The sequence below is a fragment of the Dulcicalothrix desertica PCC 7102 genome (genome assembly GCF_003991905.1).
Classification (GTDB): Bacteria; Cyanobacteriota; Cyanobacteriia; order Cyanobacteriales; family Nostocaceae; genus Dulcicalothrix; species Dulcicalothrix desertica.
On the sequence record NZ_RSCL01000004.1, the window covers coordinates 1 to 57,671 of the forward strand.

The 57,671-nt window shown below is 37.6% G+C and carries 61 protein-coding genes (1 of these 61 running past the window's edge); 23 read left to right on the plus strand and 38 right to left on the minus strand.

Features of this window, described 5'->3' with window-relative positions; translation table 11 throughout:
• Positions 1-456: 456 nt before the first annotated feature.
• The gene (locus DSM106972_RS09185; RefSeq protein WP_127080428.1) at positions 457-1,356 is read right to left on the minus strand and encodes a PEP-CTERM sorting domain-containing protein; all 900 of its coding nucleotides are present in this window, start codon (positions 1,354-1,356) and stop codon (positions 457-459) included.
• Between the two features lie 189 nt (positions 1,357-1,545).
• The gene (locus DSM106972_RS09190; protein WP_127080429.1) at positions 1,546-3,018 is read right to left on the minus strand and encodes a sensor histidine kinase; all 1,473 of its coding nucleotides are present in this window, start codon (positions 3,016-3,018) and stop codon (positions 1,546-1,548) included.
• Between the two features lie 275 nt (positions 3,019-3,293).
• On the opposite strand from DSM106972_RS09190, the gene DSM106972_RS09195 reads away from it, so the two are divergent.
• Entirely contained in the window at positions 3,294-4,049 is a 756-nt protein-coding gene (locus DSM106972_RS09195) for a PIG-L deacetylase family protein (RefSeq protein WP_127080430.1), read from the plus strand.
• A 124-nt stretch (positions 4,050-4,173) separates the two neighbouring features.
• Here the strand turns inward: DSM106972_RS09195 and DSM106972_RS09200 are convergent, their stop codons facing one another.
• From DSM106972_RS09200 to DSM106972_RS09240, 9 genes are all read right to left on the minus strand, one after another.
• Positions 4,174-4,767 (minus strand): acyltransferase, encoded by a 594-nt coding sequence (locus DSM106972_RS09200; protein WP_127080431.1) that lies wholly within the window; start codon positions 4,765-4,767, stop codon positions 4,174-4,176.
• 17 nt (positions 4,768-4,784) lie between these two features.
• Positions 4,785-6,812 (minus strand): GumC family protein, encoded by a 2,028-nt coding sequence (locus tag DSM106972_RS09205; protein ID WP_127080432.1) that lies wholly within the window; start codon positions 6,810-6,812, stop codon positions 4,785-4,787.
• Between the two features lie 176 nt (positions 6,813-6,988).
• Positions 6,989-8,287, minus strand: a complete 1,299-nt coding sequence (locus DSM106972_RS09210) for an O-antigen ligase family protein (protein WP_127080433.1) — start codon at positions 8,285-8,287, stop codon at positions 6,989-6,991.
• A 159-nt stretch (positions 8,288-8,446) separates the two neighbouring features.
• Positions 8,447-9,379, minus strand: coding sequence for a glycosyltransferase family 2 protein (locus DSM106972_RS09215; protein WP_127080434.1), 933 nt, complete (start codon positions 9,377-9,379; stop codon positions 8,447-8,449).
• Positions 9,380-9,384: 5 nt separating this feature from the next.
• The gene (locus DSM106972_RS09220) at positions 9,385-10,806 is read right to left on the minus strand and encodes an oligosaccharide flippase family protein (RefSeq protein WP_127080435.1); all 1,422 of its coding nucleotides are present in this window, start codon (positions 10,804-10,806) and stop codon (positions 9,385-9,387) included.
• 8 nt (positions 10,807-10,814) lie between these two features.
• Positions 10,815-11,753 carry a glycosyltransferase family 2 protein gene (locus tag DSM106972_RS09225; protein ID WP_127080436.1) on the minus strand — a complete coding sequence of 313 codons (939 nt, stop codon included), beginning with the start codon at positions 11,751-11,753 and terminating at the stop codon, positions 10,815-10,817.
• Between the two features lie 95 nt (positions 11,754-11,848).
• A complete protein-coding gene (locus DSM106972_RS09230; protein WP_127080437.1) occupies positions 11,849-12,784 on the minus strand; it encodes a glycosyltransferase family 2 protein in 936 nt (311 codons plus the stop codon).
• Positions 12,785-12,806: 22 nt separating this feature from the next.
• Positions 12,807-13,712, minus strand: coding sequence for a WecB/TagA/CpsF family glycosyltransferase (locus DSM106972_RS09235; protein WP_127080438.1), 906 nt, complete (start codon positions 13,710-13,712; stop codon positions 12,807-12,809).
• A 489-nt stretch (positions 13,713-14,201) separates the two neighbouring features.
• Positions 14,202-15,554 (minus strand): FAD-binding oxidoreductase, encoded by a 1,353-nt coding sequence (locus tag DSM106972_RS09240; protein WP_127080439.1) that lies wholly within the window; start codon positions 15,552-15,554, stop codon positions 14,202-14,204.
• A 261-nt stretch (positions 15,555-15,815) separates the two neighbouring features.
• Here DSM106972_RS09240 and DSM106972_RS09245 point away from each other — a divergent pair, with 261 nt between their 5' ends.
• Positions 15,816-16,040, plus strand: coding sequence for a WD40 repeat domain-containing protein (locus DSM106972_RS09245; protein WP_127080440.1), 225 nt, complete (start codon positions 15,816-15,818; stop codon positions 16,038-16,040).
• Between the two features lie 198 nt (positions 16,041-16,238).
• Here the strand turns inward: DSM106972_RS09245 and DSM106972_RS54800 are convergent, their stop codons facing one another.
• The 4 genes from DSM106972_RS54800 to DSM106972_RS09255 all read right to left on the minus strand — a co-directional run bounded on the left by DSM106972_RS54800 (position 16,239) and on the right by DSM106972_RS09255 (position 17,823).
• Positions 16,239-16,367: a hypothetical protein gene (locus DSM106972_RS54800; RefSeq protein WP_267901079.1), complete on the minus strand. Its 129-nt coding sequence runs from the start codon at positions 16,365-16,367 to the stop codon at positions 16,239-16,241.
• 52 nt (positions 16,368-16,419) lie between these two features.
• Positions 16,420-16,680 (minus strand): ABC transporter substrate-binding protein, encoded by a 261-nt coding sequence (locus tag DSM106972_RS54805; protein WP_267901080.1) that lies wholly within the window; start codon positions 16,678-16,680, stop codon positions 16,420-16,422.
• Positions 16,681-16,724: 44 nt separating this feature from the next.
• Positions 16,725-17,114, minus strand: a complete 390-nt coding sequence (locus DSM106972_RS54810; RefSeq protein WP_267901081.1) for an ABC transporter substrate-binding protein — start codon at positions 17,112-17,114, stop codon at positions 16,725-16,727.
• A 238-nt stretch (positions 17,115-17,352) separates the two neighbouring features.
• Positions 17,353-17,823 (minus strand): tetratricopeptide repeat protein, encoded by a 471-nt coding sequence (locus DSM106972_RS09255; RefSeq protein ID WP_127080441.1) that lies wholly within the window; start codon positions 17,821-17,823, stop codon positions 17,353-17,355.
• 273 nt (positions 17,824-18,096) lie between these two features.
• On the opposite strand from DSM106972_RS09255, the gene DSM106972_RS09260 reads away from it, so the two are divergent.
• From DSM106972_RS09260 to DSM106972_RS09275, 4 genes are all read left to right on the plus strand, one after another.
• Positions 18,097-19,356 carry a GTP cyclohydrolase II gene (locus DSM106972_RS09260; protein ID WP_127080442.1) on the plus strand — a complete coding sequence of 420 codons (1,260 nt, stop codon included), beginning with the start codon at positions 18,097-18,099 and terminating at the stop codon, positions 19,354-19,356.
• A 77-nt stretch (positions 19,357-19,433) separates the two neighbouring features.
• Positions 19,434-20,642 carry a URC4/urg3 family protein gene (locus tag DSM106972_RS09265; protein WP_127080443.1) on the plus strand — a complete coding sequence of 403 codons (1,209 nt, stop codon included), beginning with the start codon at positions 19,434-19,436 and terminating at the stop codon, positions 20,640-20,642.
• 26 nt (positions 20,643-20,668) lie between these two features.
• Positions 20,669-21,304, plus strand: a complete 636-nt coding sequence (upp, locus tag DSM106972_RS09270; protein WP_127080444.1) for a uracil phosphoribosyltransferase — start codon at positions 20,669-20,671, stop codon at positions 21,302-21,304.
• 330 nt (positions 21,305-21,634) lie between these two features.
• Complete coding sequence (locus DSM106972_RS09275) at positions 21,635-22,021, plus strand: Na-translocating system protein MpsC family protein (RefSeq protein ID WP_127080445.1); 387 nt, start codon at positions 21,635-21,637, stop codon at positions 22,019-22,021.
• A 442-nt stretch (positions 22,022-22,463) separates the two neighbouring features.
• Here DSM106972_RS09275 and DSM106972_RS09280 read toward each other — a convergent pair whose 3' ends face one another.
• The 6 genes from DSM106972_RS09280 to DSM106972_RS09300 form a co-directional block, all read right to left on the minus strand.
• Positions 22,464-23,396, minus strand: coding sequence for an ABC transporter permease (locus DSM106972_RS09280; RefSeq protein WP_127080446.1), 933 nt, complete (start codon positions 23,394-23,396; stop codon positions 22,464-22,466).
• A complete protein-coding gene (locus DSM106972_RS09285) occupies positions 23,393-24,412 on the minus strand; it encodes an ABC transporter permease (RefSeq protein ID WP_127080447.1) in 1,020 nt (339 codons plus the stop codon). Before DSM106972_RS09285 ends, DSM106972_RS09280 begins: the two co-directional genes overlap by 4 nt.
• A gap of 119 nt (positions 24,413-24,531) precedes the next feature.
• Positions 24,532-25,059 (minus strand): DUF1877 family protein, encoded by a 528-nt coding sequence (locus DSM106972_RS09290; RefSeq protein WP_127080448.1) that lies wholly within the window; start codon positions 25,057-25,059, stop codon positions 24,532-24,534.
• Between the two features lie 9 nt (positions 25,060-25,068).
• Positions 25,069-25,191: a hypothetical protein gene (locus DSM106972_RS54815; RefSeq protein WP_267901082.1), complete on the minus strand. Its 123-nt coding sequence runs from the start codon at positions 25,189-25,191 to the stop codon at positions 25,069-25,071.
• 3 nt (positions 25,192-25,194) lie between these two features.
• The gene (locus DSM106972_RS09295) at positions 25,195-26,622 is read right to left on the minus strand and encodes an ABC transporter ATP-binding protein (protein WP_127080798.1); all 1,428 of its coding nucleotides are present in this window, start codon (positions 26,620-26,622) and stop codon (positions 25,195-25,197) included.
• A gap of 48 nt (positions 26,623-26,670) precedes the next feature.
• Positions 26,671-27,660, minus strand: coding sequence for a BMP family protein (locus DSM106972_RS09300; RefSeq protein WP_127080449.1), 990 nt, complete (start codon positions 27,658-27,660; stop codon positions 26,671-26,673).
• A 112-nt stretch (positions 27,661-27,772) separates the two neighbouring features.
• On the opposite strand from DSM106972_RS09300, the gene DSM106972_RS09305 reads away from it, so the two are divergent.
• The 3 genes from DSM106972_RS09305 (at position 27,773) to DSM106972_RS09315 (ending at position 29,380) form a co-directional block, all read left to right on the plus strand.
• Positions 27,773-28,213: a DoxX family protein gene (locus DSM106972_RS09305; protein WP_127080799.1), complete on the plus strand. Its 441-nt coding sequence runs from the start codon at positions 27,773-27,775 to the stop codon at positions 28,211-28,213.
• 17 nt (positions 28,214-28,230) lie between these two features.
• Complete coding sequence (locus DSM106972_RS09310) at positions 28,231-28,725, plus strand: ureidoglycolate lyase (RefSeq protein WP_127080450.1); 495 nt, start codon at positions 28,231-28,233, stop codon at positions 28,723-28,725.
• A gap of 133 nt (positions 28,726-28,858) precedes the next feature.
• Positions 28,859-29,380, plus strand: coding sequence for a DUF4330 domain-containing protein (locus DSM106972_RS09315; protein ID WP_127080451.1), 522 nt, complete (start codon positions 28,859-28,861; stop codon positions 29,378-29,380).
• A gap of 53 nt (positions 29,381-29,433) precedes the next feature.
• On the opposite strand, the gene DSM106972_RS09320 is transcribed toward DSM106972_RS09315, so the two are convergent.
• The 5 genes from DSM106972_RS09320 to DSM106972_RS09340 all read right to left on the minus strand — a co-directional run bounded on the left by DSM106972_RS09320 (position 29,434) and on the right by DSM106972_RS09340 (position 35,616).
• Positions 29,434-29,886 carry a retroviral-like aspartic protease family protein gene (locus DSM106972_RS09320; RefSeq protein WP_127080452.1) on the minus strand — a complete coding sequence of 151 codons (453 nt, stop codon included), beginning with the start codon at positions 29,884-29,886 and terminating at the stop codon, positions 29,434-29,436.
• Between the two features lie 34 nt (positions 29,887-29,920).
• Complete coding sequence (locus DSM106972_RS09325) at positions 29,921-32,848, minus strand: poly(A) polymerase (RefSeq protein ID WP_127080453.1); 2,928 nt, start codon at positions 32,846-32,848, stop codon at positions 29,921-29,923.
• A gap of 17 nt (positions 32,849-32,865) precedes the next feature.
• A complete protein-coding gene (locus tag DSM106972_RS09330; protein ID WP_127080454.1) occupies positions 32,866-33,981 on the minus strand; it encodes an AAA family ATPase in 1,116 nt (371 codons plus the stop codon).
• Between the two features lie 153 nt (positions 33,982-34,134).
• Positions 34,135-34,926, minus strand: coding sequence for an RNA ligase family protein (locus DSM106972_RS09335; protein ID WP_127080455.1), 792 nt, complete (start codon positions 34,924-34,926; stop codon positions 34,135-34,137).
• Between the two features lie 375 nt (positions 34,927-35,301).
• Entirely contained in the window at positions 35,302-35,616 is a 315-nt protein-coding gene (locus DSM106972_RS09340; protein ID WP_224176766.1) for a hypothetical protein, read from the minus strand.
• Between the two features lie 228 nt (positions 35,617-35,844).
• On the opposite strand from DSM106972_RS09340, the gene DSM106972_RS09345 reads away from it, so the two are divergent.
• Positions 35,845-36,459 carry a PAP/fibrillin family protein gene (locus DSM106972_RS09345; RefSeq protein ID WP_127080456.1) on the plus strand — a complete coding sequence of 205 codons (615 nt, stop codon included), beginning with the start codon at positions 35,845-35,847 and terminating at the stop codon, positions 36,457-36,459.
• On the opposite strand, the gene DSM106972_RS09350 is transcribed toward DSM106972_RS09345, so the two are convergent.
• Positions 36,387-36,560, minus strand: coding sequence for a TMEM175 family protein (locus tag DSM106972_RS09350; RefSeq protein WP_222596625.1), 174 nt, complete (start codon positions 36,558-36,560; stop codon positions 36,387-36,389). The two genes, DSM106972_RS09345 and DSM106972_RS09350, sit on opposite strands and share 73 nt — an antisense overlap.
• 281 nt (positions 36,561-36,841) lie before the next feature.
• Here DSM106972_RS09350 and DSM106972_RS09355 point away from each other — a divergent pair, with 281 nt between their 5' ends.
• The gene (locus DSM106972_RS09355; protein ID WP_127080801.1) at positions 36,842-38,095 is read left to right on the plus strand and encodes a glycosyltransferase family 2 protein; all 1,254 of its coding nucleotides are present in this window, start codon (positions 36,842-36,844) and stop codon (positions 38,093-38,095) included.
• Positions 38,096-38,223: 128 nt separating this feature from the next.
• On the opposite strand, the gene DSM106972_RS51015 is transcribed toward DSM106972_RS09355, so the two are convergent.
• Positions 38,224-38,439, minus strand: a complete 216-nt coding sequence (locus tag DSM106972_RS51015) for a hypothetical protein (RefSeq protein WP_145837734.1) — start codon at positions 38,437-38,439, stop codon at positions 38,224-38,226.
• 103 nt (positions 38,440-38,542) lie between these two features.
• On the opposite strand from DSM106972_RS51015, the gene DSM106972_RS09360 reads away from it, so the two are divergent.
• The 6 genes from DSM106972_RS09360 to DSM106972_RS53285 all read left to right on the plus strand — a co-directional run bounded on the left by DSM106972_RS09360 (position 38,543) and on the right by DSM106972_RS53285 (position 42,520).
• Complete coding sequence (locus tag DSM106972_RS09360; RefSeq protein WP_127080458.1) at positions 38,543-38,809, plus strand: hypothetical protein; 267 nt, start codon at positions 38,543-38,545, stop codon at positions 38,807-38,809.
• Positions 38,810-39,027: 218 nt separating this feature from the next.
• Positions 39,028-40,116, plus strand: coding sequence for a chorismate synthase (gene aroC, locus DSM106972_RS09365; RefSeq protein ID WP_127080459.1), 1,089 nt, complete (start codon positions 39,028-39,030; stop codon positions 40,114-40,116).
• Between the two features lie 100 nt (positions 40,117-40,216).
• On the plus strand, positions 40,217-40,378 hold the full coding sequence (locus DSM106972_RS09370) for a DUF4258 domain-containing protein (RefSeq protein ID WP_186538865.1): 162 nt from the start codon (positions 40,217-40,219) through the stop codon (positions 40,376-40,378).
• A gap of 346 nt (positions 40,379-40,724) precedes the next feature.
• Positions 40,725-41,942 (plus strand): ISL3 family transposase, encoded by a 1,218-nt coding sequence (locus DSM106972_RS09375; protein WP_127080460.1) that lies wholly within the window; start codon positions 40,725-40,727, stop codon positions 41,940-41,942.
• A 190-nt stretch (positions 41,943-42,132) separates the two neighbouring features.
• Positions 42,133-42,354: a hypothetical protein gene (locus DSM106972_RS09385; RefSeq protein ID WP_127080461.1), complete on the plus strand. Its 222-nt coding sequence runs from the start codon at positions 42,133-42,135 to the stop codon at positions 42,352-42,354.
• On the plus strand, positions 42,332-42,520 hold the full coding sequence (locus DSM106972_RS53285; RefSeq protein ID WP_127080462.1) for a hypothetical protein: 189 nt from the start codon (positions 42,332-42,334) through the stop codon (positions 42,518-42,520). The genes DSM106972_RS09385 and DSM106972_RS53285 overlap by 23 nt, the downstream gene beginning before the upstream one ends.
• Positions 42,521-42,603: 83 nt before the next feature.
• Here DSM106972_RS53285 and DSM106972_RS09395 read toward each other — a convergent pair whose 3' ends face one another.
• The 4 genes from DSM106972_RS09395 to DSM106972_RS09405 all read right to left on the minus strand — a co-directional run bounded on the left by DSM106972_RS09395 (position 42,604) and on the right by DSM106972_RS09405 (position 44,203).
• The gene (locus DSM106972_RS09395) at positions 42,604-42,843 is read right to left on the minus strand and encodes a hypothetical protein (RefSeq protein ID WP_127080463.1); all 240 of its coding nucleotides are present in this window, start codon (positions 42,841-42,843) and stop codon (positions 42,604-42,606) included.
• A 2-nt stretch (positions 42,844-42,845) separates the two neighbouring features.
• Positions 42,846-43,421, minus strand: a complete 576-nt coding sequence (locus DSM106972_RS09400) for a hypothetical protein (RefSeq protein WP_127080464.1) — start codon at positions 43,419-43,421, stop codon at positions 42,846-42,848.
• A gap of 82 nt (positions 43,422-43,503) precedes the next feature.
• Positions 43,504-43,650: a hypothetical protein gene (locus DSM106972_RS51305; protein WP_158632796.1), complete on the minus strand. Its 147-nt coding sequence runs from the start codon at positions 43,648-43,650 to the stop codon at positions 43,504-43,506.
• A complete protein-coding gene (locus DSM106972_RS09405) occupies positions 43,640-44,203 on the minus strand; it encodes a phosphorothioated DNA-binding restriction endonuclease family protein (protein WP_127080465.1) in 564 nt (187 codons plus the stop codon). The genes DSM106972_RS51305 and DSM106972_RS09405 overlap by 11 nt, the downstream gene beginning before the upstream one ends.
• A 45-nt stretch (positions 44,204-44,248) precedes the next feature.
• On the opposite strand from DSM106972_RS09405, the gene DSM106972_RS09410 reads away from it, so the two are divergent.
• On the plus strand, positions 44,249-44,668 hold the full coding sequence (locus DSM106972_RS09410; protein ID WP_127080466.1) for a hypothetical protein: 420 nt from the start codon (positions 44,249-44,251) through the stop codon (positions 44,666-44,668).
• Between the two features lie 140 nt (positions 44,669-44,808).
• Here DSM106972_RS09410 and DSM106972_RS09415 read toward each other — a convergent pair whose 3' ends face one another.
• Complete coding sequence (locus DSM106972_RS09415) at positions 44,809-46,611, minus strand: ArnT family glycosyltransferase (protein ID WP_127080467.1); 1,803 nt, start codon at positions 46,609-46,611, stop codon at positions 44,809-44,811.
• A gap of 146 nt (positions 46,612-46,757) precedes the next feature.
• On the opposite strand from DSM106972_RS09415, the gene DSM106972_RS09420 reads away from it, so the two are divergent.
• Genes DSM106972_RS09420 through DSM106972_RS09430 form a run of 3 tightly spaced genes read left to right on the plus strand, consistent with a single transcriptional unit; the run spans position 46,758 to position 48,916 of the window.
• The gene (locus DSM106972_RS09420; protein WP_127080468.1) at positions 46,758-47,012 is read left to right on the plus strand and encodes an SWEET family sugar transporter; all 255 of its coding nucleotides are present in this window, start codon (positions 46,758-46,760) and stop codon (positions 47,010-47,012) included.
• A gap of 34 nt (positions 47,013-47,046) precedes the next feature.
• Entirely contained in the window at positions 47,047-48,690 is a 1,644-nt protein-coding gene (locus DSM106972_RS09425) for a B12-binding domain-containing radical SAM protein (protein ID WP_127080469.1), read from the plus strand.
• A gap of 37 nt (positions 48,691-48,727) precedes the next feature.
• Positions 48,728-48,916, plus strand: coding sequence for a CPXCG motif-containing cysteine-rich protein (locus DSM106972_RS09430; protein WP_073620405.1), 189 nt, complete (start codon positions 48,728-48,730; stop codon positions 48,914-48,916).
• Here DSM106972_RS09430 and DSM106972_RS09435 read toward each other — a convergent pair whose 3' ends face one another.
• Positions 48,917-49,696, minus strand: a complete 780-nt coding sequence (locus tag DSM106972_RS09435; RefSeq protein WP_127080470.1) for an FkbM family methyltransferase — start codon at positions 49,694-49,696, stop codon at positions 48,917-48,919.
• Between the two features lie 182 nt (positions 49,697-49,878).
• Positions 49,879-50,355, minus strand: a complete 477-nt coding sequence (locus DSM106972_RS09440) for an orange carotenoid protein N-terminal domain-containing protein (protein ID WP_127080471.1) — start codon at positions 50,353-50,355, stop codon at positions 49,879-49,881.
• 287 nt (positions 50,356-50,642) lie between these two features.
• Here DSM106972_RS09440 and DSM106972_RS09445 point away from each other — a divergent pair, with 287 nt between their 5' ends.
• Both DSM106972_RS09445 and DSM106972_RS09450 read left to right on the plus strand, forming a co-directional pair.
• A complete protein-coding gene (locus tag DSM106972_RS09445) occupies positions 50,643-53,264 on the plus strand; it encodes a CHAT domain-containing protein (RefSeq protein WP_127080472.1) in 2,622 nt (873 codons plus the stop codon).
• Positions 53,265-53,409: 145 nt separating this feature from the next.
• The gene (locus DSM106972_RS09450) at positions 53,410-54,189 is read left to right on the plus strand and encodes a DUF928 domain-containing protein (protein WP_127080473.1); all 780 of its coding nucleotides are present in this window, start codon (positions 53,410-53,412) and stop codon (positions 54,187-54,189) included.
• 231 nt (positions 54,190-54,420) lie between these two features.
• Here DSM106972_RS09450 and DSM106972_RS09455 read toward each other — a convergent pair whose 3' ends face one another.
• The 3 genes from DSM106972_RS09455 to DSM106972_RS09465 form a co-directional block, all read right to left on the minus strand.
• Positions 54,421-55,167, minus strand: coding sequence for an ABC transporter ATP-binding protein (locus tag DSM106972_RS09455; protein WP_127080474.1), 747 nt, complete (start codon positions 55,165-55,167; stop codon positions 54,421-54,423).
• The gene (locus tag DSM106972_RS09460; RefSeq protein ID WP_127080475.1) at positions 55,168-55,971 is read right to left on the minus strand and encodes an ABC transporter permease; all 804 of its coding nucleotides are present in this window, start codon (positions 55,969-55,971) and stop codon (positions 55,168-55,170) included.
• A 207-nt stretch (positions 55,972-56,178) separates the two neighbouring features.
• A protein-coding gene (locus DSM106972_RS09465) for a CHASE2 domain-containing protein (protein ID WP_127080476.1) crosses the window boundary here: on the minus strand, positions 56,179-57,671 show its 3' portion. It continues 727 nt past the right edge of the window; only the last 1,493 of its 2,220 coding nucleotides appear in the window; its start codon lies off the right edge, out of view; it ends in the stop codon at positions 56,179-56,181.

Consider the following 57,671-nt stretch of genomic DNA (forward strand, 5'->3'; position numbering starts at 1 on the left):
TTGTATTTTTTAGTTGTGTTGTTATATATTTAAAAGTATAGCACAACACCCCAAAACTAATGACACGGACTACTAGTGGTTCATGTCATTAATTTTGGTAGGTTGGTTTGCAACGGATGTAACGGATGTAACGGATGATTTATTTGCTACAAACTTGCGTCCAGTTATTTAAAATTACTTATCCGTTACATCCGTTCATCATCCGTTGCTAATTTTCCTACACTCCAAAATTAATTACATGAACTACTAGGTCTTAATGAAGAATGAAATTGTTAAGCTGCTTTAATCTGCTATACTCCTGACTTGCACATTCTAAAATCCGATCTTGGACTGGGAGCTTAAAAGTTGCTGCTCAAAACATCATCTCTCTAATGAAACCTGAGAAGAAAATTCATATCTCTTCCCAGGTTTAAATTCAAACTTATAAAATATATGAATTAACGTGCGCGAGTTAATTTATTCTTCCACTACTTGTTGCTTACGCCTACGAAGTGAACTTACACCAAAGGCGCCCAAAGCAAATAAACCAATAACAGCAGTAGGTTCTGGAACAGATTTCGCAACACTAGTATACTTGATATCACCAATACCAATACCGTGGTTACTTGGATTTAATTGTGTGGTAAGGCTGCCTTCTGTAAAGATTAACTCGAATCTATCAATCGCACCAGCAAAAGACACGAGAACATCACCACTACCACCATTATTATTGTCTACACTCCGAATACCATCAATGGTATTAGAATTGATTTGACTGATGTTGTTAGGTAGTCCACTGCCTTGTGGTCTTGAAAAAATGGTGTTAACCACTTTATTCCCTAAAAACCCTCTTAAAATTACTCTATCTTGCCAACTAACGCTACTACCCGTTCCAGAAATATCAATGTCGTGCAAAACAAAGGAAACACCATTTAAAGCTCCACCAAAACCGCTGAAGTTAGTGGCCATATTTAAGGCGCCAGCATATTCCTGACCAAATGCTGCGCTAGCAGGAACTGTTAAGCCCGACCTTATAGCTGGGTCAATTTGAATGTGTAAACTTTTATCATTATCTAGTTTGCTTCCATTGAGAAAACTATTAATCGTAGGTGTGAAAACATTGTTTTGTTTTAGGAATGTAATATTGTTTCCAAGTAAAAAGTCAAAGTTAACCTGTCCGCCACCCTCTACGTTAATTGTGTTTTTGAAGTCACTAGTACCCGATCTCGGACCAACCCATTTTTCAGCAACCTTATCCCAGTCAATTAAGGTTTTTTCACTGCTTCCTGTATTCGCTTGAGCAGCTGTTGGAGCTAGTGATGCTCCTATCACTGCTAAGACACATCCTAACTTGGTAACTAAGCTTTTACTAAACATCGTTTGAAACCTCTTAAATTGGTGTATTTATGAGATTTCATCATGCCATACAGCTTTTCTAAATGCCTAGACTGTTTACAGTATCTTATAAAACTCAGTATACACGTTCCGTAACATAAATACTAGTATAAACAAGCACAAGCATGTACTTTGCATTAAATTAAATAATCATTAATAGAGGTTCTGCAATTACAATGTGAACAAACCCGTCTTTACAAAAGGGCGCCGACGATTAGCATCTTGTTCAAGCGTTGCATCATTTGAGGCAACCAAAGGTATAACAATAGTAAACGTTGAGCCATATCCGACACTGCTCGAAAGTTCAACTTTTCCACCATGAGCAACGGCAATGGCATTCACAATTGAAAGTCCTAAACCATGTCCTTCAAAATTTTGGTCGTGTTTTGTCGCGCGTGCGAAGCGGTCAAAAATTCGCTTTTGGTTCTCTGGTGCAATTCCTTCGCCAGTATCACTGACCCAAATATAAGCAAAATCGCCTTTTACAGAAGAACCAAGTGTAATAGTATCATGCAAAGTAGTATGACGAACTGCATTTTGCACCAAATTCATTACAGCTTGCGTCAAACGTTGTCTATCTACTGTTATTGGACTTAACCCCTTAGACTCTAACTTCCAATTACGGTTGGCAAAACTACGTGCTTTGAGAAAAATTTCCTCGGTTAACCAATCTAATTCTTCTGGTTTTAATTTTAAAAAATCCGGACGTTCGGTTTTTGCCAGCAATAATAAATCATTAACTAATCTATTCATCCTGTCGAGTTCGTCCATTACTAGTGCCATAGTTTCTGGCTGTTTTTCAGGGCAAAACTCTAACATCTCCAAATGCCCTTGAATAATTGTAATGGGGGTGCGTAGCTCGTGACTAACATCATTGAGGAATTTTTGCTGACTATCGAATGCAAATTGCAATCTATCGAGCATTTCATTGAGCGTAGTTGTGAGTTCGGCAATTTCATCTGAACCTTGCACGGGGATACGCAGCGTCATATCCGATTCGCTGATTGAATGTGCTGTTTCTGTAACAAGTCGTAATGGATATAATACTTTACCTGTAGTTACCCATGCCACAATAAAGAATATAACTAGCACAACGATAGTTACCTGCATTACTAAAACAATTGCACTAGTACCTGCTTGATAATCAGCCGAAGAATCATTAATGGCAATAACGGTTCCTTTCTTATCGTTTGCAGTAACCGACTGTCCAGCATATCTAATTCGAGAAGGAGCTACATAAACCTTACCTCGTTCAAACTCACCTTCTTGGCGCCAAGAATGTATTAACTGTGGTAGTTTCTCTTTAATGTCTCTAGGAAGTTCAGGTTTAGTCAGATATACCTGGTCATTTAAAAGCGTTACAACATATTCGTTGCGTATAGGCGCATAATTGGCTAAAAATTTGTCTAAAAGCTGAGGAGTAGTATATGTATATTTACCCGACATGAGCTTAAACCGCTCGATTTCCTTGATAATCGATGCATCAGCTTTGGCTTTCAAGCTATCGCAGTATATTTGACGAGTTACTTGCAGCGACACCATTACAGTACAAGCAGTTAAGAAAAAATACCATACTAAAAGACGCATTCGCACACCCATGCGGGTTTTACGCCATAGTAGAGGATAGTTAAGTTGAGCTTTCATATTTAAATTTCTTATAAATGATTTCATCTCACTAAGTATCCTTAAGGGTCATTAACTTATAGTGAAACATTAATGAAAAAAATTTTAAAATTCTAAAATAAATTTTTTGAGTCAGTACTTATGTTTTATATAGGACAGGCAAGGATGCCTATCCCACAAGAGTAGGCAGGAAAGTTTACCATAAATAGATGTGTACTACATAAACTTTATAGATGATTGGCGAGTGTTGAGCCATAACAGAATAAATACTTGTTTTACTATTAGCTTTCAAAAGCATGAATAAAATAGTTCCAGTAAGAGTACGTGAGCGCTTGCAAGAAATTCAATATAGTTTGATTCAAGAGTGGATTATAAATAGAGGAAGTCAACCTTTAAATTTAAGTCATAATTCGGCTATGGTATTTGCTCCGCACCAAGATGATGAAACTTTTGGCTGTGGTGGTATGATTGCTCTAAAACGTCAGCAAGAAATTCCTGTGCATGTAGTTTTTATTACAGACGGGCAAAGTGGTGTAAATAATTTAACTAATAAAAATAACACTATTCAGGTTCGTAAACAAGAAGCTGTCAAAGCATTAGAGGTTTTAGGTGTTGATAATTCTTATACTCACTTTTTAGATAAGCAAGATGGAGCTTTACAAAAGTTAACTGCTGAACAAAAACAGCTAACGATTGCTCAAATAGTTGAGTTATTAAAGTTATATCAACCACAAGAAGTTTATGTTCCTTATCGTTTAGATTGCCATCCAGACCATGAAGCGACTTTTGATTTAGTTATATTAGCAATTAAAGAGTCGCAATTACAAGTCAAATTGCTGCAATATCCAATTTGGGTGTTTTGGGATAAACCATTTTTTCAAGTATTTAAGGCGCCGGAAGTTAAGAGAGCTTATCGTTTATCGATTGCGTCGGTTAAAGATAAGAAAAGCAGAGCTATTGCAGCTTATCCTTCTCAGTTAGAGTTTCTGTGTAGTGGGTTTATTAAACGTTTTTTTGGAAATAATGAAATATTTTTTCCAATAGATATATAGTAGAACATTATTTGATCCCCCCAACCCCCCTTAATAAGGGGGGCTAAGATTTGCTTGCTTTTATGGCTAAGATTTGCTTGCTTTTCTTGTTCCCCCCTTATTAAGGGGGGTTAGGGGGGATTCTTTATGTAAGCATTACAAAGTTCTTCGCTAAAGTCTGTGTGCTGGTATTAAAGTGCTTGACAATTTGTTGAGGATTTCCAATCACAACGACATTGGCAGGTACAGATTTACGAATAATGCTTCCTAAACCAACTACGCTGTTTTCTCCAATCTGTACACCCTTCATTATAGTTGCTCTGGCGCCTATCCATACATTTTTTTCTATTGTAATAGGCGCCGATACTTTTGCACCAGGTGGGCTATGACGTAGTTGTGGGTCTAGGTTATGATAATCACTATCAGCGAGGAAGCAGTCTGAAATTAAACATTCATCTCCAATAGTAATTAACTTTTCACAACCAATACAGGCGCCATTGATGGATACGTTTTGACCGATAATTAATTCTCCGTCACCATATATATCTACATATTTACCCAAACGAGTACCAGCACCAATGGTAACTTTGACATTTTTAGAAAGTTTTAGCGTACCTTTGATGGCAACTCCTGGAGCTATTTTGAGGTTTTTATATCGTAATTGGTAAAGGCGCCGTTTTATTTCAAAATATATTTGCGCGCAATGTTTTAAAAATGAATTATTTAAGGTTTGCTGCATGGTTTATTACATGTGATTTATGATTTTGTTGTAGATGCTCCGTGAGTGTAAGAGTAGGGTCGAGAATTAGTTGCGACTCCGTTGACTACTAAGCCTAAAATTTGAGCGTTGTGTTGAGTTAATTGAGCGAAGCTTTCGTTTACTGAGTCTCTGTAGCTAGTGTCGGGACGAACTACAAATAGTACGTTACGGATGATGTTGGCTATTAATGGTGTTTCGCTGGTGAAGCTAACTGGTGCGCTGTCTACAATGATGTAGTCGTATTTATTATTCGCTTCGCAGGTTGCGAGGGTTTTTTCAAAGTTGCCACGTCTAATAATTTCGACTATCTTTCCTTGTCTTGGTAATGTTGGTAGTAAGTCTAGATTTGGCTGTATTGAAATGCTGAGGTCTTCTGTTGATGTTTGTGTGTAACCTAAACGACGAGAAAGTGCTGCTTGACGAAAATCTGCATCTACTAACAATACTTTGAAGCCTAAGTCAACTAATGCATTCGCGAGTCCTATGGCAACAGTGGTTTTGCCTTCTCCCATAATGGCGCTAGTGACTAACAAGCGCCGATTTTCTAATGGTTGTAGGCTAATTGCAGATGCTAATCGTTGAAATTCTACTTCGGTTTCAATAGCTAATTCAGAGATGACACCAGAGTGTTTGATACGGGGAATGCGTTCTACTATGGCAAATTTTTGCTCTTGTAAATCTTTGGCACTCAGTAGAGGGTTGCGACTTTCGAGGAACAAAACTAAGGCAATACTACCGATGACAGAAGCTAATAAGGCATTTATCGCCATTAAGAATAACTTCGGACTGATGGGTTTGGAGTTAACTCTGGGTGGGTCTAGTACTTGTACATTTGGATAAGCGTCAAATGCATCTACACTTTTTTGCTGCACCTGGGCAACTAAACCTTTGTATATACCTTCTGCAACATCAAGCTGTCGTTGAAGTTCTAACAACTGTGCTTGTTTTGCTGGTAGAGAATTTAAATATCTTTGAAGTTCGGTAATCTGCTTCTCTAGTTGTCGCGCTTGTTGAAATTGTGCTTCGGCTTCGCTCTCTGATAGTAACTGCTGTTGAATTAATACAGCACGTCCTTGGGAGTCTGTTGCAATTGTTGGGTCTACTGGTATGTTTCCTGCTACTTGGGTAATATATGCTCCGATTTGGCGCCGTAATGTAGAACGTTGTGCAAGTAAAGTTTGTACCTCTGGATGGTTTATGGTGAAAATAGCTTGTTTCTGTACTAGCTTTGCTTCGACTTCTGATAATTCTTTACGTACAGCCTTAAATTCTTGATTTTCACTTAAACTTAGTGAACGCACGGCAGATGCTGGCGCCATGTTAATGCGTTCAGAAAGGACTTTAGAGCGGCTTGCACTTGCTTGAGCTAAAGATAAAGCTTGTGCCCTAGAACCGACTAAAGCATTGATAGTGGTGACAATTCCCTGAGTTTGGGCGTCGTTGTTGACGATGCCTGTAGCTTGCTTAAACCGAGCAATTTTGGTTTGTGCGTTGCTTAACTTTGCTTTGGCTTGCTCTAACTCTTTGACGTTAAATTTTTGTCGTTCTTTACTGTTACCTTCTCGCAGTTCATCTAAACGCGCTTGATATGCTTTGATAAGATTTTGTGTGCGTAAGGTCGCTAAGTCTGGTTGGGAGCCACTAACTGTTAGTGATAAAACGGTAGATTGTTCCTGTGGTGATACCTGAAAAAGAGCTTTATACTGCTCAAGATTTTTGAATTTATTTTTTTCTGGGTCAGAGTCTAAAACTTTTTCTAGCAAAGCGTCGCTCATTAAGATTGAAGTTTGCACCTTGAGTGGGTTGAGTTCAGGTGAAAAATCAAGATTGCCATTTTTGAATGTACCAAGAGTACCTAAGCTAGCGTCTAGATTGCTAGTTGTTTTTGGCAAAATCAACTGTGCTGTAGTAGTCCAAACTGGTTTAGAAGTGCTATATGCTGCAATTGTAGCACTGACAACAAGTGCATTCAGAACAAGCAAAGACTTCCAATGTCTAGCCGCAATAGTCACTACTTTCTTCATAAGCGTTGATGCCAAATGCCTTTAAAACAGTGTAATAACTCGATGTTACTAAGAAGCTCAATAAGTATCAATTTTCATCTATTTATTATCTTATTGGCATGAGTAAATATACTGCAATTATGCTATTTTAGACTACTTTACCAATAAAATAAATTTCTAATTTTCTGGTAAAAGCTTTATAAATATTGCCATGAAGATGAAGATTTATATAGTTTCATCTCCGCAATAATCGCACCTAACCAAATGAAGAAGAACCAAAAATAAATTGCCATCCAAGTTAATGCCGTCGCTTGGCAGAGTATATACAAAGCAATCAAGCTAGCAAACGCGCGTTGACAAACTTTATTACCACACACAGAAGGCTGCCAAAAAATTAACAAGGTTGAAATTAAAGCGGCGGTAAAAAAGATAAAACCAACGACTCCGTGTAAATACAATACTTGCGTATATGATGAAAATGTTCCTAAAGGAAGCGTGAATTCTCCATTTCCCCAACTAACGGTTTTATCTACTATTCCCCAGCCAATCCAAGGTGATTCTTGCCAAGCTTCGATAGTGGCGCCAATGACATATTCACGGTCTTTTGATGAATCAGCACGGGCGCCGTTAAATGTTGCTAAAGGACCCGATAACAAATCTCCAACAGTCAATCCTAAAATAGCTGAAATGAATGAAGTAAAAGACGCTATCCAAAGCGGACTTTGACGCGCAAATTGACTGCGGAAAGATTGAATAATCAAAAGTCCCAAAGGAAAACACATCCAAGCAAGGCGACTTTGAGAAATCAGTAAATTAGCTAAACAACTACCCAAAGCAACTCTACGCAAACGCTGATCTGTTTCGCCCAAGCAAATAAAATAGCATAGTACAGTACATACCCCTAATATTGGAGGGTCTGCTGTAAATAAATCGGCTCTCGCTAACGGAATCCGGAAAAATGGTTGGAATACAGCAAATTTTACCATTAAACTCAGCTTTTCACCTGGAATAAGACGAGCTAGAGGCGGTAATATTGGGTCTACTTGACCAACAGCGAAAAGTATAGCTAGCTGTATTATTAGAGCAACTAGGTAACTTACAGCCATCCAAGCAACCGCGCGCGTAATTACTTGTATTCTTATTCGATGCCATAAAGGCAAAGTAATACAAGCAAATATCATGAAATAGCCTTTATAGAGAGTGAATAACGCTGCGGCCGTTTTCATGGCGTTAAAGTTTACTGCATCTAACCCCAAGATACTTGTCCAGAGTGCAGCAACACTCATTCCTAACCAAGACCAGTTACAAAAAGGTAGTGAGCGTTTTACAAGCTTGTCAAAATCAAAGTCCACTACTAGCAGCAAGGCAGCAACTGTTGGATACAAAATTGTTTGTACTCCCAGGAACCACCAGAGAGGTGTAAGGACAATAGTCCAGTAAATAATCCTTTCAGCTTTGGATAAATTACTTAGTTTGAAGGTTGTGCGTGTTTCCACAGCAATATATAAATACTCAAGAAAATATTACAACTACTAGTGTATTCAATTTTAATTGAGTGTTAATTAGTCCAAAGCCCTGAAAGCATATAAAATACAATGATTATAAGAATTTTTGAATCCTCCCAACCCCCCGCGATTTCGGGGAGCTAGGGGGGATCAACTAATAACTTTCAATATATTAAAAGTAACTTTAAGTGAAATTACTAGTATTAACAGCGCTTTAATCAAAAGCTTAATAGCCCATATATCTAATATAATTTTAGGATACAGAATAAGTGCTTGTAGTAATTTACCTAAAGCTTTTTGGGCAGCTTCGGCAGTTCCGACCTTAGTTAAATATAAATGAGCCGAATATCTATAGGTATTAGCAAGACTTTTATTTTTGAGAAACTGTATTTCTGCTGAACCTGCGGCAAATCCTCTATTGATGACTTCGAGGTTGCACTTTTCCATCGTTTCTACTTTTGATGTTAAAGAACCTGAAGTTTGACGACACAGTAGTTGATGTTTAGGAACAACTACAAAATCCCATTTGAGCGCAAGTCTTAACCAATAATCCCAATCTTCGGCGCCTTTTAGAGTTGTGTCAAATTCTCCAACTGTGTCAATTGCCTTTTTGCGTATCAAAGACGAACCTGTAACAATAAAATCATAGACAAGCAACTCAGCATATACGTTTCCTTGTAAATATACTGGTGGCGCCGGTTTAATTGATGTACCATCTTCATCCATGTAAGATGCCCAGCTATAAGCTAAACCAGCTTGAGGATTTTTATGTAATGTTGCAAGTAATAGTTCTAACTTGTCTTCTGTCCACAAGTCATCTGCATCCAAAAAAGCTATATATTCTCCTGTCGCATGTGAGATACCGCGATTACGTGAAATTGAGACTCCACCGTTTGAATAAGAAAATAATTTTATACGTGGGTCATTTACAGAATTTACAATTTCTACAGTTTTATCGCACGAACCGTCATTGATAATAATTAATTCAAAATCGGCAAAAGTTTGCTTTTGAACTGAATCAATTGTTTCTAAAATTGTTTTTTCAGCGTTGTATGCTGCTATAATTACTGAAATTGTGGACATATCTATTACTCACGTATAATTTGATTTGTTAGATGATTGAATTGATACTGATATTTATTAAAAATTCGTTTAGCAAAGCAACGCATAAATATCAAGTAAATGCAAATGAAGATCAGAGGCTGTAAAAACTCGTTAACATTTAAACAAATTAAGATTCCAATGATTGTAGCGCTAGCTGCTTTAATAGAAGGCGCCAAAAACTTCATCATTGACCATTTTAATTGACTGCAAGCAGACCACCACAAGTAAAGTGTCCAAATAACGCCCAAAACAACAGCAACTGCTATACTTACACCGACAATATTATTATGCTCGGCGCCAATAATAAAGCTTAATACTGCGATGGGAGCGATTACTAAATTGGCTTTTGCATTAGCGCTAGGATAACCCTTGGCATACAACATTGTCGTCAATGGGCCATTTACCAGTCGGAAGTAAGCAAAAAATAGTAATCCCGGCATTACAGCTAGCGAAGGCAACCACTTGGCGCCAAATATCCAAACCATTGTATATTTATCAACTACTAGGTAGAACAAAGCGTATAAAGGCGCCGCGAGAAAGGAAATTTCTTCTATTGTAAGAGCTAAAGCATTCTCTTGCTGTTTATCATCTGCCAGTTGAGAATAAACTGATATACTAATTTGAGCAATCGCTTGAGTTAATATTGTTGTAACAGCCATCGATAGTTGATAGGCAAAACTATAAAAGCCTAAACTAGTTTCGCCAAGTAGCTTACCCACAACAAAGTTGTCAGCGTTTGCATTCACAAAATAACCAAAACCAGAGCTAATGGCGCCAATATAAAAAGATAATACTTCTTTTTTAACTTTGGAATCAATCTGAAAACTAATGTTGATTTTGGCAGCTTGCCGTAGTAGTATATATCCAGCTATCCAAAAAGCAGCGTCTCCAATTACAAATGACCAATAGCTAAAGCCAATTAATGCACTCCCAACAGTACAAAAAACTCGAAGCAATGAAGTAATACAACTAATATTTGCTAGCTCTTTGTATTGCATTCGTTTCAGCAATACACCACTATAAACTGATTGCACAAAAGATAGCAGTAAGTTAATAGCGAACACCATCAATATCCATAGCAAATTAGGGATATTAAAGAACTGCGCCATTAACGGTGATACAGCTATTAACCCAAAAGCTAAAGCTAAACCAATCCAAAAACTAATTGTAAAGGTTGTATTTAAATAACGTTTATCCTCAATTCCTTTGCAAACTATAAAGTCACTAGCTGTGCTTTGGGTAAATAGGTTAACAAAAGACCAAAAAATGTAGGCAACACCAATGACTCCAAATTCAGACGGCAATAGTAACTTTGCTAGTAGTAAGTTGCTTACCATCGCTAGTAAGCGAGTTACAACTGCTCCATAAGTTGACCAGAAACCATTTTTAATTAAGTTATTGTTCATTCTAAAGTTTAACCTAATGTTTGTCCAATTGCGAACTTTGTCAGCGGCGCCAAGCGTACAGATAATAAAGTTAGCAACGACCTGGGGTCACGGTAAAAAATAGAACTGTCAAATGCTAAAGCCGTATCAATGTAATAACTTGCTTTTGCAGTATCACCACCTTGAAGACATAAACGAGCCAAGAGACGATACATATACGCATAAGCATTAGCTAACATTGGTTCTACTAATTCTGGTGAACGTTTATAAGCTGCTTGAATTACTTGCTCATTGCAATACTGCATTTGTGCAACGTTGAAAGAAAGTCCAGAAGGACGAACTCGGTAATAACATAAAATACTAGACTCACGATAAAAAGACCAGTTACGTGTAGCAGCAATTCGCAGCCAAAAGTCAATATCTTCAGAACTACGCAAATTCTCATCAAATCCGCCAACTTCATTTACCAAACGGCGCCGGAACACAGCGTTAGAACCGTGACCAACAAAGTTTTTACATAGTAAAGCTTTGAGTGGGTCAGAATAAATTGGTTTACCGCTTAAACTAATAAAAGTTGGGCGCCCATCATCACGAATAGCTCTAGATGCACTGTAAACAACTCCAATAAGAGGATGACTATCTAATATAGCAACATGATTCGCTAGCTTGTTTCTGTGGTAAATATCATCACCATCTAACAAAGCAATGTAAGGCGCCTGCGCTTTTTGAATACCATAGTTGCGTGCAGATGATAAACCACCATTTGGTTTCTGCAATAAATGGAAACGATTATCACGTTCACAAAACTGTTTGACAACATCTGCTGTATTATCGGTAGAACCGTCATCAACAACCAAAACTTCAAATTTTAGAAAAGATTGCTGTTCTAAAGAACGTAAAGTGTGTTCAATATAGTTACCAACATTGTAAGCAGGCACAATGACGCTGACTTTAGGTGTAACATCCATAATAAAGTTTGTACTTTTTGTACATCTGGGGGCTTGTTTTATATTTAGGGCGGGCAGGGATGCCCGCTCCACAAGAAGGAGAGTTTTAAAAATCTTTAAGCAGGTGATAATACTTGTCTTTTAGTCAGTAGATTACGTAAAAAGCTGCGTATTTGTGGAGACAACAGCCACATACCAAAACATAAACAAATATCGCGTAGTTTTGGCTTTCCAAATCTAACTGCCTCGATTAACAAAAGTATAAACGCTTGCCAATCTCGATTCAAAGCTGCTCTGGCGCTAACTTCTGCCAAAACAAAAGAGGAATAAGCACGTGGTGTAAATAAATTGCGATTAGTTTGAAGCCATGAGAGCGATAATCGCCAGTTATAATTTTTACTTAAACTTGGCCCAGCTTCAAGGTGCCAAATAGCCAACGTTTGTTCTACAAACTCAATACCTACAGATTCAAAAGTAATTGCGCGTAATAACCATTCCCAATCATCATGGATATTTTTACAGACAGAGAATGGTAGCTTAAGTAATAACTCTTTAGTTGTGAACAGTGTAGAAGTTTGAAGAAGTCCCTCTCCTTGAAATAAGGTATTACGGACAAATAAATACTCACTCAATGGTTCGGCGCCTGGTACTCTTCTGGGATAAACTAAATTTCCATGAGATGTTTGAGCAATTAAGCACGATGACACAATAGGATACTTATATTTAGAAGCTTTCGCTGCGGCTAACTGCAACTCTAACTTTTGTGGCATCCATTCGTCATCATCGTCTAAAAATGCAATCCAATCAGATAAGGCATTACTAACTCCTAAATCACGAGCAGCACAGCTTCCTTGGTTAATAGGTGATGCAATAACTTTGAGTCGCTCGTCGTTTATTTGCGTGAGTGTATTATAAGTCAATTCATCTATTCCATCAATTACAACAATTACTTCTATTTGTTGTAATGTCTGTGCTAAAGCGCTTTTTACTGCTCTTTGCACTAGTTGAGGTCGGTTTCTTGTTGGTATGACTACACTGACAATTTCGTTCAAGTCTTTATTCTCCTAATCAGTCTTAAACAGTGGCAGGAAATTCTTTGTTTTGAGTGGTAGAGGAGTTGTAGAAATCGTTGAATTGAGTTTCACGCTCGATGTTAAAGTAGGCGCCTGGTTGCATTTGTTGTACACGCAGAGGCGCATATAGTTTGCCTAGAGAGATTTGAAGCGCAAAAGCTGGATTACCGATGAAATAGCGTGCTGCCAAGCGTTTGGGTTCGCGGAACCAACGGTATAACCACTCTAAGCCGATATTGGCAATAGCATGTGGGCAGTCTGGGACAATACCTGCAAGTCTATCGATAACAGCACCACCCAGCATTATTGCGTTTACATTCAAACGCTTGCGATGAGTGTAAACCCATTTTTCTTGAACGGGCATTCCCATGCCAACTAATAGAATATTTGGCTTGAACTTATTGATTTTGTTAATAACAGCTTGATTCTGTTGTGGGTCTTCTTTATCAAAATATCCGTGATGTCCCGCAAACTTAGCATTGGGATACTGTTTTCTCAAATTTTCTAAAGCTGCTTCTAAGTACTCAGGTTTGGCGCCGACAAGAAACACACTCAAACCAGCCTGGTTACATTTTTCTAAAATTTGAGGCATCATGTCTGTGTAAGATGCTCTGTAATCTAAAGGTAATTCACAACCCATATAACTAATTGCTTTTAGAATACCAACGCTATCGCAGTTAACTATTTCTGAAGTTTGAAGAAACTGATAAAACCAAGGTAACTGCATTGATAAGTTAAAAGCATGTACATTGTAATTTGCTACGGTAATTTTTCTTTTTTCGATACATGCTGTGTAAATTGCGTCAACTATTGATGGCACAGTCATGCAGGTAATGCGACGTTCGAGTAAATATACGTTCAGATTAGGTAAAGCCTGCAACTTATTCTTAGTTGAGATTGTAGCCATAATTTTCACTTTGTTCCTCGAAAATCTATTTAATCAGGACGACAGTGTTAGTTTTTTGGTGATGCACGTGTTACCTGTAAATGTGAATCTCTAGGAATTCACGGAAAAGTTTTTTACTTTGATTCTTCAGTGATATTTTACGAATCAGTGTATCGTCCACCTTTTTGATTTTTCTTGATGTAATTTTTATACACAAGTAGGAAATTATAAAAAATGTACAAATTTATAGCTGATTTATCTCTTTTTCTTTAGTGATTTTACTGACTATCACAAAATATAAAATTACATTTTTTTATATGACACAATTAGGATTGGCACAATATTAGTTAAGAGAATATATATGACAGATTTTAAATTGGCACAATGCAAAATAATATAATTAATATTATTATGACAGATTTTAAATTGGCACAATAGATGTTTGGGACGGGCAGGGATGCCCGTTCCACAAGAGGATACCTAATTCCACAAGAGGATGTCCACAAGATTTTAGGGATTAAAAGGTAATACTTTGCTTTTACCAGGGTTCATTAATCCGTATGGGTCAACCTGAAGCTTAAATTTTAGATGTTCGGGGTCAATTGCTCTTTTCCAACCATCTTCTATAAAATAGCTGTGAGGGTTGGCGATAAATACTCCATGCTGTTCGTGATAGCGAATAATTTCGTTGAGACGTTCTTCGGTTGTATAACGTACTAGTTGTAATGCGGGGTTCGCGATACCACCTTTAAAACGAATAAACTCTAAATGCATCATCACTTCGGCGCCAAAGTGATTATACATATGTTCTATGGTTTTGAGGTTATCGCTGGGGAATATACTTTGTAGGTATGTTATGGAGGTGTCAGCAGTGCGTGCGTGTAAAGTTGTATGATTCCAGGTGTATTCAGCGAGTTGGGCGCCTTTTCCTGTTTCGGATGCTGATTTAGAATAAGTAACCTCACCGTTAAATTCTCGTATTAATCCTGGTAATAGTTCTAAACTAGATTCGGCGACTATTAATAGTGCAGCATGTTTACCATTGGGTATGTACTGACGTAAAGCAGTAAAATATTGAGGAATAGGCGCCGCAAACACACCAATCTCTTTTTTAATCATGCCATCACTGTCAGCCAAAGCTTTTCCAAATTTGACTGCTGACATAAACTCGTCAAAGGTAACAATTACTTCTGCCCAAGGGTAAGCTGGACCCAATGGAATTTCCACTTCGGTGATAATACCGTTAATACCCCATGCATGATTTGCTTTCTGTACATCTTCTGCGCGTAACTCAATAACTCGTGGTTCATCTTCAAGCGTCACAACTTGCAAAGCTAACAAGTTTCCTTTATCTGCCATTAACCCATATTGAATTGAACCAATGCCACCACTACCACCCGCAATAAACCCACCTATTGTAGCAGTGCGGTATGTGGAAGGCGCCATTCGCATTTCCCAACCTATTTCACGCGCTTTTTTATCGAGTGCAGCAAGCTTAACACCTGCTTGTACACGCGCAACTCCAGGTTTTACCCAGCAAATGGATTGCATCCGTGTCATATCTAAAATGACACCACCATATAAAGGTACACATTGACCGTAATTTCCTGTACCTGCTCCTCGTACTGTAATGGGTATTTTGTGTTTAGCACAAGCTGCTGCTACTTGTATTACCTCATCTTGGTTATCAGGTCGTACCACTATATCAGCGATTTTACCCTCAAGTTTGGGTGTCAGGACTGGGCTAAAGGTATGGTAATCTTGAGATAACTTCGCAACCTGTGACGCTTCGGTAATGACTTCGATGCCTGCTATTGATGCAGTAAAGGCGGCTAAATTAAATGATTTCGCTGATGTTGTCATATATATATCTGTATTAAGTCGTAATATTTCTCAACTTAGCACAGAGAGAACAAACTATAAAGCTGTATAAAAAGTCTCATATCCATACAGATTAATCTTGTAAAATACCGTTTTTTTTGCGTTCATGGAGTGTCTCCGGAGGAGAATAATACGTACTTTTGTAATAAATAAAGTCATAATATTTACTTGATAATGATTTTCCTAGAGGATATATTTTAAATATCACATTTATCCTCTAGGAATTAACCATCACTAATTCTCATGCCGTATAGCGCTCTCATGCACCCGATTAGTCCTGATGGTAAATCTATAGCAAGCGGAGGTTTAGATGGGGAAATTCGCTTATGGAATTTAGAAACAGGACAATTATTGCACACAATAGGCGCCCATAGTAAACAAGTAGTATCTCTTGCTATGAGCCAAGATGGAAAAACATTAGTTAGCGGTAGCTCTGACGATACTGTTAAAGTGTGGCAATCAAATTAGCAACGGATACAACGGATGTAACGGATGAATTGTTGGATAAATTGTAGGTTGGGTGGAGGCTTTGCGGAACCCAACATAAATTATCTTTCCTAGAGGATATATTGTTTACCTTATTTATCCTCTAGGAATTTGGCGCCTCTAAGCAAATATCTTTGTAGTACAAATAATTACATTTACTGCACAGGCAAGATGCCTGTGCTACAAGAGTGCTTGTTTTCCTTTGTTGACAAATTGTAGGGTAAATGCATCTTTGTAATTTGTGTTTGGTTTAAAAACTCTGGCTTTGACCATTTTGTTAAAAAATGACTGCCAACGCTCTGTGGTCATGGCGCCAATTCCTAATTTTTCAGCATCACCAGAAACTATTACGCCGTATTCTTTAAGTTTTTGTAAACCATATTTGATTTGCTCGTCGGGTCATTTCTGGATTGTCTTTTTTAATTAGTTTATTTCCTGGTTCTAGGTTTTGCAGATAGCTGTACCACCCTTTTATTGAAGCATCGACGAAACGCTGTACTAAATCTGGATTTTTTTGTACTAATTCTTTTTTAGTTTCAATAGTGGTTGCATATGGTGTGTAGTCATAATCTGCCAGTAAAAATACTACTGGCTTAAATCCACCCTGCTTTTCAATTGCCAACGGTTCAGATGTAATGTAACCTTGCTGCGCTGAGGTCTTATCTGCTAAAAATGGAGCGGGGTTAAAGTTATAAGGACGTTTTTGATCGTCAGTAAATTTGTACTTAGTTCTAAGAAGGTCCAGTAAGTGATGCTACCACCAGCGCTTATATATATAGGTCTGCCTTTGAGGTCAGGTAAAGTCTTAACTCCTGTATTGGGATGAGCAATTAAACACTGTGGGTCTTTTTGAAAAATTGCCGCGACTGTGATTTTTGGAATACATAAAAACGATGGCATTGATAGCATCGACTCCTTGCCCCATAAAAAATCTACGGCGCCACCTAGTAGTGCTTGAGTACCACTGGCGACTTGAGGACCACCCACCCCAATAGTGAAATCCAAACCGTAATCTTTATATATTCCCGTCGCAATCGCACAAGGGAAATCCACCATGTTCAGCTTGCGCTAACCAATTTGTGCCAAAGGTAATTTTATCAAGTTTTTTAGCGCTGCCATTAGACATCTCATTAGAAGACGGCGCCTGTGAAACGTTATTGTTGCAAGCATGTATAACACTGCTTGCGAAAAACAGCGAACTATATTTTATAAATCGACGGCGTTTAAGGATGAACCCTGATACCCACATAACGAGTGTTTTAATTTTATATTTGATTGTTCTTGTATAAATAATTTAACCTAGACGCATCATGCATTCTAAAATCAATTTTTGATTGATGAGCGAAAATGGCTGAATTTCTACAGCACGTCGAAATGCTTGAATTGCTTTTTGATACTCACCGAGAGCGGAATAGCATAACCCCATACCATGAAGGGCGCCGAAGTGTACAGGGATTAAATCAATAACTTTTTGACAATCAATTAACGATTCTCGGTATCTCCCAGTAGTGTAATAAAGAAACGCGCGACGATTCCAAGCTTCAGCAAAATCAGGTTGATTTTGAATTAATTCGTTTAATACCAACTCAGCTTCTGCGACTTTGCCCGCATCAAGCAGTTTTTGGCTACGGTCAATTACCTCTAACCCATGAATTCCTTTCTGCTGAAACCAAATTCGCCATAACTTTTGAGTCGCATGTTCACGCACTGACTCAGAAGGGTTTTTCAAGTCTTCAAGTAATGAATCGATAAATAAAGAATCCATGAATTTAATCTAGAGTGTAGGATGTTTTTCTCAACTTTCGCACAAAATTGAGTCTTAAGTAACTTTTTTACTGACTCTTAAATTTTTGCCCCTAATTGCAAAGTACGCAATTCGTGCATGTTTTTTTGTATTCTGTAATACGGTTAAGCAGCAAGACACTTTGCGGAGCATCAAGATTGATTGGTTAAACATACCACTGAATTTGACAAAAACAAGAATAAACTATTGTTGTAGACAAATCTTAATTTACTAAAAGCTGATAAGTATAAAGCAATGCCAAATCCGAATAACTCTTCAAGGCATATTGTTCTCACCTCACACCCAAGTAATTTTGGTCCCAAACCAATACCCATTCAATGGGGGGCAGAATCTCCTGTCGAACGAGGTCCAATTATTGCGACGCTGACTAAACAAGCGCATCGAAATGTAATTGGTACGCATTCGGGAGGTTATGCAATATACCGCGCTTTAGCAGTAGCAAGCGGCGCCCTTCAAACAGACCACCGTGCTGACTTGACCAACACCTCCCCAGTTGAACACATTGGTCCGCATCCAAGTTGGAGTGACCCCGAAAAAATCGTTTCAATAGACCCATTCGGAGCTATCGTTGGTGAAGTTTTTACATCATATTATGAACAGGGGTACGATATTCGTCCAACCATAGCTGTTACAAAAGCTCATATAAACATGCCCGAACTACAAGAAGCAGTTATAAATGGGCGATTGCAAATCGATGGCAAAATTATGAAAACAGGTGGCGATTTAGTCGTTACCAAAGCTGCGATTGAACCTGTTTGGTATTTACCAGGTGTTGCCAAGCGCTTCAATATCTCTGAAGGTGACTTACGACGTGCGTTATTTGAGCAAACCGGGGGAATGTTTCCTGAATTAGTTACTCGTCCTGACTTAGAAGTATTTTTACCCCCGATTGGGGGCGTAACAGTATATATTGTTGGTGATATAGGCGCCATTACCGACCCAAACAAACCTGTAGCAGTTCGTGTACATGACGAATGTAACGGTTCTGACGTGTTTGGCTCGGATATATGTACCTGTCGCCCATATTTGGTTCATGGAATTGAGGTGTGCGTCCAAACTGCTCAAGAAGGTGGCGCCGGTATTATAATTTATTGCCGCAAAGAAGGACGTGCGCTGGGTGAAGTCACAAAATTTTTGGTTTACAACGCGCGCAAACGCCAAGAAGGTGGCGATAGAGCAGATGCATATTTTGCCCGAACCGAGTGTGTAGCGGGTGTACAAGATATGCGTTTTCAAGAATTAATGCCCGATATTTTACATTGGTTGGGTGTAACCCGCATTGACCGCATGGTATCGATGAGCAATATGAAATTCAATGCCATCACGCAATCGGGAATTGAAATTGTCGAGCGTGTCGCAATTCCAGAAGATTTAATACCTAACGATGCGCGCGTAGAAATCGAAGCCAAAAAAGCTGCTGGCTATTTTACTACGGGCGAAGTTCTAGACGATACAGGTTTATCAGAAATTAAAGGACGCTCTCTCGTTGAGTAATTAGCACGTTTGTGTAGAGACGTGATTAATCACGTCTCTACGTTTATCAGGTGTATCTAAATATAAAGTAAAGCCCAATGAATGATTTAATTACGTATTTACGAAGTCCTGTTGCTATTCGCTCCCGTTGTGGGCAGCTTTTCCAAAATGCGGTTGCTGGTAATTCCCGTTATTTTGATTGTGATTTGGCGCCACTTTCCCATGCTGCTGATTATGTTATTGATGTAATACGGTCAGAGTATCCTAATTTACAGATACCGTTTCATAGTCGCTGGCGCCATATGACGGCAGGTGGAATTACACGTTTGGAGCAGTTGGATAGTTTGCTTGCAGAACTTTCACCACACGAAAAGGCAATAGCTAAGTTTGATTTGGCAATTATTAGTGTATTGCTTGATGCAGGCGCCGGAAGTAATTGGTATTATTACGAACCTGTAACTAATTTGGGTTTTAAACGCTCTGAAGGTCTAGCAGTCGCGAGTTTCCAAATGTTTTGTCAGGGTGCATTCTCCAGTGATAAAACGAGTAAAATGCGTGTTGATGCTCAAAAATTACAAGATTTTATTTTATCTGATTTAGTACAGGGGTTTCAAATACGTCCTGATAACCCTCTTGTTGGTGTAACTGGAAGATTACAGTTACTACAGAAATTAGGCAAAGTCTTAACTGCACTACCTGAGTATTTTGGTGAAAATCCTCGTCCTGGGAATTTGGTTAATTACTTAGTTGGCAAAGTTAATAATAATCAGCTAGAAGCAGCAACCGTTTTTGATGCTGTACTTTCAAGCTTGAGCGAAATTTGGTCGGGGCGCCAGTCAATTGCCGGGGTAAACTTAGGAGATGTATGGCGCCATCCTGATGTTGCGGATGATGGTTTCGTGCCATTCCACAAACTGTCACAATGGCTTACTTATTCTTTGCTCGAACCGCTACAAGAACTCGGTATCGAAATTACTGGTTTAGACCAACTAACAGGACTACCTGAATATCGCAACGGTGGATTATGTATAGATTTAGAGTTATTACGTCCAAAACACTCAGATATATTACACACTCCCCATTCGGTTGAATCTCCAGTTATCGTAGAATGGCGCGCTTTAACGGTAATGCTATTAGATGAAATAGCAGCTTGCGTTAGAGAAAAATTAAGCATGAGTACTGAAGAACTACCACTCGTGAAAATTCTTCAAGGTGGAACTTGGACGGCAGGACGAAAAATAGCTGCTGAAAAAAGAGCAGATGGTGTCCCCCCAATTCAAATCCTTAGCGACGGTACAGTATTTTAATCAAAGATTCATTTATATATATAGACATGGGAAATCAAGTTACGGTCATAAATCATCCTTTGATTCAGCATAAACTGACTTTGATGCGGAGAGCAGAAACAAGCACAGTTAAGTTTCGCACTCTGTTAAAGGAAATTAGTTTGTTACTTGCTTACGAGGTAACACGCGATTTACCTTTAAAAACTGAATTAATTCAAACACCTATTGCTCAAATGGAGGCGCCTGTGCTTGCACCCGATAAAAAGCTGGTTATAGTAGCTATTCAGCGTGCAGGACAAGGTATTTTAGATGGGATGTTAGAGTTAATTCCTTCTGCACGAGTTGGACATATTGGTCTATACCGTGACCCCAAAAGTTTAATTCCCGTTGAGTATTACTTCAAAGTTCCTCATGATATCGATAAGCGCGATGTTTTAATCGTAGACCCAATGTTGGCAACTGGAAATTCTGCCATCGCTGCTGTTGAACGACTAAAATCTACAAATCCTCTTTCTATTAAGTTTGTTTGCTTACTTGCGGCGCCGGAAGGGCTTGAACATTTCTGTTCGATACATCCTGATATAGCCGTATATACAGCTTCGATTGACGACAAACTTGATGAACTCGGTTACATCATACCTGGGTTAGGAGATGCAGGAGATAGATTATTCGGGACAAAGTGATATCACACCTCTTTCTGTCTCTTGTGCCATATATGTTTCATGTGTATATCTTGTGGGGTGGGCATCCTTGCCCGCCCTTTATTATTGGGGATATTTGGAAATTTTTTATTTGGAAGTGTTTTTGATAGAAGTAAATGAGAGCATGCTCTGATCAAAAGAGAGATGTTACGCATAGTATTAAAAATATAAGTAGAATGATTGGAAGTAAGATTTTTGCATTCTACTTATGATTTAATCTAGATTAAGTAAAATAATTTAATCAATATAAACGACACATTTTGTTCATTTTTATATTATATATATAAAGTGCTACAACTGTATTGGATTATCATGGAAGAGCCGACGATTGGACAATTAGAAAGGGAAATTTCAAACCGTATACGTTCATTATATAATGCCAAACTTGGACAGCGTATAGGCAGGATTATCTGCCATTTTTTTGATACCCAATTGGCGATTACAATTGAGAATTCTGTCACATTAGCAGAACAAACAATTCTACGTTCTGGCAATGAAATATTGGCAGAAAAAGTACGGTCAGATTTAGATAGAATAATTAAACCTCTTATTCAAGAAACAATTGAAGAGGTTATTAATAAACCTGTTATTGAATTAATGAGTTATACAAGTTTAACGTCTGGACGTACTGCAATTATTGTTATTTTGGAACAGCTACCAGTAGTTCGCAACCCTCGTGCAATTCCTAAAACCAATTAATCAGCAATTATTTGCCGACACATGTAGAGACGTTACATGTAACGTCTCCACTATCCTGTATTAGGAGTTTCAATACTTTCATAACCAAGATTAATAAGTACACTGATATAAAAAATCAAATGTACTAACAAATAACTATTTAATTTGAAGTCAAAAACAAATCGCTGTTTACCCATAAATACACACTCAAAGCTATACGTCACCAACCAGAACAGGGGTATGTCAATTTTCAAACGTCTTTTACAACGTCATTACCCTGCCAGCAAGATGTACGAGGCTAGCTTCAAGCGGTTTTACTACGGCTTGATACAAACAGGCTCGTTTATTGTTTACTAGGTGGAGCGTCTGCGCTATCCGGGACTAGACGGCGCCAAGCTAGTTAACAACACATTGGGAATATTAGCATAAATTATATTCACGTGCGAATTAATTTCATAACTTACTAGATATTTTTACCTGCACTGTTACGTTCATATGGCACACCTAGCGCAGCAGGAGGTGTAGATTTTCCCATACCACCGATAAGAGCAATCATTGCAACTGCGTAAGGTAGCATCGTTAAGAATTGATATGGAATATTTACACCAAACGCCTGTATCCTTAACTGTAAAGCTTCTGTGGCGCCAAACAACAAGCAAGCCAAAGCACTACCAATAGGATGCCATCTACCAAATATTAACGATGCGATAGCAATAAATCCTTTACCCGCACTCATTCCTTCGGTAAAGTAATTAATTTGTACTAAAGCCAAATAGGCGCCACCGCAACCAACGAGACATCCACCTGTAACTACAGCAACATAGCGAACTAAAGCAACCGAAATTCCTGCTGTATCAGCAGAGGACGGATATTCTCCGACTGCGCGTAAGTTCAAACCAGGATTTGTGTAAAACAAAAAATATGTAGTTACAGCAATAATCAAAAACAATAGATATACAAGAATATCCTGCTCGAATAAAATACCAATTACAGGAATATTAGTAAGAATAGGAATCTTGATTGCGGGTACTACTGGTAAACGCTGTGTACTGCCACTAAATATAAGGCGCCCTAAAAACGATGTTAACCCCCCTGCAACTAAATTAATAGCCAGTCCCGATACCAGCTGGTTAACTCGTAAAGTCACACATAAAAACGCATGAACTAATCCAACGAACCCACCAGCTATCAAAGCAGCGCAAATACCCACCGCTACATTACCACTATAAAAAGTAGCAGCCGCAGAAGTAAAGGCGCCTGTTAGTAGCATTCCTTCTAAACCGATATTTAAAACACCCGAACGTTCAGAAAAGAGACCACCCATCGCAGCATAAGCAAGGGGAACCGAAAGACGCAGGGTAGATGCAAGATAATCAGTTAGGAAATTATTATTCATGTTCGCAGTCTCGGTTCTAATGCCAAAGCAATTGCAATAAATAATACCGTTAATCCTTGAATGGCATATATTACAGTCACAGGTGCCCCTGCACTACGCTGCATAACATTGGCGCCACTTCGTAATGCACCAAAAAATAACGAACTTAGTACTAATCCTAGTACACTACCACGACTTAGAAAAGCAATCGCAATCGCATCAAAACCATAACCGGGTGAGACTTGCTCAAACAAACGATATTTTAAACCCATCACTTCCGAGGCGCCAGCTAATCCTGCAAATCCACCACTAGCAGCCATAACTAGCATAATTGTACGCTGTACTGAAATACCCGCATAGTTAGAAGCTTTCTGATTTAAGCCAACTGCTGTTATTCGATAACCTAATGTAGAACGCTTAATAATTATATACACAATGAGTGCCCCTATTAATGCGATTAGTATACCCCCATGAGCCAAACTTCCTGATATAACAATAGGTAACTGTGCTGATTTGGCTATCAGTGGTGAATAAGGACTAGGTGCATTCGCTTCCTTCAACGGATTTTGCACCAAATAACTAATTAAATCAATTGCAATATAATTAAGCAGCAAAGTCGTGATAACTTCATTGATACCACGCATAGCTTTGAGATAACCAGGAATAAAACCCCAAACGGCGCCAAAAATAAATCCAGCTAGTATTGCTAATGGTACATGAATAAAACCTGGCGCCTTTACATATAAACCAACCAAAGCACTACCCAAGGCGCCAAAATATATCTGTCCTTCCCCACCTATATTAAATTGTCCTGCTTTTAAAGCTATTAGAACCCCAGTACTAGTAAGTAATAGTGGTGCCATTTTAGTAAGAGTATTACCAAAGCCAAAATAAGTAGATAATGATTCAGTAAATAATGCCGTATAAGCTGTGATAGGATTGGCACCTGCAATAAGAATAAGAACGGCGCCGACTATTAACGCTAAAAAAACTGCAATTAAAGGTGAAATAATAGGAAAGAAACGGTTAATTTTCATGTTGTTATCTCATAAAGGTTTTTGTGGAATGGGCATCCTTGCCCGTTCCAAGTATAAAAGGCGGGCAGGGATGCCCACCCCACAAGAAAATATTAGATATTTTTTGTTTAAAATCTTCTCTACCCAAAATGTAACAACATTGCAGTTCCCTTTTCGGTAGCATCTTTATAGTAAGTAAGTAGTTTATTGTATGCATCATTTAAAATGTGTTCATAATCTGCTTCTTCTAACCCATTAAACCTTAATCTTTCTCTCATCTGAGTGTAGGAAAACTCTGATAATGCTTGAGCAATTTCTTTAACCTCTTTATCAGTGAAGTAGATTAAACCGAAATCACTTCCATCGTATCCTAAACTCTTTGCTCCAAAAATAGCATTAATCAATGGCAAATCATCATTTGAATTTTTGCCAATTAAATACGGTATCTTAACATCAAATTCATAACCAGTGAGTAAAAAGTGAAGAAACTTCCATGTTTTATCAATGTCTAAGTAAGCTCCTTTTCCTTCGTTCTCAATTATATGTATATCTTCTTTGATTTTCTCAAATTCTTGAGGCTTATCTATTTTTAATTTTTCTAATGTCTCTATATAATACTTCGTTGCTTCATCATACCATTCAATATCGCTTGTATCATTTTGATTAATTGTAAATTCTTACCAAAATGGTGAGTCTGGTAAGTATTTTGCATCTAAAAATAAACCTAAAAAATCAGGATATTCTATAAGCTTATTCAATAAATAGGGGGATACTTGTTTAAACTCTAAGGTAATGCCCATAATTTATCTTTCTACCCCTCCCATAAGCAAGCCTATTTGTTCAACTGTCGCATTAGCAGCGTCCAATATATCAACAAACTCACCTTTGTACATTACGGCAATTCTGTCACTCATTGCCATTACTTCTTCTAACTCGGTTGAAATATATAAAATTGCTGTACCACGTTCTCTTTGTGCGAGTAACCTTTGCTGAACTGCTTCAATTGCTCCAATATCTAACCCGCGCGTTGGTTGCATTGCTATAATTAAACATGGTTCTCCAGCTAATTCGCGCGCGAGGATGATTTTTTGTTGGTTGCCACCAGAAAGCTGACTCACTTTAACATTAACATCAGGCGCCCGAATATCAAACTCTTCCATTGCAGACGCTGCATTACTTTTAATAACTTCTTGCTGCAATAAACCACGACGAGAAAACGGTGGATTTTTAAAAGCTTTTAATATCAAGTTTTGAGCAATATTAAACTGCAATATTAAACCTGTTTTCTGCCTATCCTCTGGAATATACCCTATTTTGACTCCTGTTCGGGCAAGAGCTTCTGCTAACTCTCGCTGTCCATTACCATCAACACCAGCAATACCTAATATTTCTCCTGCGTGCAGTTCAAAAGAAATATTTTTAACTACCGTAACACCTCTATTATCTTTGACTTGTAAATCTTTTACTGATAATATAATTTTACCTGAAGCAATAGGTTTTTTGTTAAGATGTAAACTAACTTGGCGCCCAACCATTAATTCAGCAAGTTGTTGTGATGTTGTTTGCTGCGTCGTTGTTGTTGCTACTACCTTTCCTCTTCGTAGCACGGTTACAGTGTCACATAAATTAATTACTTCTTCTAATTTGTGACTGATAAATATAATAGTATGTCCATTCGCTGCAAGTTGACGAAGAATGGTAATTAATGATTTAACTTCTAATGGTGTTAAAACTGCTGTAGGTTCATCAAGAATCAATAATTTTGCTTGACGGTATAAAACTTTTAGTATTTCTACACGTTGCTGCATTCCTACAGGTAAATCTTCGACTTTGGCAGTAGGGTCAATTTCTAAATTATATGCTTGAGATAAAGCTTTGATTTCGGCTTGCTTTTGGCGTAGATTTAAATTAATATTTTTACCAGTACCAAGAATAATATTTTCTGTCACAGTTAATTGTGGTACAAGCATAAAATGCTGGTAAATCATGCCAATACCTAACTTTATTGCATCCGCAGATGAGTTAATTGTAATTAATTGTTCTTGTAAATATATTTGTCCTGCATCTGGCTGGTATAATCCACTGATAATATTCATTAAAGTAGACTTTCCGGCGCCATTTTCCCCAAGAATAGCGTGAATACTTCCAGACTCAACACATAAATTAACATTATCATTAGCTATAAAAGCGCCAAATTGTTTAGTAATATTCTCTAATCGTAAATATGCCATAACAAACTCTTGTAAAAACTCTTGTGGAGCGGGCATCCCTGCCCGCCCCTAATTTAAACTAACCTTCTTATCTATTATCTGTTGCTTAACACCCAACACTTGTTTTTGCAATGCTTGCGGAACAGCATCGCTAAATTTACCTAAAGTCAAAATATCAGGTCTTTCTAAACCCAGCTTATAAACTTCTCCTTTAAGCTCTTTCTTCTGTGCCAACTCTGCTAAATATGTAATTGCCACATCAAGATGTTTCACCGCACTAGTTAAAACAGCTTTGGGTGCTATCTCTAACTGGTCATTTGTATTACCAAACGCATAAACCCCTTTATCACTTGCGGTTTGTAGTACAGTAGCAGAAGCACTATCTAACCATTGATAGATGACATCGGCGCCTGTTGATATTAAAGCAAGTGTAGCTTCTTTAGCTTTTGCGACATCGTTCCAATCACCTGTAAAAGTTGAACTTATTTTAATATCTTTTTTAACAGACTTGGCGCCTAACTCAAACCCGCGTAATTCTTCTTGGGTTGCTTGAAATTCTTGTCCTGCTATATAAGCTAGTTTATTCGATTTTGTCATAGTAGCGGCGACAATTCCGCATAGGTAACTCGCTTGCAAATGGTCTATTCTGAGAGATGCAATGTTGGCGCCTTTCACATTACCATTAACACCAATAAAGAATGTATTGGGAAACTGGGGTGCTATTTGTTGAATGGCAGCGTCAAATTGTCCACCGTGGGCAATGACTACATTGTAACCACGACGGGCAAAGTCTGATAGTACCTCAGTTTGGTCAGGTTGGGAAACTTTTTCAACGTGTGCGGTTTCTACTCCTAACTTTTGTTTTGCTAGTTGCACTCCTTCATATCCAGATTGGTTCCAAGCTTTATCGGATATAACTCCGGGAAGTGCGATGGCTATTTTAAAGTTACCAGTGCTAGTTGTGGTTTGATTATTGCTGCACGCTACAGGAATAAGTGAACCACAAACTATGGCTGAGGTGTATACAATAAATTTACGTCTGTTCAAATTTGTACTCATCTAGAAGTCTCTACTATATATTGTTGAATTCTAACTGGTGACTGAAGACAGTTTTACGCTTGGTTGCGAAAATGAATTAATACATTTAACTATATATAGTCGGCGCCGAGCAATGAATAACAGAAAAGAACTTTTACGTGTAATCCTTGCTGTAGCTATCATTATTGTGGGAATAACACATTTTACTGCTGTGGAACCATACGCACGAATAGTTCCACCTCAACTACCGAACCCAGATTTTTGGGTGTACCTCAGTGGGTTTTTTGAAATTTTAGGCGGAATTGGTTTACTTGTACCACCTGTCAGTCAAGCAGCAGCATGGGGATTGTTTGTACTGTTCATCGTAGTTTATTCTGCTAATATCAACATGGCAATCAACCACATTAAAATTGCTGACCATATTCCAACGGGTAATTGGTTTCATGCCATTAGACTGCCGTTACAATTTCCATTACTTGCTTGGGCACTATGGTATACTAAACCCTCGAATGACCCAGAGAAGCAAGCATCGATTATTCCCAAGCGTTTTCTTTCTAAGCTAGATTCAAATTAGAAAATTATATAAAACCTATGGCGCCATCAAAAACTGTACAGCAAATCAAGGCAGAGTTAATTACACCAGAAAATTTTAGTGACTACGGGCAAGTCATTTTTGCGAGTAAAGATGGTAAAAGCTTTGATAGTGAAGATGCTCAATTAGTTTTAGATAAAGGTATACCGCGTTTTTATATCATGCGTTTAACAAAGCGGGGTAATAAGTTTTACAACATTACTCGTCATGGTCAATGTACACAGTGTTTAGGTTCTTTGGAAGGAAAAGACTGGTTAATTGCTGTATGTCCAGCTAATAACAGCGTGAATGAACCTGATTTAGATAGAATGAAAGCTTTTAAAATTCCAGGAAACTGTTTTATCAAGTTGAATGTGGGAACTTGGCACGCAGGGCCATACTTTGACCATGATAGTGTAGATTTTTATAATTTAGAATTGAGCGATACGAATATTGTTGACCATTACACCCATAGCTTTCTCAAAAGTCATCAAGTTGAGTTTGAGCTAATTTAGTTTGCGTAGGTACGGCAAACTGGCAAACAAATTATTGATTCAAGTGACTTAATTAAAGCTAGGATTAATAAACGTAGCATCTGTAAGTACGTGTTACGAGTTGTTCAGTTTGCATAATTAGGCACTTATTATAATGGTAAATTTGAATTTTAAGAGCCGCTTATTTATCCTGTTTACAAGACTATCATCTTTTATTAAGCGCCTTTTACTAGTACTTTTACTGTCATTAGTAAGTATTTTTTGTTATCCATCGTTGAGTTTAGCTCAACCAAGTTCGACTCAACCAGTAGAAATTGATTTATTTGTGCAAGGTTTGAGTGTTAAAAATCCAAAAGCTTTTCTAGAACAAGGATTAAAACCAGGTACTCAAACTAACATTACACTAAAAAATCAACCTGAAGGTAAGCTCAATATAAAATCAGTCAAACAAATACCGATAACTCTATCTGTACCGCAACCGGATGGTTCGGTGAGGGAGTTACCTGACCCGAAGGAGAATTTTAGGATGGATATATTAATTACTTTGACAGGTCAAGCGAATGTTCAGGATAAAGGATTGTATTTGGGTAAAAGTCGATTAAAGATTGGTACACCTGCTGAAATCGAAGGTTTTAATTATTTCACCAGAGCAACCGTAATTGATGTGCGGTCATAAAAATGTGTATTATGTAGAGACGTGACATGTCACGTCTCCACAATATCATCGTTTTATATGCGAAAAACAGGAGCATCAGGATTTTTAGGATTTGGAATTAAACGATGATTTTTACAATCCACAAGTAAATCCAATTCTTCTAATACAGTTTGACCGATTAATACATCATCTCCAGTAACTAATACAAGTTCTGCTGTTTCTCGTCCTTCTATTTCGATTAGAATCGGTCCACCTAATCCAATCATTTCTTGTCTTCCGTCTGCATACTTTGCTTGTTGCTGACCACGAATTCGCAAACCGAGTTGTTGTGCTATTTGCATTGAAATAACAGTACGTACTGCACCTGTATCTATCAATGCTTCTGTTTCGTAGTAGCGTAACTGGTTGGGGTTAAGTAGTCCACGACTTACTAGTTCCTCATCAATTACGTTAGTTAGCTTAACTTTAACTCTAACTTCTCCCATTTCTTCACTTTGCCAATTTTCTATTCGATTGAAATCTAACATTTTATTGTCTCCTTTTTTCAACTTTATAAATTAGCTACTTGAGTTGATTCGTGTGAGAGTGAGAAACCGGGTTTCTGTTTGTGCTAGTGATGATTGTTATGTTCAGTGTGGAAGAAACCCGGTTTCTTTGGGATATAAAGTCTAAAGCTAGTTGCTCTATTGTTTTGATATCATAGTTTGGGGAAAGGTGTAAGAAGAGTGTTAGACAGGCGCCATTTTTTATTTTATCAAGTTTGGTGTTGGGTCGAACAAAAATGTCGAGTTGTTCGAGTTGAATGATTAACCCAACAATACAACCTTCTAGCATACCGCAGTGTTTTTCTAATTCTTGTGGGTTTGAGTTTGTAAGTGTGATTTCTAGAAAGGTGTTGTATTCTTGCTGTAGATTAACTGGTTCAAATAATGATGACCAATTGATTTTATCAGCATTGGTAAGTTCGGCGCCTCTTTGAATTTCTGAGCGTAGTATTTGGGATGTGGAACGGGTGATGTTACGCGCGGTATTTTGGCAGGGTTCTATAGATGTAATTATTGGCAGCCAGTCACGAGGTAATTGTACTTCATATTGGCGCCCTGCTTCTGTAAGGGAAATAGGTTGTTTCCAGTCGTGCTGATTTAATATTTGGAAGAAGTGAGCAAATAGTAATTCAACACTTTGGGAAGCTTGATTGTAATAAGTGCAACTCCAAGCTGCTAGTATAACCCACGAAAAACCACCGAGAAAACCCCAAGCATTTCCGTAGATACAGCGTGATTTTGCCCAAGCTCTGACTGCTCTTAATAATGTTTTGAATAAATCAAATGATACATATTTAGAGACAGTATCTGTAATTAAATCAGCTTCCCAGCAACCGATAATAGCTTTGAGACTTGCTGCGTCTATTCTATGTTCAATCGCTGATGCTGTGCTTTCATAACGCGCGTACAATAAATCTATAGAGATTGTCTCAATTTTTAAGCGTAATACAGGAACACGCGCGTCAAGCACGACTTGAGAAGATTCGCATAATTCTTGCAGGTGTTGCTGTACGTTATGAAGAAATGCTTCCCCAACTATATAACTAGGAATTACGCAAACTATATCTATATCGCTTTGGGGAGTTTGGACACCTAAACGTGCAGAACCTAGTAAATGTATGGTTGGTGTAGTACCCAAACATTCTGCACATGCTTGTTTAATAATGTCTATTATGGTTTGACGCTGTATTTGTTGTGTTTGGGTAAGTTCGGGTTGCAATTGGTTTATTATTTTTTGTAATTCGTTTTTTCCTCCCAAAGGTATAATGTGCTTAATTTCAAACGCTTTATCTCCTTGACGACTAATTAATGCTACTGAATTTACTGTAAAACTAATTGGGCGCCATTGAGGCAACGTTGAATATACTGCTTCTAGGTTAGGAAATTGTCCGACACTCAGATGCGGTGTAAAACCAGTGCCAGATTTTTTGCTTTGTTCATCGCATTGTGGAAATAGATTTTGTAAAACGGTTTGCAATTCATGTAGAGACGCGACATGTCGCGTCTGTTCAACAACAGGACGTAACCAAGCGGTACAGTTTTTACGATGGGTAAATGTGCCATACTCGGTTAGGGTAATTGTGAATGGTTCTAGTTTTGATAGTTCAGGTGAAATTATTTTTACAGCTTGTTCAAAATAAGATTCTGGTAAAAAGCCATATATAAGAGTAATATGTGGCATCCATCGCTCAAATCTGGCATCATATTTTTGGCGTATTTCCTGAATAGCAGGTAAAACGTCATCTGGTGGAATTATGACGATAGCACTTTGATAAATTGGACTAACTGTAGTTAGATTTGGGGAAAAGTGAAAGACTGCACGCACTCCAAAATGGTCGGATGGATAAAGTCCTTTTGTCGCATTTATTGGTGTGCAAGCAAATAGGTCTATTGATTGTGGAATGTAATTACCTCGTAGTAAAATTCTGTCTAATCTTCCAGGTTTACCAGAAAGACTTAATAATGCAGCTAAAGAATTACGGTCTGGGTCAAAAGTGTAACCTGCTTCATAAGGATGTAGTTTGTGCCAAACGTCTGTAAAACCAGCGTTTGTTAAAATTTCTTCTTGTTCGTTACCTCGCATATTAAAGTCACCCACAATTAAGCTGTCTCCAGATTGATTTTGTAGGTATGCAAGTAATACTGAAAGCTGCTGTGCGCGTTTTTCTACAGCATTTTCTGCACGGCTACTAGTTAAATGTACTACTGCTAGATGTAATAATTTATCGTTGATTTGCCATGTCCCTACTAGTACATGTTTGGCGCCAAAGAATTTATGTTCTACTAATGTAAACGGAAAGCGTGATAATAATAAGTTCCCGTAGGGTTTTACTGTATCTCCGATGTTTGATTCGGAAATAAAATAATGATGTGTCCAGTTTTGTGATAGTAAGGATTCAACGAATTGTGGTGTTGCTTCTTGAATGGCAATAATATCTGCTTCGCATTGACGCAATTGCTGAAAAATCGCTGGTAATCGTTTTTCAGTTTGAATTTTCTCGGTTTCGTACAGGTTAAAGAGTATGTTGAATGTTGCTACTGTAAGGGTGTTTGTTTTTATATTTTGTGATAAGTCATTATTTTTCCATTCTTGGGTATCATATTTATAAACAGGTCTAATGTTAAATATTGGCGCCTCAATATCTATTTCTGTTTGTGTAGCATTACTTTTCCATGCAACGGGAGGTAATTGTCCTGTTGATATCAAGTCTATGTGCTTTTCTCTGTCCCAGACGGTAATATCTCCACAGCGAATGTAACGGATGCGGTGCATGGGAATGTCTCCGTCTGTTGACCATTGGGCTAATGGTTTTTCTCGTATTCCGCCGGATATGCGTTCTGTGTAATATGCGATGAATGCGCTGCGATTAAGGCGTTCGTCCCAAATGATGCGGTTATATATTTCGTTGATGGGCGCCATTTTTTGTTTTTCTGGTTCTGACATAATTTTATGAAGGAGTATTACGAGATGGTTACGGTATGCGCTTCGGTGATGTTGGGTACTTCTAGGCGGTTTCTCATTTTGTACAGAACTTTTTCTGGTACTTTGGCTGTGCGTTTTTTGTTTCTTTCTAATAATGTATGCCAGGGCGCCTCTAAATAGACGATGCGTATTTTGGCTTGATAGCTGGCAAATTGGCGAATTAAGATTCCGCGTAATTGACTACTGAGGTTTGTTGCATTCCAAACAAATGATTCTCCGTTTCGCAGGTACTGTTTGGCTAATATTTTTGCTGCGTTTGCTACTTCTCCTTGGTTTTCGTCTGGGTCAATATTCATAGTTTGACGCAGTTTATCGAGGGAGATTACTGGAAAGGAGGGAAGATTTTCTTGTATCCAAGTATCTTTACCTGAAGCTGGCAGTCCTGACATTATGACAACTTCCATGCGGGTATCATCATAAGCTTCATAGTCTGGGTTGCCTTGCTCTTTTTGGAAGTAAACAAACCGACTATGGGAATTAGCAAATTGTCGGGGTTGGTCGAAGCACTTATTTTCAATAGCGTATTCACGGAAAAACTCTATACGTTCTAGTAACTGCGCTTGGTCATTACAGTAACGTCCACGTACATCTGCTTCTGCTAGTAGTGCTAACATGTCGCACCTGACGATTTGACTCGTTTTAATTACCGACCGTTCGGGATTTGGTTTATCCCAAAACCACAAAGGTAAACTGCCATATTTAACTAAGGCAACTATAGCTTCGCGTTCTTTGAAGGGTACGTTCATATCCCAAAGTATTTGCTGTGCCCGGAATGCACCTTGTAGTACGTGACCTTTCGAGGAAATGGCGCCCGAAATTTCATCAATTTGAGTGGCAGCAGGTTTTGCAACATCATGAAGTAATGCCGCAGCAAATAATATTGAGCGTGAATGTAGTGGTAACTGGCGCCATTGTGGTAATGCAACTAATGCCTCACATACAAGTTTAGTATGTATAAGTACATTACCCTCAGCATGATAACGTGGGTCTTGAGGACAATCAGCAAGCGCGCGTAACCAATCAAATTTCGATTCGAGCGCAGCCCAATTTACAGACCAGTTTGTTGTTTCATCAGGACAATAAGGAAAATACATATTTTTGACCTGAATTATTTATTTTGTTCTTGTGGAACGGGCATCCCAAACCGTCTCATATTTAAAATGTTGAATATTTAGGAAAACTACCTGTTTTGTACTAGGGACGGGCAAGGATGCCCATCCCACAAGAAAATCTTGCATGTACAGACATCACGGCGCCGCAAACAAATCCACATCCGCACACAACATATTGGGTATAATTGGGCGATTTAACCAATGTCCATCAGATTGTTGGATAGTAGTTAAAAAGCTAGAGCGCACGTATTTATAACGAGATTCAACCGTATTATCAGGTTCAACCTTGATATACAAACCTTCCATAACATCGCTTCGGTCAGTTTGTTTTAACGAACGTTCAACATCAAGCCCTTTTTCCAGACAAATTTGTTCAAAGCGTTTTAAATGCTCAGGTGTTTGGTAGTGTGATTTTCCTAGTAATTGAATTAATTGTTTATATGATTCAAGTTTGCCTGTAAATAATATCGGTACAGATACCAATGGCAACGAGGCTAATAGCTCTTGACGAGTTGCAGTACTTAGAAACACTTGGTTTTCTAAGTCCAGCACATCATATTCGAGAAAGTAATGGGGTAAGGCGTCGTAAAATACCGTGTGCTTGGCATATAACCACTCTCCATAGAGAATATAGCGACTTCCCAGTACTGAATAGAAAGCTACTGCATGGGTGTTTGCCCACTGTTTGAACAAGTTGAAGTGCTTTTCACGGGCGCCACCAGTTAGGTAATGACCCCGACTTTGCAATTTAATTTCACCAGTTGGGCTAAAACTAATCGCTGCATTGGCGCCGTCAACTTTTTCTTCGACGACCACATATTTATTTTTAATAGCATCAAAAGGAATGCTATCTAGGTCTTCATCCCCAGGCTGCAACCGCGAACCCTGTATATGATGGGTACGCGGATATTTATAGATTTGTTCCATATGCTTTTGTCACCTTAGCATCTACAATCAAGTTATTTCATAGCAAATCGAAACGATTTTACAACCTACCAATTGCGGTTAGCTTGCCATAATTCGCCGTTGTTAAACATTTTGATTGAGACGAGGGACTACATACGTTTGTACCTTTTTTGAATCCAAGGGTTGTATTTATATAATACAGGTACTTCAATAACTCTGGCAACGGTTCCGGAAATGGTTTGAATAAATTTTTTAAGATGCTGCGTGGGATGTAACAAGAGGCGCCGATAATCGTTTTAGTATAAATGTTACGTGTGTGTAGAGACGTTACATGTAACGTCTCTACCTACCGGAACGGATAATCAACCGAACAATAAACCCGGTTTTCTATTATAATTATTTATTAAGAGATTCTAAGTATTTTAGAATACGTTGATTTTCTAGTGTCAGTTCTCTAATATCTGCTGATAAATCCCTAGTATCTGCTACGGTACTATCAATTCGTCTCTGATTATCAATCATTTGACGTTGCATGTTAACTATTTGTCTTTGCATTTCATCCACCCTTGGTATAATGGTATTAGCCAAATCTGTCAAAGCTTGAATGGACTTAGCGTTAGATTGAATTAGCTCATGAGATTGCTCGTTCAAAGCTTGAATTGATTTAGCATTAGATTCAATAAGTTTTTCAAGACGTTCTATGTCACTCATATTTTTATTTAACTCTATAATATAATATTATGCCAATACATTATATTTTAGGCAAGCGTAATCAAAAAAATACATAAACTTAAGTGTGTTTTTGTAATAATTATAGGATATTTTAAAATACTACTTTTGAAGACAAATGATTATTTGATCAACAAGATGTTTAATTAACGAACTGCGCTAGTTTGCAAAGAAGAAAGGAAGGATTAACACAAATTATATAGGTTTTATATGTCAGGAGATATAACAAAACGGTTGAGTACGAAACGCGAATTATTACAGCGCATCGAAGCGTTGGAATTTAAGCAAAGGTTGTTTCCAGCTTTGAGCGGACAAATTGATGCACTTGTACAATCTTTAGAGGATGTTAATCCGACTGACAACCCACTATCACCGAACCATCATAATTTACTATCGGGTAGTTGGGATTTGATATACGCATCGCGAGGTACAGTTGTAACGCGCTCTTTTGCTTCAATTCCAGATTTTATTGAACGCGAAATCAAAATTAATCGTATTTGGCAAACATTGGTTATAAGTGAGAACGAGAACATTTCTACAATCAATAGCGCAGAAATTGCATTGCCTTTACTGGGAACATGGCAAATAGAAGCAGAAGGTTACTGGAAATCTGAAAGTGATGCCAAAACTGCAAAAGTCAGCTTTAGTGCATTTTCGACGCGCGCTATAAATCCTTTTAATATATCTTGGACTCCTGAACTGAAAATTCCTGTTTTGGAGTTTCTCAGAAATGAGGCACTATGGATAACGTCTTATTTAGATGATGACCTGCGAATAGGACGCGGAGCTACTGGAAATCTTTTTGTGTTTTCACGTAATGTGTAACACATATAAATAAAACTAAGTACGTAGTTTAAAAATACTGGAATTAAAGGACGCAATGCTGTTACGTCATTACCATGTGGGACTTTAAGTTCCAGTACCATAATGGTAATGATAATGGCTATCACACCATCGCGCTCATGCTTCTAACCTTCCTTTTAGCATATGTATATGCTTTGTTAATTGTTTAGATAGTAAGCATTTTAGCTTAATTGTGTAGAGGTATAAAATTAATAGAAAGTTAAAAATATTCTTGAAATATGTTATTTGTTGGTAAAGGTACAGAAATATAGCGCGCAAATGATAATCATATATATGTGTGCTTGAAGTGAATTACATCTCTACATCAATCTTTCAAGTGCAGTCGATTTTAATGGTATGGCAAATGAAAGATTTATTAGTACTACTATCGCAGGTTTTACTTGGATGGCTTGTTTTTCAAATCGTTAGTATCAGTATCTTTTTCATATCCCTACGCTCGACCCATAGCACTTACAGTCACGAAAAATTACCAAAAACTGCTGTTGTACTATCATTGCGGGGAGCAGACCCTTTTTTATCAAATGTTCTACGCGCGCTTCTACATCAAAATTATCCTGCATACGATTTAAAGATAGTTGTTGACAACATTACAGACCCAGCGTGGAATGTCGCTATAAATGTAATAACAGAGTTCGGCGCCAGCAACTGTTCTCTTAGCGTTTTAAAAAACCCCCTTTCTACATGCAGTCTTAAATGTAGTTCAATTGTTCAAGCCGTTTCTGAGCTAGATGCTTCATATCAAGTTGTAGTGTTGGTTGATGCGGATGCAATGGTTTATACAAACTGGTTGCGTGATTTAGTTAGTCCTTTAAATAGCCCAAAAGTCGGCGCCACAACAGGAAACCGCTGGTATTTACCCGATGGTATATACTGGGGTTCGCTAGTTAGATATATATGGAACGTCTCCGCAGTTATTCAAATGGTTTTATATCAAATAGCTTGGGGTGGTTCACTAGCGATAAAAACCGAAGTCATTCATCAAACAGGATTGATAGATATTTGGAAACGCGCGTATGCAGACGACACACCACTGCGAAGCATATTGAAAAAACACGGTTGGCAAATTAAGTTTGTCCCTTCAGTAATGTTGTTAAACCGTGAAGAATGTAAACTACCTAATTTAGTACACTGGTTAAGGCGCCAGTTATTTTCATCACGACTATATCACCCGTTTTGGTTTGCTGTGGTAGCTGATACTGTATTCACAATACTAATACCAAATATAGTTTTACTAATTGGCGTAGTAGCATTAGTAACAAGAGATTTAAGCACATTCATATCAGCCGTAAGTTATTTTGCTGGCTATATGATATTCTTAGTCATTTTTATCTTGCTAATAGATAAACGCATCCGAAGTATAATTAGTAAACGCTGTGAAATATTACCAAAATCTTCACCCCTGACCGCATTTAAACTTTTAATAGCACTACCCTTAACTCAATGGATAAACGCAATAGCAATGGTAGCTTCACATTGGGCGCCGACCATTAACTGGCGTGGTGTAACATATCGGATAAAAGGACGCTGGAACATAAAGTTAACTGAATACCATCCTTATCAAAGCAGCAAATCAAACAACAGCAAAATCTCTTTATAACACATCTTGTGGAGCGGGCATCCCTGCCCGCCCTACTATTTTGTAGTATAGGACGGGCAAGGATGCTCATCCCACAAGAAACTATCTTACAATTAGAACAAGAAAACAGAAGACGAAAGTATTAAAAATTACATTGCTAAAAATATTGCTACACCTATCCCAGTTCTTGAACGTCTTGCACTAGATTCTTCTGAACTTGTTTGCATTAGTGTTACAGAAAATCCTAAAACTCCAGCAACTGCTCTCCATGCTTTAGTCAAATCAAAAGAAGTTAAAATTTGTAAGAATGTAGCAAAGCATCCTACTACATCATTTAAAACTCTTTTAAAGCTAGCAGGAACCAATCATGAAATAAATTATTCATTACTAGAAAGAGAGAATCTTCCTAAAACAGTTATACGAAAATTACTAAGAGCAACTTTAAATCTCATTAAACATGAAGATAGTATGATGGGATTTGAGTATGAAAGCTCGATAATTGAGAGAATTGCAAAACATCCAAACACACCTATCGGGATGCTTGAAAAGCTAGCTTTTGAAAAATATCCTGAAATAACACGATACACTCAAAACAATGCTTCTGTAAGACAAAAAATTAGAGTATCTATAGCTAGTAATCTCAACACTCGTATTTATATATTAGAAGAAATATTACGGACATCTGATGATTATGTCAGGAAAATAGCAAAGAAAAATTTAAAACATAAAACTTAAAATTAGCTAATACTAAATAATATGAAACTGCGAGTAATTAAATCCCCTCAACCCCCCTTAATAAGGGGGGCTAAGAATAGAAATTTATTTCAGGCGCCAACATATGCTGTTAATGTTATGCGTTTTCACTGTATAATTCAATAACACCAAAAAATTAGATATCCTACCTATAGCTCACTCACTGTAGAATATAAAAACTTGGCGCTTACTGGATTATTATGGGCAACACATTTGGACATCTGTTTCGCATTACTACGTTTGGCGAGTCTCACGGTGGTGGAGTGGGAGTTGTGATTGATGGGTGTCCACCTAGGTTGGAAATTACCCCAGAAGAAATACAGTTTGAACTCGACAGGCGCCGTCCTGGGCAAAGTAAAATTGTCACACCACGCAAAGAAGATGATACATGTGAGATTCTCTCTGGTGTGTTTGAAGGCAAAACACTGGGAACCCCTATATCTATATTAGTACGCAACAAAAATACTCGTGCCCAAGACTATGACGAGATGTCGATGAAGTATCGCCCATCTCATGCTGATGCAACATATGATGCAAAATATGGGTTTCGTAACTGGGAAGGTGGTGGACGTTCTAGCGCGCGCGAGACTATTGGTAGAGTAGCAGCAGGCGCCATTGCTAAAAAAATTCTCCGTCAAGTTGCAGGTGTCGAAGTTATTGGTTACGTCAAACGCATCAAAGATTTAGAAGGTATTGTTGACCCAGGCGCCGTTACACTCGAACAAGTAGAAAGTAACATAGTCCGCTGTCCCGATGCCGAAGCAGCACAGCGTATGATAGATTTAATCGAAAAAATTCGCAACGACGGTAACTCAATAGGTGGTGTCGTCGAATGCGTCGCGCGTAACGTACCCAAAGGATTAGGCGAACCTGTATTTGATAAACTCGAAGCGGATATTGCCAAAGGTGTAATGTCACTCCCTGCTAGCAAAGGATTTGAAATTGGTTCAGGATTTGGTGGAACATTATTAACAGGGTTTGAACATAACGACGAATTTTATATCGATGAAAACGGTAACACTCGCACCGTCACCAACCGTTCTGGTGGCATTCAAGGCGGCATTTCCAACGGTGAAAATATCATCATAAATGTAGCATTTAAACCCACAGCCACCATCCGTAAAGAACAAAAAACCGTTACAAACGAAGGCGAAGAAACAACATTAGCAGGTAAAGGAAGACACGACCCCTGCGTATTACCACGCGCGGTTCCAATGGTCGAAGCAATGGTAGCACTAGTACTATGCGACCACTTACTAAGACATCATGGTCAATGCAAAGTACTGTAAGTAAAATCTAACTGATCTTCTTGTGGAGCGGGCATCCCTGCCCGCCCATAAAGCTGATAACACACAGCAGCAGAATATTCTAAAAAAATAATATTTTGGCATGAAGTCAATTGAAGAAATTCGTCAACAACTGGAGTATGGAGAGTTTGAATTTAGCCGTCATGCTTTTAAGCGCGCAGTAGAGCGTAACATTAGCGAACAAGATATCAAAGAAGCTGGAAAAAAGGCTGATATTTCCGTGGATGTTTTTGCCTTTAATTAATTGATATCCATAACAAAGAAAACGCCCCAAGGTATGTGAAGAAGGACAAAAATCCCCCGTATAATTAGGTGGCGATTTTTTGGAGTAATTCGGAGTCAATAGTAGTAAAAGAATATCTATATCCATCAGACCGATGAATGGGTTTGGTATTTTTCGGGCTAAAGCTTGTTTCTTTACCTCCAAATGGAATGTTATTTCTTCTACTGTGAGTGTTCTAAATACAGCTTTACCGCTTCAGTTACAATTATTTCAGGTGATTGTCCTGTCTGACGCGCAAAATCTGGTTCTTGCGTACTTAACGTGCTAAAATAGTAGCGTACACATTAATATTTCAGTAAATTTAATTATGAAAAGAGTCCTTACTCAACTCTTAAACTTACCAGACGTAACGGTAGAATCCAGTATACAAGAGGGTTTGGTATTAATTTTATCAGTAAGCAAAAAGGAAAAAAGTGCAGTATGTCCGCACTGCGGTACAAAGTCAAGACATCTACACCAGAATCAAAACCATTTAGTAAAAGATTTACCAATGGGGGATAAAGAAGTAATACTAAATTTAAATAGACGAAGATTTAAGTGTAAAAAATGTCGAAAAACTTTTAGTGAGCAGCTTGATTTTGTTGGAACAAAAAAGAGTTTTACGCATCGATACGCAGAAAATATTGTTAAGCAAGTTATTAGTAGTAATGTAAGTAATGTTGCGGAAAATAATGGATTAAGTGATGAAGAGGTTAATTCAATGATTGAAGACGTAGCTCAAAAATTGCTGCCAATAGATTTAAGCAATTTAAGAAGGTTGGGAATCGATGAAATTAGTTTGGTTAAAGGTCAAGGAAAGTTTATTGTTGTACTTGTAGATATAGATACGGGGAAATTAATAGGGTTAGTAAAAGTAATATTGCAAATTGTAATAGAAAATTTTATGAAAACGTGGGGAGAAGAAGTTTTAGAAAAAATAGAAGAAGTCAGTATGGATATGACCGGAAATTATAAAAGTTTAGTCGATAAAGTTTGCTCAAACGCTGTTGTGACGGTAGATAGGTTCCATATTACCAAAGTTATACATCAAGAGCTAAATCAAGCTAGAATAGACGAAAAGAAAACAGCTTTAGAATTAAATGTCGAGTCAAGAGAAAAAGTATTTGATAGTTTAAAAGGTAACAAGTTTACGCTCTTAAAAGCTGAAGATAAACTTACGGATAAACAAAAAGATAAATTAGATAAAATCAGGGAAGCGTCACCTTTATTAGGAATTATGCATTCATTGAAAGAGGAATTTCATGATATTTTTGATAACAGTGAAGATTTAGGAGAAGGAACTTTAGAGCTTCTAGATTGGTTAGAGAAAGCTGAACCTTATTACCAAAAAAGTGTTAAAACAATTAAACGATGGTTTGGAGAGATAATAGGATATTTTGAAAGAAAAACTACTAATGGAGTAGTAGAAGGAATAAATAATAAATTAAAATTGATAAAAAGAAGTGGATTTGGTTTTAGAAATTTTCGCAATTTTGAAATTAGAGCTTTACTTTCTTGGCATTATAATATTAATTTAGCACGCTAAGTACGCAAGAACCGATTAAATGCAGTACCCCAGTTACTACAAACAGGAATGAGCATCGAACAAGTCGCACAGATTCTTTCGTTAACAGTGCAAGAAGTTGAAAGTTTAAACCCTAATTAGAAATTAGTGGGGTTCCCAAAATTAAATAATATAATGTAATGTAATGTAATGTAGCCAAGTATAAATAATTATGAACACTCTAACAGAAATCGAAGCTGCAATTAAAAACTTGCCAGAAGATGATGCCCGTCAACTTGCTGCATGGCTTCAAGCATATTTAAATGATATGTGGGATGAGCAAATAAAGGCAGACTTTATGTCAGGGAAGTTAGATAAATTAATAGCTAAAGCAGAAGCGGACATAGTAGCAAACCGTATTAAAGATTTAGATGAAGTCCTTAACGACGATTGATTTCTGGCGAGCGAAAAAAGCTTATCGCATTTGGCAAGAAAACCAACAGCACCCCTCACTGCATTTCAAAAAGGTGGGGAAAAATCTTTGGTCTGCGCGTGTAACAGATGATTATTACTGGTTTTGGATTGGTTCCCATAATGAATATGATGCTCTGTTAAATTAACATTCACTAACATTCACTTTTGACACTCTCAGCCGCTTCTGGTCTGAGATTCTGCGGACAAAGTAGCTTGCTTCCTAGGCTCCTTACGCGGAACGTGCCACACCAAAATCAATCCTAATTAGTCCAAATATTCCGCCGCTACCAGGCACCACAAAGTCATCTATCTTGGCACCTGTCTTACCGTTATAACGTGCAACTTTATTTCTACTTTGTTGAGTACTAATAGAACTTGAAAGGTATAAATTACCATCAGAACCAAAGGTTAAGTCTTCTACAAAGTCTAATCCGTAATGTTTATAATTTATGTATAAAATTATTGGCAATTTTAGGCGCCTTTAGGTAGTGCTGTTTGCTTATTCACAGGCGGCGGCATCTTGTGGAGCATTTCTTTAGAACTACCCCTCATAAGACAGTGCCATTCGTCAAAAGTATCTCGGAAACATATACCGCTACTGTCAGGAAAAGAAGTAACGGAGCAGTTTTTTCCAGCTGAATAAAGACGATTAATTTCATAGCAAACATAACTGGTGTAGCTGCCTCTAATATCGTATATAGGTTTTTCTGTGTCGATGGCTAAAATTTTTCCCCCTTGATAACGAGTGTATGTAAAGTCGTTTGTGTTGAATGGACGCGAGCGTGGGGCAACTTTAAGATTAAGATTGTCGATAAGCCATAAAGAACTAGTAGGGCTAACTTGACCAGGAGTTCCATTATGCCATTCGTTATCGCAGATAAAATACATCTTTGCTTGTTCGACACTAAGCGCTCCCCTGGACGGTTCTGTTCTTGATGGACAAGTGCGAGGTTTAAGTGTCGTTCCATACGTGGAAGTCTCAGCAATTACTGCGGTAGGTATTAAAATTGCAAGCAGCATAGTGCCGATTATTTTGAGATTAAGCATTAATTCCACTTTCCAGTACTTAAATAGTATTTTTACTTTCGGTAACAATAATTGAATGCTTTGTTTACTTCAGTGATTGATATCACGTATTTTTACTGATATCAATCACACTTTTATTAATGGGAAAGCGTGTAACAGCTAATTTTGATGCAGTTAAATCGGCGCCAACAAAGTAACGAACGGCGCTGATAATATTAATTATATACTTAGATATTTCTTTAAGCAGCATTAAATATATTCTCCCTGTGCCATCGCAAAGCTTCTACCCTTGGGTAATATTGCTGTTGCGCTGGTAATATAATCTGTTCCCCTACAAATTGTCGCATTGGTTTACAGTTCGGCGCCTCTTCTCTCAAACCATCCATAACAATAATTGAGTAATCATCATTAATACTGAACCATTCATCTATCAATACCTGTGTTAGCACGCTTCTATTATGAGAGTCTTGTAAGATTTGCCACAACTCATCATCCAAGTACGCATATTCTACTGCTTGTTTGATGGCGCCTGCTGATACTAGTTTTGCTTTGGATGTAATAGCTAACTCAAATCCTGGGTTTGGTTGGAAATGCCAAAACCCATCGCTTCGTAGGTAAAAAAATGGCTGACCTATATCTGGCTTGCGGTTCGGTTCCAAGTAGCGCCAAACGTTCATAAATGTGGCGACCAGTTCACCAGATAGGGGTATTTGATTTTTTCTAATCTCTCCTCGGCTGATTAATTCGATAATAGATAATAGTAAAATTGGTTTGTTGGGCGCCGTTCCTGTGCTGCGATTCATTATCTACGTACTAGTAATGGGCAAATCGAACAAATAGGTAGTAACTTGCTACCCAACGCTATCAATAACAGAACTCAAATAGTTGGTGAATTTTCTCTAACAAATAATCAAACTCGTGCTTTTTTATGGGATAGAATCAGTGGTGTTCGCGATTTGGGTGTTTTAGGTATAAGTAATAACGGTGATAGTTTCAGCAGTGCTTATGGTATCAATAATAAAAGTCAAGTAGTTGGTACTTCTACTACAAATATTGGTACTAGTGGCTTTATTTGGTCTGACAGTGTTATAACCGACCTACAAAGTCTTATCAATCCGTCGAGTGGTTGGGTTATACAAGATGCTTGGGCAATTAATGACAACGGGTACATTGTTGGCAATGGTGTTTTTAACGGCTTAGAACGCGCTTTTCTCTTGGCGCCAAGTAAGAATTTTTTGGTTCGAGGAAGCAGAGTTTTACTAAGGTGACATCTACAACTTGAGGAACGGCACCTCTGGCTAAACTCTCGTAATCTTGTAATATTTTTTCAAGCGCGCTCAGTGCTGAAACATGAACGTAAAGCGCATCAGGTAACAGCTTACCATTACATCCGTTACATCCGTTGCCATTACTTTCTCATTAGCACAGAAACAGGCGCCAAATCCCATCCTTGAACAAAAGTATCATTATTATATTTAATTTGTTCAACTTTTTGCAACTTACTACGCTTAGTATACATATAAATCAGACCACAAGGTTTAAAATTATTCTCTGGTAATTCTTCTTTTACTGATGAAGCATTAAAAACGTTGACGTGACGTATTGTATATTCATTTTCTGGATATTGCTGCATTATTATCCACAATGGATATTCCCAGGTATCTTGACCCATCATTAAACCAACTTTGTAACATTGATTTGAGTTTAAATATTGAACTGCTTGTATATAAGGTTGTTGAAGTTCGGGTCTATTTTTAAAGTACTGTTCAATGCGCGGAGTTTGAAAAATATTGTTGCTGCCTATAACTGGTTTGTAGCGGTTAAAAAATACCCAAGGAAGTGCTGATAAAATTAATACAATAGCAATGGAATGAATTACTTTTCTAGGAAGATTGGATAATATTAAGCCCAAAAATGGGGTTAATAAGACGAAAAATGGTAAATGTAATCTTGCGTTCCAAGGTTGCCATTTAACTAGGTAGCAGAAAATACAAAACGTCGTGCAAACTGTTAGTATATAAGAACCTGCTTGTTTTGGAAACTTGAGTTTTAACTGGTTGCGAAAAATAAATATGACAATACAGGTTAAGGTTAATAATAAGTGCAACAAATTCCCGGCGCCGTTTTCTTCTCCTGAGAAACCAATAGGTGTACTTATATGTAAAGCTAGATTTCTTAAAATATTAGAAATTATCACATTTACACCAAGAATCTCATTCATATAATTACCAGGTTCACCCAAAGGGGAGTTAAAAACAAAGTAGTTACGTAAATAATGATTTATATTAATTACTAAAGCAAAACTTGCTACAAATAAGGCAGGTTTCCATACTGAGAAGCGTAGATACTTGATTTGCGATAACGTTACCCAAATTAAAAACGGCAAAATATAAAAGTAAGCTGTTCCTTTGGTTAAAATGCACAACCCTAAACTACAACCAAACAAAAGGTATGTATCCCAAGTGGTCTTTTTGCCTTTATCGATAATAATTAAACTATAACAAGCAAGGCAAACTAACCAAAATGCTTCAACATAATCATTTTGTGTACTCGATGCTTGTAATATTCCCATTGGTATTGTCGCTGCTGCAACCGTGGCAAATGTCTGTCCTAATGAGTTTGCTTCTAGTTGCTTTGCTATTAATGATACTCCTATCAAACACCCAATCATGCTTAACCACTGTACTGAGTTAGCAAAGTAGTCTCCCCCACTTAAAATTTGAAAGTGCATGATTACATATTCAAACCAGGGGTTTTGATATAGCTGTGGTGTGTAGCTTACTGGATAATGCGCTACACTAGAGTTTTGTATCCAATGTACTACACGTGGTATGTGGTAGTCCATTGAGTTCCAATTATTTGGTGGCGCCACTAAGCCAATTAAACCTGTCGATACTATAATGAATCCAACACCACTTAATAATAGAGTTGATAGCTTGGATTGTTTAAGATTTATAACCCTTGAATTTTGACTTGTTATTTGAAAATAAAACACTATTATCACAACATCAATCACCAACCAAGTGCTAAAAAGTGATTCAAATCTAATCAAATTAAACCAACTTAACGACTCTGTAATAGCGATGACTATTAAACCCCAAATTACAGCAGATGATATGATAGACAGGCGCCAAGAAGTATTACGATTATTTAAGTTATAAAAAATACAGTATAAAAAAGTTAAGGCAATGATAGGTAATATTAAAAGCATTGATTTAACTAATTACTTGCTTCAGTATGTATATTACCTAAGTTTTTAGCCTGTAAGATGAAGACCCAAAAATAAATCAAAATAACATAAATCTCCAATACCGCAGTATCATAAGAGACAGTGTTTATATATACTGGTTATCCAACATGGATTTTATTACGGGTTTAGGTCTAGTAGCTGCGACACTGACAACTTTCTCGTTTTTGCCGCAGCTTCTAAAAATATGGCAAACGAAGTCAGCTAAAGATGTTTCGTTTGTAATGCTGATTTTTTTCAATGCTGGAATTTTACTGTGGTTGATATATGGACTTTATCTGTCTGCTTTGCCCATTATCTTAGCTAACGGTATAACTTTGTTTTTCAACCTCATTATCTTAGTGCTTAAGATAAAATATAAATAAATGTATAATTTAAAATTACAAATCTAAAATTTCTATGACATCTTCTTTATTTGCCGACGAACACCTATTATTTGACCCTGTTACTCCTGATAATGATGCCATTCCTGTAATTTTCGCGTTTCCTAACGAGTACACAGTGGGAATTACTAGTTTAGGATATCAGATTGTATGGGCAACTTTAGCTACGCGCACCGATTTACAGGTGAGTCGTTTGTTTACTGATATTTCTGAACAGCTACCACGACAACCGGAAATTTTAGGCTTTTCGATATCGTGGGAACTTGATTATGTTAATATTCTCAGTTTACTCGAATCTTTAAATATTCCGATTCGTGCAAGAGAGCGCAGTACCCATCATCCTATTGTATTTGGAGGTGGGCCTGTTTTAACGGCAAACCCCGAACCTTTTGCTGATTTTTTTGATGTTGTTCTCTTGGGTGACGGGGAAAATTTATTAGGTGATTTTATTGATACTTATAAACAAGTTAGAGGTGAGTCTAGAGAAACTAAATTAAAAGCGTTGGCACAAGTACCGGGAATTTATGTTCCTAGTTTATATCAAGTTGAGTATCATAGCCCTGATGGCGCCATTAAATCTATACAACCTATTTCCTCAAATGTTCCTGCGACGGTTCAAAAGCAAACTTATCGTGGTAATACTTTATCTGCATCGACGGTAGTTACTGCAAAAGCTGCTTGGGAAAGTATTTTTATGGTGGAAGTGGTGCGGAGTTGTCCCGAAATGTGTCGCTTCTGTCTAGCAAGTTATTTAACTTTGCCTTTTAGAACTGCGAGTTTAGAAGCTTCACTCATTCCAGCTATTGAACGTGGATTAAAAGTTACTAATAGATTAGGACTATTAGGCGCCTCTGTTACACAGCATCCTGAATTTAACACATTACTCGACTATATCAACCAACCTAAGTATGATAATGTGCGATTGAGTATAGCATCAGTGAGGACAAATACGGTAACAAAAGAGTTAGCAGCAACTTTGGCAAAGCGCGATACCAAATCTCTAACTATTGCCGTTGAAAGCGGTTCTGAAAAAGTTCGCAAAATAATTAATAAAAAGCTCGAACAAGATGATATAATCCAAGCCGCTATTAATGCCAAAACTGGTGGGTTATCTGGATTAAAGCTTTATGGAATGGTGGGAATTCCCGGTGAAGAAGCCGAAGATTTAGATGCTACTATCAAAATGATGCTTGATTTGAAAAAAGCGGCGCCTGGTTTAAGGTTAACTTTTGGATGCAGTACTTTTGTTCCAAAGTCACATACACCTTTCCAATGGTTCGGTGTAAATAAGCAAGCAGAAAAACGATTACAGCTTTTACAAAAAAATCTGAAGCCAAAGGGTATCGATTTTCGTCCTGAAAGTTATAACTGGTCGATTATTCAAACTTTATTATCGCGCGGAGACAGGCGCCTGTCTAAGTTATTAGAGCTAACGCGCGATTTTGGCGATTCTTTGGGAAGTTACAAGCGTGCTTTTAAAGAGTTGAAGGGTCAAGTTCCAGATTTAGATTACTACGTTTACGATAATTGGTCACACGAGCAAGTATTACCTTGGAGTCATTTACTTGGACCGCTACCCCAATCTACATTATTAAAGCATTTAGCGGAAGCGATGAGTTTTGTAGAGGCGCCAGCAAAAGAACTTGAACCAAGTGTATAATTATCCTTCTGTGTAGTAAATTCTGCTAAATCCTAAAATGCAAACAACTGCTGTGTATTACTGCGCTTACTGTGGTGAAGAAAATCTCACTTTTGTTGATATAAGTGCTGGGTTTGAGCAATCTTATATAGAAGATTGCCAAGTTTGCTGTCGTCCGAATATTTTGTATGTACGAATTGACGAGGATACACTTGATGTTGAAATTGATACTGATTACGAAGAGTAATTATTTAGGTATAGCTAGAAAATTAAATGCTTGAAAAGGATACTGCATTGACTTCAAAAATTCTTCGTACACAAGCGGTTCTTTACCTGAAAGCCAATCTTTTACTAAAAAGATGGAATATGAGCGTGCGTCAAAAAACTCGTACATATCAACTGGTTGAATATTGTGGGCACTTAATCCAGAATTAGTACACTCGAAGACAATACTTGGTCGAGAATTCTGTAGTATATATTCACTACCTCGCAGAACTGCTAATTCACCTCCTTCAACATCAATTTTAATAAAGCCGATTTTTTTATCTGGTGGGATAATATCATCTAGCTCTACACAGTTGACTTTGAAAACTTCAACTTGTTCATCATCTGAAGCGTGTAAACGTAAACCGCTAAAGCCAGAGCGTTTAGGCTGTAAGTAAAAGTCTACTTCACCGACTGTATCACTTACAGCTACTTGTAAAACTTCTATATCTGGATATTTTTGCTTTAACCATTTATATTTGTAGGGTATTGGTTCGATAGCAAGATGTTTTCCATGTGGAGAAAGTTGCTTTATTATACTGAGTACCGAACCTAAATGGGCGCCGATGTCAATGCAATTCATTGATGAGTCATTAATGATTTTTGGTAATGCAGCGTCAATTAGCGATGATTCTTGATAAATTTGATGAAGTTCAGGATGCTGAATTCGTTGTTTGAATTGCGTCAAATCACGTAAATTACGCGCTACTGGCTCTAAAGGTGTACCAATTAAACGATGAGCAATGTACTCTTTCAATAACATAAGATGCAACCCTCTAGTTTGTTTTCAAGGATTTGCCATTAAATGGCTCCATCAAAATTATTACTCTGTTTACATATTTTCATCTACCCATTGATAGATTTGTAACTACAAAACAAGATTCCCGGCCTCATGAAAAAGCCAGGAATCTAAAAAAATTATTTACATCACGTCTTTACAACAATCTAATTATTAGCAGAAGAGCTGCCCATGCTGAATGCTACGTTACGGGAGAATTCTACACGCTCTTCAAATTCGAGAGATTTAACTTGTTGTGTGAATTCTTTGGTGTTTTCTGGAAGTTTATAGTCTTCAGGAACTGGAATAGCTCTACCATCTTCCATAGCTTGCGAGATTCGTAACCACACGTCAAGCTTGGCACTTGGGTCTAGACCACCGTACAGTTGACTAATTTCGGAATTTGCGTGACCTGCGATATCACGTTGTGCTTGTAGCTGTTCTTCCTTAGACATTGCAATAATTCTGTTGAATACTGCTTCTGCGGTAGCTTGGGAAGATGGACTATTTGCAGGTGTAAGATTTTCTTTTAAATCGAGATAGCCAAACCAAAACAATGCTAGTTGAGTGTCTACATCAAAGTTTTGGAAAGTTTCGATAGCTTTTTTAACTTTATCACTGGCTGCAAAGTAAGATGTTGTCATAATATTCTCCGATTGCTTTCTTAAAAAACCCTGATAATTACGGGTTTTTTGCTCTACACTCTCAACATCATAAGAACCTGCCAAATGACATTAACCTTGCCTTAGTTAGATTTACAGTTAATTACTATTGACAGATGTTCGTAATATTTTTAGCGTTAATATGCTTCTTATTAAATGTAATTGAATTTAATAAATTAATTTAACTATTCTCATTCGACTATATCAAGAGCTATAACAGTAAGAATAATTGAATACTTTGATTAATGAGAATATAGTCAAATTTACTGATGTTAAAATTCAATCGGAATAAATACGTAAAGTCTACCAAAGCAAATAATATTCAGAAAATCTTTCTGCGCTTTAGCTTAGGGTTGTTTGTCGCTATCTTAACAGTGATGCTAAGTAATAGCGGTTTTATTTCCAATGCTAGTTTTGCAGCAGCACCTTCAGGACAGCAAACAGCTTTTACCTCAGTCGCAGAACTAGTACGAGCTGGGAAAAAAAGCTATCAAGCTGGGCAGTTTGCGAATGCGATTGAATTATGGCGCCGAGCTTCCGAGCTATTACCACAAGGTGATACCATCAATCAAGCGGTTATATTAACTAATTTAGCGTCTTCATATCAACAATTCGGAGACTGGCAACAAGCTAATGCTGCCATATCCCAAAGCCTTAAGCTACTGGAAAAAAGTACTAATCAAAACATTTTAGCAGGCGCCTTGAGTATTCAAGGTAGTTTACAGTTATCTCAAGGACAAGCAGAACAAGCACTGTCAACATGGGAGTCAGCGACGGCAATATACAAGAAGTTAGGAGATAAAGCACTTACTGCACGCAGCTTATTGAACAAGTCGCAAGCCATGCGAGCATTAGGAATGTATCGACGTGCGAAAGAAACTCTCTTAGAAGTTAGTCAAAATCTTCAAAAAGAACCCGACTCACAGCTTAAAGTCTCAAGCTTATTTAACTTGGGTGATACATTACGGTTAATGGGTGACAGAAAAACCGCTACTAGTACACTACAGCAAACTCTGGAACTCGCTCGAAAGCTGAATTTAAAAGACGATATCAGCTTGGTGCTACTCAGTCTGGGAAATAATGCACGTGCAGAACAAGATATTGATGCAGCACAAGAATACTATAAACAAGTCATTGCTGCGTCTAACCCTAATATTAAGCTACAAGCGCAATTGAATTTATTACAATTATTCGTAGAAGCCGAACAAACAGATGAAGGATTAACGCTTGCCAAAGAAATTCAACCACAAATTGAGAAGTTATCTAACTCTCCTAGTCGAACTTCTATTTACGCACAAGTTAATTTTGTACAAAGTCTCAAAAAATTGGGTAGAGACGCGATTAATCGCGTCTCTACAGCACAGATTCTTGCGACTGCTGCTCACAATGCAGAAAATATTGGTGATAAAAGAGCGCAATCTTATGCATTAGGTTATTTGGGGGAACTTTATGAACAAACACAGCAATGGAGTGAAGCGCAAAAGCTAACAGAGAAAGCTTTGAATTTAGCGCTTTCTAGTAATGCACCTGATATTGCATACCGTTGGCAATGGCAATTAGGGCGCCTGCTCAAAGCGCAAGATAATATACAAGGGAGCATTGCATCTTATAATGAAGCCGTTAAAACTCTTGGCAATATTCGTAATGATTTGGTATCAAGTAATGTAGATGTTCAGTTTTCGTTTCGCGAAACCGTTGAACCTGTATATCGCGAGTTAGTAAGTTTGTTACTACAGCCGAAGCTTATAGCTAGTAAAACAAACAAAGCGGACGTTAGCCAAGAAAATCTCAAAAAAGCACGCGAAGTTATCGAATCATTACAGCTAGCTGAGTTAGATAACTATTTTCGTGAAGCATGTTTAACCGCACGTCCGCAACAAATCGATCAAATCGATAAAAGTGCAGCAGTAATATATCCAATTATTCTCAAAGACCGTTTGGAAGTAGTTCTTTCAATACCAAATCAACCACTGCGTCACTACGCTGCTGTAATGCCACAAGCAGAACTTGAGAAAATATTTGATAGAATGCGTCGTTCGCTACATCGAACCTCAAGTCAGAAAGACCGACTAAATATAGCGCAACTCGTATATAACCTACTAATTTCACCTGCCGAAGCTGACTTACAACGTAATAATATCAAGACTTTGGCGTTTGTTCTTGACGGCGCCATGAAAAACTTACCAATGGCGATATTATACGATGGGCAAGAATATCTTGTAGAAAAATATAATTTGGCATTAACTCCAGGTTTACAGCTATTTGCTCCTCGTCGTCTCGAATCACAACAGCTAAAAATACTTGCAGGTGGACTCAGCGAATCACGACAAGGTTTTGTACCCCTACCAGGAGTTGAGAGCGAAATTAAACAAATCAAGAACGAAATTTCCGCACAAGTACTATTGAACAAAACTTTTACTACTCAAGCAATTGAGAAACAAGTTAATACATCGCGTTATCCAGTTGTTCACCTCGCAACCCACGGTCAATTTAGCTCGAATGCTGATGACACTTTTGTACTAACTTGGGATAATCGCATTAATGTAAAGCAGCTTGGAGAGTTGCTACAAAACCGAGCTTCGGATAGTAATAATGCAATTGAACTATTAGTATTAAGTGCTTGTCAGACTGCTGATGGTGATAAACGCGCAGCTTTAGGACTTGCGGGTGTTGCAGTACGTTCTGGCGCCCGTAGTACTGTAGCAACTTTATGGTCAGTAGATGATACATCAACTTCGGCATTTATGGTTGAGTTTTACAAGCAACTTGCCAAACCAAACATGACTAAGGCAGAAGCATTACGAAATGCTCAAATTGCGCTACTCAAACAACCTGCTTTTAAGCACCCATTTTACTGGGCGCCGTTTGTTTTGATAGGTAATTGGTTATAAAGTCCAAAGCGTGGTGTTAGTTTTCATCAAATATTGGGAATTATAAAACTGCGACTAGATAAAGCCAAACCAGTAAAAGGTGCCTACCTATTAATTCAAAACAGTTTTTAATTGAAAAACTTTTAAATACATACGAACAATAAGTATGAAAATATACGCAAAAATCAGTAAACTCTTAGTATCACTTTTACCAATTTTATTGCTCCAATGTAGCTATGTCGTGCTTGTCAACCCAATGCAAGCGCAAGCACAAACAGCGAAGCGCTCGAAGGTAACATTTGAACCACCGAAAGGACAACCGGCGCCAAAGGTAACATTTGGTGGTGGAACTCGCAACGGTCGGGTTGATAGCGATTTGTGCCCCCAAGCGTCGCGAACTATAGCACGTCAAAATGCGGGTGTCAAATCAATGGTTCCCTTGTTACCACAGTCAAAGTTAGGGTTAACAACTTCGTCACATCCAACGTTCATGGTATACGTACCAAAAACGAATGCCAAAGAATTAGAGTTTAAGTTAGAAGATGCTCAAGCCAACGAAGTTTATCAAACTACAGTTAAATTAGGCGCCACTCCTGGTTTTGTAAGTTTTAATTTGCCAGAAAACCATCGTGGTTTAGAAGTTGGTCAAGATTATAAATGGGTAGTTGGCGCCATTTGTCAATCAAATAGTAGTGAATCTCGATTTGTCGAAGGTGCTGTACGTCGATTTGAAGTTAGTAGTGCATTCAAGGGTCAGTTGAATAGAGCAAAAGCTTTTGAACAGGTGGTGCTATACGGAAAAGCTGGAATTTGGTTAGATGCAATTTCGAGTCTTGCTGTTATTAAACGTAATCAACCTGGTAACGCTGAAGCTATTACTGCGTGGAGAGACATGCTGCAATCTGTCGGTTTAGATGCAATTGCTGAGGCGCCGATTTATAATTAAAAGTAAGGTGGCAGTGCCCACCCTACATTTTGTAATAACATCATTGAACTTGTTAGCAACGGATGATGAACGGATGTAACGGATAGGTGATTTTAAATAACTAAACTTTGTTTGTAAAGAAAAAATTATCCGTTACATCCGTTGTATCCGTTGCTAACCAAAGCTTATAGCATGAACCACTATATTACTTTTGCGTAAGGCTGATACAAATTTTGAGCATAATTTTCTAAACTAATGATGAATATTTGATGATTTATTTAAATAATAATCTACAGCTTGCTCGGCTTTACCAATAAATTTAATTTTTCCTTTATCTAACCATATAGCTTGCTTGCAAGACTTTTTTACAAACTCTAAATCGTGAGATACTACTAGGACGGTTGTATTTTCGTTCCAAAATTTACTCATGCGTTTTTGGCATTTGTTTTTAAAACTTTCGTCTCCTACTGATAATACTTCATCTAATATTAATATATCAGGTTGTACATCTGTTGCAATTGCAAATCCAAGCCTAGCCACCATTCCAGAAGATAATCCTTTTACTGGAACAAGAGCATAATCTTGTAACTCGGCAAAATCTAAAATTGATTGCGCTCTACCACGCATTTCTGCTTTAGAAAAGCCTAACATAATACCATAAAGAATAATATTATCAAAAACTGAAAGTTCTCCGTCAAATCCGGCTCCCAATTCAATTAAAGGTGCTATTATACCACGTGTTTTAAGACTGCCATGTGTCGGCGCCAAAATTCCACAAATAACTTTTAATAGTGTAGATTTTCCGGCGCCATTTGCTCCAATAATCCCAATTTTATCACCAGTATTAATTACTAAGTCAAGATTATCTAGTACTAACCTCTTTGCTGCCTTACGATATTTACCCTCTAAAATTGATAAAATTGTTTTTTTGAAGTCGTAAGAAAATTCTTCTTGTGTTCTTCTCCACAAAGATACTTGATTTAAACGTATTGCTTCCATTTAGAGTAAATCCATAAACTGATGTCGCCATAATTTAAAGCAAAACCAACCTATAGTTAGCATAATTATGCTACTAATTAACGAATGAGCGATTAAATGAAAATCTGGTAAAGCACCTGATAAAGTGATTTGACGTAGACTTTCAATGATTGGAGAAAGAGGATTTAAGTTTAAAAAAGGTTTAATATGTGGTGATACAATTGCCGCTGGATAAAATACAGGACTACTTATCCATAATACAAATACGACTAATTCATAAAAATATGATAAATCTCGAAAAAATACATACAGCGCACTAACTACAAAACCAACTCCTGTACAAACTAAAATTAGCCCAATAAATGGAAAAATAAGTGCAAAAATGTTAATTATGCTTTTAGAATTAATTAAAGTCATTAAAGCTAGCAAAGGAAACACGGCAACTACAAACTGAAATATATTTGCCGCAATCATAGAAACCGGAAAAATACTGACTGGTAATTGTATTTTATTTAATAAACTTCCATTGCCAACTACACTACCTAGTGCTTGGGAAGTAGAAGCAGAAAAAAAGTTGATGACTACCAACCCTGTAAAAGCAGCTAAAACATAATTAATAATCGAGTTATTATAATAAGATGCAAAGGTGGCGCCGAAAATAGCTGTGTATAATCCAGTCATAATTAAAGGATTCAACAGCGACCAGTAAACTCCAAGTAGAGAACCACGATAACGAGTCTTAAGATTTCTTTGTACTAAAACACTAAGTAGTTCCCAGTAACGCTTAATTTGTTTTTGCTTTAAACTATTAACATTACCAACCATATATATAAATCCAAATTTTATTTAGACTGGTATTACGATACCTGTGGTTAGTAATAATTTTCTTAACCAAACCAAAGTTACCAAAGCTTAATTAGCTTGTAAAGTATATAAAAATACCATTGACATAGAAAAATGCCTCTATAACTAAAAAAGCTACTCTATAAGCCGAAATGGCGCCGACTAAGCTACAAACCCTGTACTGTGATATTATTGAACTTGTTTAGTAAAATATTGGGCGATTTCTGATGGTAACGCAGTAAAGCGAATGTGTGAAGTTGTTTGATATGAGTCTAAATGTTTGATAACCTTGGCGTAAATATCTTGTTTTGCCAACTGTTCATCTTCAATATATAAATATATTTGAATATTGATTAAAGTTGATAAAGGCCTTTTTGTTCTTAGTTCGGCGCCGTTTAAAGCCGATAATTTAGTTATACTACCATAGTAGATTTTTTCAGATAGATGTTTCTCTTCGACTATCCGGTATTTACAGGGTATTTCTTGAGTAAGAGAAATAAATTCTTCTGCGAGTTTATTTAATGTGAGATTAAATTTGCCACTAATAGCGCCAATTTCATAAATGGTGATAGGGTATTTAATACCTTTTGGCTGCACTTGCATTTCTTCATTGATTTGTAGGGGAGATTTAATTGCTTTGAGAGTATCTTCGGAGATTAATATTTGTCCACCCACTGTATATGTTTCAATTCGTGAAGCTAAGTTGACATTTGAACCCATTACTGTATATTTAGCTCGCTGTTTGGAACCAATATTACCTGCTACTACTTCTCCTGTGTGAATTCCAATTCCCATACCCAAAGCTGGTAAATTCATTTCGGCTAGTTGTTTATTAATGGGTTCCATTGCTAACTGCATTGCAATAGCACAAGCAACTGCTTTTTCTTGATGCTCTTCGAGTTCTACAGGGGCGCCGAATATTACAAAGATACCATCCCCCATAAAATCATTGATAGTGCCTTTGTATTGATTAATTACATCGGTCATTGTACCAAGGTAAAGGTTAATGATTTCAACGATTTTTTGAGGGGAGACACGTTCGGAGAGAGCAGAAAATCCCCGTAAGTCGGATATTAATAGCGTTGCTTGTACCATTTCACCCCCTAACTTTAACCCGGATGGCGCCTCTAAAAGGGCAGTGACAACTTCATCACTGAGATAGCGTCCAAAGGTGTGTCGCATGGAAGCTGTAGAACGTGCGATATATCCAGTTGTCACCATAGCAGAACCAATTAATCCTAAAAACCCAGGAACCACAGGCAACCACCACCCTAATAAAAATGCTATGTAGCTGCTGCCAATAATAGCGGCACCTATTGTTAGTATTAATATATTAGTTAATGCAAAATTAATACTTCTATTTTTATACCGACGTACCCAAATTACAGTTGAACCAGTTATTGACCAAAAAATTATCCATAACCATTCTTTTGTATCAGCCCAAAACTTGATTTGCGGGCGCCCATCAAGAGCGGCACTAATAAGTTGGCTGGTAACATCAGCATGAATAAATACGCCGCTATTACGTCTAACTACTGAACCGAATAACCCATTACTATAGGGAGTAAAGAAGTAGTCACCTGCACTTTCTGCTGTGACACCAATTAAAACAATGCGGTTGCGGGCAAAATTTGGAGGTATTTTTCCTTCTAAAACCTCGCTTGCCGAAATCGTGCGGAACC

Excerpts from the sequence above, each read along its gene's own strand:
- DSM106972_RS09425 (WP_127080469.1), top strand. The coding sequence starts at position 47,047 with ATGACATCTTCTTTATTTGCCGACGAACACCTATTATTTGACCCTGTT.
- DSM106972_RS09375 (WP_127080460.1), top strand. The coding sequence starts at position 40,725 with ATGAAAAGAGTCCTTACTCAACTCTTAAACTTACCAGACGTAACGGTA.
- DSM106972_RS09285 (WP_127080447.1), bottom strand. The coding sequence starts at position 24,412 with ATGAAAATTAACCGTTTCTTTCCTATTATTTCACCTTTAATTGCAGTT.
- DSM106972_RS09335 (WP_127080455.1), bottom strand. The coding sequence starts at position 34,926 with ATGGAACAAATCTATAAATATCCGCGTACCCATCATATACAGGGTTCG.
- DSM106972_RS09345 (WP_127080456.1), top strand. The coding sequence starts at position 35,845 with ATGTCAGGAGATATAACAAAACGGTTGAGTACGAAACGCGAATTATTA.
- DSM106972_RS09445 (WP_127080472.1), top strand. The coding sequence starts at position 50,643 with ATGTTAAAATTCAATCGGAATAAATACGTAAAGTCTACCAAAGCAAAT.
- DSM106972_RS09310 (WP_127080450.1), top strand. The coding sequence starts at position 28,231 with ATGGCGCCATCAAAAACTGTACAGCAAATCAAGGCAGAGTTAATTACA.
- DSM106972_RS09315 (WP_127080451.1), top strand. The coding sequence starts at position 28,859 with ATGGTAAATTTGAATTTTAAGAGCCGCTTATTTATCCTGTTTACAAGA.
- DSM106972_RS09295 (WP_127080798.1), bottom strand. The coding sequence starts at position 26,622 with ATGGCATATTTACGATTAGAGAATATTACTAAACAATTTGGCGCTTTT.
- DSM106972_RS09325 (WP_127080453.1), bottom strand. The coding sequence starts at position 32,848 with ATGTCAGAACCAGAAAAACAAAAAATGGCGCCCATCAACGAAATATAT.
- DSM106972_RS09255 (WP_127080441.1), bottom strand. The coding sequence starts at position 17,823 with ATGGATTCTTTATTTATCGATTCATTACTTGAAGACTTGAAAAACCCT.
- DSM106972_RS09260 (WP_127080442.1), top strand. The coding sequence starts at position 18,097 with ATGCCAAATCCGAATAACTCTTCAAGGCATATTGTTCTCACCTCACAC.
- DSM106972_RS09405 (WP_127080465.1), bottom strand. The coding sequence starts at position 44,203 with ATGAATCGCAGCACAGGAACGGCGCCCAACAAACCAATTTTACTATTA.
- DSM106972_RS54810 (WP_267901081.1), bottom strand. The coding sequence starts at position 17,114 with ATGGTGGATTTCCCTTGTGCGATTGCGACGGGAATATATAAAGATTAC.
- DSM106972_RS09455 (WP_127080474.1), bottom strand. The coding sequence starts at position 55,167 with ATGGAAGCAATACGTTTAAATCAAGTATCTTTGTGGAGAAGAACACAA.
- DSM106972_RS09430 (WP_073620405.1), top strand. The coding sequence starts at position 48,728 with ATGCAAACAACTGCTGTGTATTACTGCGCTTACTGTGGTGAAGAAAAT.
- DSM106972_RS09370 (WP_186538865.1), top strand. The coding sequence starts at position 40,217 with ATGAAGTCAATTGAAGAAATTCGTCAACAACTGGAGTATGGAGAGTTT.
- DSM106972_RS09320 (WP_127080452.1), bottom strand. The coding sequence starts at position 29,886 with ATGTTAGATTTCAATCGAATAGAAAATTGGCAAAGTGAAGAAATGGGA.
- DSM106972_RS09385 (WP_127080461.1), top strand. The coding sequence starts at position 42,133 with ATGAACACTCTAACAGAAATCGAAGCTGCAATTAAAAACTTGCCAGAA.
- DSM106972_RS54800 (WP_267901079.1), bottom strand. The coding sequence starts at position 16,367 with ATGACCACAGAGCGTTGGCAGTCATTTTTTAACAAAATGGTCAAAGCC.
- DSM106972_RS09185 (WP_127080428.1), bottom strand. The coding sequence starts at position 1,356 with ATGTTTAGTAAAAGCTTAGTTACCAAGTTAGGATGTGTCTTAGCAGTG.
- DSM106972_RS09280 (WP_127080446.1), bottom strand. The coding sequence starts at position 23,396 with ATGAATAATAATTTCCTAACTGATTATCTTGCATCTACCCTGCGTCTT.
- DSM106972_RS09340 (WP_224176766.1), bottom strand. The coding sequence starts at position 35,616 with ATGAGTGACATAGAACGTCTTGAAAAACTTATTGAATCTAATGCTAAA.
- upp (WP_127080444.1), top strand. The coding sequence starts at position 20,669 with ATGGGAAATCAAGTTACGGTCATAAATCATCCTTTGATTCAGCATAAA.
- DSM106972_RS09235 (WP_127080438.1), bottom strand. The coding sequence starts at position 13,712 with ATGGCTACAATCTCAACTAAGAATAAGTTGCAGGCTTTACCTAATCTG.
- DSM106972_RS09195 (WP_127080430.1), top strand. The coding sequence starts at position 3,294 with ATGAATAAAATAGTTCCAGTAAGAGTACGTGAGCGCTTGCAAGAAATT.
- DSM106972_RS51305 (WP_158632796.1), bottom strand. The coding sequence starts at position 43,650 with ATGCTGCTTAAAGAAATATCTAAGTATATAATTAATATTATCAGCGCC.
- DSM106972_RS09420 (WP_127080468.1), top strand. The coding sequence starts at position 46,758 with ATGGATTTTATTACGGGTTTAGGTCTAGTAGCTGCGACACTGACAACT.
- DSM106972_RS54815 (WP_267901082.1), bottom strand. The coding sequence starts at position 25,191 with ATGGGCATTACCTTAGAGTTTAAACAAGTATCCCCCTATTTATTGAAT.
- DSM106972_RS09225 (WP_127080436.1), bottom strand. The coding sequence starts at position 11,753 with ATGGATGTTACACCTAAAGTCAGCGTCATTGTGCCTGCTTACAATGTT.
- DSM106972_RS09330 (WP_127080454.1), bottom strand. The coding sequence starts at position 33,981 with ATGTATTTTCCTTATTGTCCTGATGAAACAACAAACTGGTCTGTAAAT.
- DSM106972_RS09415 (WP_127080467.1), bottom strand. The coding sequence starts at position 46,611 with ATGCTTTTAATATTACCTATCATTGCCTTAACTTTTTTATACTGTATT.
- DSM106972_RS09360 (WP_127080458.1), top strand. The coding sequence starts at position 38,543 with ATGATGGGATTTGAGTATGAAAGCTCGATAATTGAGAGAATTGCAAAA.
- DSM106972_RS09245 (WP_127080440.1), top strand. The coding sequence starts at position 15,816 with ATGCCGTATAGCGCTCTCATGCACCCGATTAGTCCTGATGGTAAATCT.
- DSM106972_RS09350 (WP_222596625.1), bottom strand. The coding sequence starts at position 36,560 with ATGGTACTGGAACTTAAAGTCCCACATGGTAATGACGTAACAGCATTG.
- DSM106972_RS09435 (WP_127080470.1), bottom strand. The coding sequence starts at position 49,696 with ATGTTATTGAAAGAGTACATTGCTCATCGTTTAATTGGTACACCTTTA.
- DSM106972_RS09275 (WP_127080445.1), top strand. The coding sequence starts at position 21,635 with ATGGAAGAGCCGACGATTGGACAATTAGAAAGGGAAATTTCAAACCGT.
- aroC (WP_127080459.1), top strand. The coding sequence starts at position 39,028 with ATGGGCAACACATTTGGACATCTGTTTCGCATTACTACGTTTGGCGAG.
- DSM106972_RS09355 (WP_127080801.1), top strand. The coding sequence starts at position 36,842 with ATGAAAGATTTATTAGTACTACTATCGCAGGTTTTACTTGGATGGCTT.
- DSM106972_RS09220 (WP_127080435.1), bottom strand. The coding sequence starts at position 10,806 with ATGAACAATAACTTAATTAAAAATGGTTTCTGGTCAACTTATGGAGCA.
- DSM106972_RS09215 (WP_127080434.1), bottom strand. The coding sequence starts at position 9,379 with ATGTCCACAATTTCAGTAATTATAGCAGCATACAACGCTGAAAAAACA.
- DSM106972_RS09200 (WP_127080431.1), bottom strand. The coding sequence starts at position 4,767 with ATGCAGCAAACCTTAAATAATTCATTTTTAAAACATTGCGCGCAAATA.
- DSM106972_RS09460 (WP_127080475.1), bottom strand. The coding sequence starts at position 55,971 with ATGGTTGGTAATGTTAATAGTTTAAAGCAAAAACAAATTAAGCGTTAC.
- DSM106972_RS09400 (WP_127080464.1), bottom strand. The coding sequence starts at position 43,421 with ATGCTTAATCTCAAAATAATCGGCACTATGCTGCTTGCAATTTTAATA.
- DSM106972_RS09440 (WP_127080471.1), bottom strand. The coding sequence starts at position 50,355 with ATGACAACATCTTACTTTGCAGCCAGTGATAAAGTTAAAAAAGCTATC.
- DSM106972_RS09240 (WP_127080439.1), bottom strand. The coding sequence starts at position 15,554 with ATGACAACATCAGCGAAATCATTTAATTTAGCCGCCTTTACTGCATCA.
- DSM106972_RS09265 (WP_127080443.1), top strand. The coding sequence starts at position 19,434 with ATGAATGATTTAATTACGTATTTACGAAGTCCTGTTGCTATTCGCTCC.
- DSM106972_RS09300 (WP_127080449.1), bottom strand. The coding sequence starts at position 27,660 with ATGAGTACAAATTTGAACAGACGTAAATTTATTGTATACACCTCAGCC.
- DSM106972_RS09190 (WP_127080429.1), bottom strand. The coding sequence starts at position 3,018 with ATGAAAGCTCAACTTAACTATCCTCTACTATGGCGTAAAACCCGCATG.
- DSM106972_RS53285 (WP_127080462.1), top strand. The coding sequence starts at position 42,332 with ATGAAGTCCTTAACGACGATTGATTTCTGGCGAGCGAAAAAAGCTTAT.
- DSM106972_RS09450 (WP_127080473.1), top strand. The coding sequence starts at position 53,410 with ATGAAAATATACGCAAAAATCAGTAAACTCTTAGTATCACTTTTACCA.
- DSM106972_RS09305 (WP_127080799.1), top strand. The coding sequence starts at position 27,773 with ATGAATAACAGAAAAGAACTTTTACGTGTAATCCTTGCTGTAGCTATC.
- DSM106972_RS09205 (WP_127080432.1), bottom strand. The coding sequence starts at position 6,812 with ATGAAGAAAGTAGTGACTATTGCGGCTAGACATTGGAAGTCTTTGCTT.